Origin of the sequence: Actinospineispora acaciae DSM 45401, from assembly GCF_000620785.1 — a bacterium.
GTDB classification, from domain to species: domain Bacteria; phylum Actinomycetota; class Actinomycetes; order Mycobacteriales; family Pseudonocardiaceae; genus Pseudonocardia; species Pseudonocardia acaciae.
The window spans coordinates 900,849-957,809 of sequence record NZ_JIAI01000001.1 but is presented as its reverse complement, the minus strand read 5'-3'; the positions used below and the strand labels follow the sequence as shown (position 1 = coordinate 957,809).

Annotated in this window: 56 protein-coding genes (2 of these 56 running past the window's edge); 26 read left to right on the top strand and 30 right to left on the bottom strand. The window is 72.1% G+C overall.

Annotated elements, in window-relative coordinates:
* A protein-coding gene (locus tag N912_RS0104675; protein ID WP_028921529.1) for an IclR family transcriptional regulator crosses the window boundary here: on the bottom strand, positions 1–381 show its 5' end (the start). 381 nt of this gene lie to the left of the window's left edge; the window shows 381 of its 762 coding nt (coding positions 1–381); the start codon lies at positions 379–381; its stop codon lies off the left edge, out of view.
* Between the two features lie 172 nt (positions 382–553).
* Here N912_RS0104675 and N912_RS0104670 point away from each other — a divergent pair, with 172 nt between their 5' ends.
* The 5 genes from N912_RS0104670 (at position 554) to N912_RS49450 (ending at position 5,074) form a co-directional block, all read left to right on the top strand.
* Positions 554–1,435 carry a DUF6282 family protein gene (locus N912_RS0104670; RefSeq protein WP_028921528.1) on the top strand — a complete coding sequence of 294 codons (882 nt, stop codon included), beginning with the start codon at positions 554–556 and terminating at the stop codon, positions 1,433–1,435.
* 14 nt (positions 1,436–1,449) lie between these two features.
* Entirely contained in the window at positions 1,450–2,352 is a 903-nt protein-coding gene (locus tag N912_RS0104665; protein WP_028921527.1) for a cupin domain-containing protein, read from the top strand.
* Positions 2,349–3,110: an HpcH/HpaI aldolase family protein gene (locus tag N912_RS0104660; RefSeq protein WP_051579626.1), complete on the top strand. Its 762-nt coding sequence runs from the start codon at positions 2,349–2,351 to the stop codon at positions 3,108–3,110. Before N912_RS0104665 ends, N912_RS0104660 begins: the two co-directional genes overlap by 4 nt.
* A 100-nt stretch (positions 3,111–3,210) precedes the next feature.
* On the top strand, positions 3,211–3,792 hold the full coding sequence (locus tag N912_RS49455) for a hypothetical protein (protein WP_051579624.1): 582 nt from the start codon (positions 3,211–3,213) through the stop codon (positions 3,790–3,792).
* Positions 3,793–3,874: 82 nt separating this feature from the next.
* Entirely contained in the window at positions 3,875–5,074 is a 1,200-nt protein-coding gene (locus N912_RS49450; RefSeq protein WP_169747807.1) for an MFS transporter, read from the top strand.
* A 4-nt stretch (positions 5,075–5,078) separates the two neighbouring features.
* Here the strand turns inward: N912_RS49450 and N912_RS63265 are convergent, their stop codons facing one another.
* From N912_RS63265 to N912_RS0104635, 4 genes are all read right to left on the bottom strand, one after another.
* Entirely contained in the window at positions 5,079–6,287 is a 1,209-nt protein-coding gene (locus tag N912_RS63265; RefSeq protein ID WP_156993160.1) for a DUF6236 family protein, read from the bottom strand.
* Positions 6,288–6,444: 157 nt separating this feature from the next.
* Positions 6,445–6,861 (bottom strand): MFS transporter, encoded by a 417-nt coding sequence (locus N912_RS49445; RefSeq protein ID WP_028921525.1) that lies wholly within the window; start codon positions 6,859–6,861, stop codon positions 6,445–6,447.
* Positions 6,862–6,980: 119 nt separating this feature from the next.
* On the bottom strand, positions 6,981–8,369 hold the full coding sequence (locus tag N912_RS0104640) for an FAD-dependent oxidoreductase (protein WP_028921524.1): 1,389 nt from the start codon (positions 8,367–8,369) through the stop codon (positions 6,981–6,983).
* 6 nt (positions 8,370–8,375) lie between these two features.
* Complete coding sequence (locus tag N912_RS0104635) at positions 8,376–9,872, bottom strand: aldehyde dehydrogenase (RefSeq protein WP_028921523.1); 1,497 nt, start codon at positions 9,870–9,872, stop codon at positions 8,376–8,378.
* A 124-nt stretch (positions 9,873–9,996) separates the two neighbouring features.
* On the opposite strand from N912_RS0104635, the gene N912_RS0104630 reads away from it, so the two are divergent.
* Positions 9,997–10,644 carry a GntR family transcriptional regulator gene (locus tag N912_RS0104630; RefSeq protein WP_037062800.1) on the top strand — a complete coding sequence of 216 codons (648 nt, stop codon included), beginning with the start codon at positions 9,997–9,999 and terminating at the stop codon, positions 10,642–10,644.
* 18 nt (positions 10,645–10,662) lie between these two features.
* Here the strand turns inward: N912_RS0104630 and N912_RS0104625 are convergent, their stop codons facing one another.
* On the bottom strand, positions 10,663–11,034 hold the full coding sequence (locus tag N912_RS0104625; protein WP_028921521.1) for a carboxymuconolactone decarboxylase family protein: 372 nt from the start codon (positions 11,032–11,034) through the stop codon (positions 10,663–10,665).
* 74 nt (positions 11,035–11,108) lie between these two features.
* Here N912_RS0104625 and N912_RS49440 point away from each other — a divergent pair, with 74 nt between their 5' ends.
* Genes N912_RS49440 through N912_RS49435 form a run of 4 tightly spaced genes read left to right on the top strand, consistent with a single transcriptional unit; the run spans position 11,109 to position 14,014 of the window.
* On the top strand, positions 11,109–11,855 hold the full coding sequence (locus N912_RS49440) for a GntR family transcriptional regulator (RefSeq protein WP_245645177.1): 747 nt from the start codon (positions 11,109–11,111) through the stop codon (positions 11,853–11,855).
* Positions 11,848–12,678, top strand: a complete 831-nt coding sequence (locus tag N912_RS0104615; RefSeq protein WP_028921520.1) for an SDR family NAD(P)-dependent oxidoreductase — start codon at positions 11,848–11,850, stop codon at positions 12,676–12,678. The genes N912_RS49440 and N912_RS0104615 overlap by 8 nt, the downstream gene beginning before the upstream one ends.
* Positions 12,675–13,196, top strand: coding sequence for a 2,4'-dihydroxyacetophenone dioxygenase family protein (locus N912_RS0104610; protein ID WP_028921519.1), 522 nt, complete (start codon positions 12,675–12,677; stop codon positions 13,194–13,196). Before N912_RS0104615 ends, N912_RS0104610 begins: the two co-directional genes overlap by 4 nt.
* Positions 13,197–13,213: 17 nt before the next feature.
* Complete coding sequence (locus N912_RS49435) at positions 13,214–14,014, top strand: SDR family NAD(P)-dependent oxidoreductase (RefSeq protein WP_051579622.1); 801 nt, start codon at positions 13,214–13,216, stop codon at positions 14,012–14,014.
* On the opposite strand, the gene N912_RS0104600 is transcribed toward N912_RS49435, so the two are convergent.
* The 4 genes from N912_RS0104600 to N912_RS0104585 form a co-directional block, all read right to left on the bottom strand.
* On the bottom strand, positions 13,984–14,730 hold the full coding sequence (locus N912_RS0104600) for a succinate dehydrogenase/fumarate reductase iron-sulfur subunit (protein ID WP_028921518.1): 747 nt from the start codon (positions 14,728–14,730) through the stop codon (positions 13,984–13,986). The two genes, N912_RS49435 and N912_RS0104600, sit on opposite strands and share 31 nt — an antisense overlap.
* Complete coding sequence (locus N912_RS0104595) at positions 14,727–16,670, bottom strand: fumarate reductase/succinate dehydrogenase flavoprotein subunit (RefSeq protein WP_028921517.1); 1,944 nt, start codon at positions 16,668–16,670, stop codon at positions 14,727–14,729. The genes N912_RS0104600 and N912_RS0104595 overlap by 4 nt, the downstream gene beginning before the upstream one ends.
* Before the next feature lie 2 nt (positions 16,671–16,672).
* Complete coding sequence (locus N912_RS0104590) at positions 16,673–17,392, bottom strand: succinate dehydrogenase cytochrome b subunit (RefSeq protein ID WP_245645176.1); 720 nt, start codon at positions 17,390–17,392, stop codon at positions 16,673–16,675.
* A gap of 132 nt (positions 17,393–17,524) precedes the next feature.
* Complete coding sequence (locus N912_RS0104585) at positions 17,525–18,550, bottom strand: Gfo/Idh/MocA family protein (protein WP_169747806.1); 1,026 nt, start codon at positions 18,548–18,550, stop codon at positions 17,525–17,527.
* Between the two features lie 93 nt (positions 18,551–18,643).
* On the opposite strand from N912_RS0104585, the gene N912_RS0104580 reads away from it, so the two are divergent.
* Complete coding sequence (locus tag N912_RS0104580; protein WP_051579617.1) at positions 18,644–19,678, top strand: LacI family DNA-binding transcriptional regulator; 1,035 nt, start codon at positions 18,644–18,646, stop codon at positions 19,676–19,678.
* Here N912_RS0104580 and N912_RS0104575 read toward each other — a convergent pair.
* The 3 genes from N912_RS0104575 to N912_RS0104565 are packed head-to-tail and all read right to left on the bottom strand — an operon-like array spanning position 19,665 to position 23,829.
* A complete protein-coding gene (locus N912_RS0104575) occupies positions 19,665–20,798 on the bottom strand; it encodes an alcohol dehydrogenase catalytic domain-containing protein (protein ID WP_051579615.1) in 1,134 nt (377 codons plus the stop codon). The genes N912_RS0104580 and N912_RS0104575 overlap by 14 nt on opposite strands.
* A complete protein-coding gene (locus tag N912_RS61805) occupies positions 20,795–23,212 on the bottom strand; it encodes a citryl-CoA lyase (RefSeq protein WP_084210582.1) in 2,418 nt (805 codons plus the stop codon). Before N912_RS61805 ends, N912_RS0104575 begins: the two co-directional genes overlap by 4 nt.
* On the bottom strand, positions 23,209–23,829 hold the full coding sequence (locus N912_RS0104565) for a TetR/AcrR family transcriptional regulator (protein WP_028921511.1): 621 nt from the start codon (positions 23,827–23,829) through the stop codon (positions 23,209–23,211). Before N912_RS0104565 ends, N912_RS61805 begins: the two co-directional genes overlap by 4 nt.
* A gap of 179 nt (positions 23,830–24,008) precedes the next feature.
* Here N912_RS0104565 and N912_RS59945 point away from each other — a divergent pair, with 179 nt between their 5' ends.
* The 5 genes from N912_RS59945 to N912_RS0104540 all read left to right on the top strand — a co-directional run bounded on the left by N912_RS59945 (position 24,009) and on the right by N912_RS0104540 (position 28,467).
* The gene (locus tag N912_RS59945) at positions 24,009–24,860 is read left to right on the top strand and encodes a MaoC/PaaZ C-terminal domain-containing protein (protein WP_169747805.1); all 852 of its coding nucleotides are present in this window, start codon (positions 24,009–24,011) and stop codon (positions 24,858–24,860) included.
* Positions 24,857–25,693, top strand: a complete 837-nt coding sequence (locus N912_RS0104555; RefSeq protein ID WP_028921510.1) for an alpha/beta fold hydrolase — start codon at positions 24,857–24,859, stop codon at positions 25,691–25,693. Before N912_RS59945 ends, N912_RS0104555 begins: the two co-directional genes overlap by 4 nt.
* A 2-nt stretch (positions 25,694–25,695) precedes the next feature.
* Positions 25,696–27,060: an MFS transporter gene (locus N912_RS49425; protein WP_037062798.1), complete on the top strand. Its 1,365-nt coding sequence runs from the start codon at positions 25,696–25,698 to the stop codon at positions 27,058–27,060.
* 86 nt (positions 27,061–27,146) lie between these two features.
* Positions 27,147–28,007, top strand: a complete 861-nt coding sequence (locus N912_RS0104545; RefSeq protein ID WP_169747804.1) for a putative 2OG-Fe(II) oxygenase — start codon at positions 27,147–27,149, stop codon at positions 28,005–28,007.
* Positions 28,008–28,014: 7 nt separating this feature from the next.
* Entirely contained in the window at positions 28,015–28,467 is a 453-nt protein-coding gene (locus N912_RS0104540; protein ID WP_028921508.1) for an NUDIX domain-containing protein, read from the top strand.
* A 6-nt stretch (positions 28,468–28,473) separates the two neighbouring features.
* Here N912_RS0104540 and N912_RS0104535 read toward each other — a convergent pair whose 3' ends face one another.
* Positions 28,474–29,511, bottom strand: coding sequence for a LacI family DNA-binding transcriptional regulator (locus tag N912_RS0104535; protein WP_028921507.1), 1,038 nt, complete (start codon positions 29,509–29,511; stop codon positions 28,474–28,476).
* Positions 29,512–29,731: 220 nt separating this feature from the next.
* Here N912_RS0104535 and N912_RS0104530 point away from each other — a divergent pair, with 220 nt between their 5' ends.
* The 4 genes from N912_RS0104530 (at position 29,732) to N912_RS0104515 (ending at position 34,240) form a co-directional block, all read left to right on the top strand.
* Positions 29,732–30,853, top strand: a complete 1,122-nt coding sequence (locus tag N912_RS0104530) for a hypothetical protein (RefSeq protein WP_211261126.1) — start codon at positions 29,732–29,734, stop codon at positions 30,851–30,853.
* A gap of 28 nt (positions 30,854–30,881) precedes the next feature.
* Positions 30,882–32,213, top strand: coding sequence for an amidase (locus tag N912_RS0104525; protein ID WP_028921505.1), 1,332 nt, complete (start codon positions 30,882–30,884; stop codon positions 32,211–32,213).
* On the top strand, positions 32,210–33,811 hold the full coding sequence (locus N912_RS0104520; protein ID WP_051579610.1) for an amidohydrolase: 1,602 nt from the start codon (positions 32,210–32,212) through the stop codon (positions 33,809–33,811). The genes N912_RS0104525 and N912_RS0104520 overlap by 4 nt, the downstream gene beginning before the upstream one ends.
* Before the next feature lie 75 nt (positions 33,812–33,886).
* Complete coding sequence (locus N912_RS0104515) at positions 33,887–34,240, top strand: nuclear transport factor 2 family protein (RefSeq protein WP_051579925.1); 354 nt, start codon at positions 33,887–33,889, stop codon at positions 34,238–34,240.
* On the opposite strand, the gene N912_RS0104510 is transcribed toward N912_RS0104515, so the two are convergent.
* Positions 34,216–34,803, bottom strand: coding sequence for a TetR family transcriptional regulator (locus N912_RS0104510; RefSeq protein ID WP_028921502.1), 588 nt, complete (start codon positions 34,801–34,803; stop codon positions 34,216–34,218). The genes N912_RS0104515 and N912_RS0104510 overlap by 25 nt on opposite strands.
* Positions 34,804–34,892: 89 nt before the next feature.
* On the opposite strand from N912_RS0104510, the gene N912_RS0104505 reads away from it, so the two are divergent.
* Complete coding sequence (locus tag N912_RS0104505; RefSeq protein ID WP_028921501.1) at positions 34,893–35,783, top strand: SDR family oxidoreductase; 891 nt, start codon at positions 34,893–34,895, stop codon at positions 35,781–35,783.
* Positions 35,784–35,893: 110 nt separating this feature from the next.
* Here the strand turns inward: N912_RS0104505 and speB are convergent, their stop codons facing one another.
* The 4 genes from speB to N912_RS49415 are packed head-to-tail and all read right to left on the bottom strand — an operon-like array spanning position 35,894 to position 40,455.
* Positions 35,894–36,847 carry an agmatinase gene (speB, locus tag N912_RS49420; protein WP_037062796.1) on the bottom strand — a complete coding sequence of 318 codons (954 nt, stop codon included), beginning with the start codon at positions 36,845–36,847 and terminating at the stop codon, positions 35,894–35,896.
* Positions 36,840–37,739 (bottom strand): polysaccharide deacetylase family protein, encoded by a 900-nt coding sequence (locus N912_RS0104495; RefSeq protein ID WP_028921500.1) that lies wholly within the window; start codon positions 37,737–37,739, stop codon positions 36,840–36,842. The genes speB and N912_RS0104495 overlap by 8 nt, the downstream gene beginning before the upstream one ends.
* Positions 37,736–39,031 (bottom strand): cytosine deaminase, encoded by a 1,296-nt coding sequence (gene codA / locus N912_RS0104490; protein ID WP_211261125.1) that lies wholly within the window; start codon positions 39,029–39,031, stop codon positions 37,736–37,738. The genes N912_RS0104495 and codA overlap by 4 nt, the downstream gene beginning before the upstream one ends.
* Positions 39,028–40,455 (bottom strand): purine-cytosine permease family protein, encoded by a 1,428-nt coding sequence (locus N912_RS49415; protein WP_051579608.1) that lies wholly within the window; start codon positions 40,453–40,455, stop codon positions 39,028–39,030. Before N912_RS49415 ends, codA begins: the two co-directional genes overlap by 4 nt.
* 102 nt (positions 40,456–40,557) lie before the next feature.
* On the opposite strand from N912_RS49415, the gene N912_RS0104480 reads away from it, so the two are divergent.
* Positions 40,558–42,066 (top strand): PucR family transcriptional regulator, encoded by a 1,509-nt coding sequence (locus tag N912_RS0104480; RefSeq protein ID WP_028921498.1) that lies wholly within the window; start codon positions 40,558–40,560, stop codon positions 42,064–42,066.
* Position 42,067: 1 nt separating this feature from the next.
* On the opposite strand, the gene N912_RS65045 is transcribed toward N912_RS0104480, so the two are convergent.
* Genes N912_RS65045 through N912_RS49405 form a run of 5 tightly spaced genes read right to left on the bottom strand, consistent with a single transcriptional unit; the run spans position 42,068 to position 45,502 of the window.
* On the bottom strand, positions 42,068–42,391 hold the full coding sequence (locus N912_RS65045) for a carboxymuconolactone decarboxylase family protein (RefSeq protein WP_051579605.1): 324 nt from the start codon (positions 42,389–42,391) through the stop codon (positions 42,068–42,070).
* Positions 42,392–42,409: 18 nt separating this feature from the next.
* Positions 42,410–42,628: a hypothetical protein gene (locus N912_RS65040; protein WP_051579603.1), complete on the bottom strand. Its 219-nt coding sequence runs from the start codon at positions 42,626–42,628 to the stop codon at positions 42,410–42,412.
* 16 nt (positions 42,629–42,644) lie between these two features.
* The gene (locus tag N912_RS0104470) at positions 42,645–43,394 is read right to left on the bottom strand and encodes an SDR family NAD(P)-dependent oxidoreductase (RefSeq protein ID WP_028921497.1); all 750 of its coding nucleotides are present in this window, start codon (positions 43,392–43,394) and stop codon (positions 42,645–42,647) included.
* The gene (locus tag N912_RS0104465) at positions 43,395–44,084 is read right to left on the bottom strand and encodes an SDR family NAD(P)-dependent oxidoreductase (protein WP_028921496.1); all 690 of its coding nucleotides are present in this window, start codon (positions 44,082–44,084) and stop codon (positions 43,395–43,397) included.
* Positions 44,081–45,502, bottom strand: coding sequence for an amino acid permease (locus tag N912_RS49405; protein ID WP_037062793.1), 1,422 nt, complete (start codon positions 45,500–45,502; stop codon positions 44,081–44,083). Before N912_RS49405 ends, N912_RS0104465 begins: the two co-directional genes overlap by 4 nt.
* A 110-nt stretch (positions 45,503–45,612) precedes the next feature.
* On the opposite strand from N912_RS49405, the gene N912_RS0104455 reads away from it, so the two are divergent.
* The 3 genes from N912_RS0104455 (at position 45,613) to N912_RS0104445 (ending at position 49,822) form a co-directional block, all read left to right on the top strand.
* Positions 45,613–47,133, top strand: coding sequence for a PucR family transcriptional regulator (locus tag N912_RS0104455; RefSeq protein WP_028921495.1), 1,521 nt, complete (start codon positions 45,613–45,615; stop codon positions 47,131–47,133).
* Positions 47,134–47,171: 38 nt separating this feature from the next.
* Positions 47,172–48,938: a helix-turn-helix domain-containing protein gene (locus N912_RS0104450; protein ID WP_028921494.1), complete on the top strand. Its 1,767-nt coding sequence runs from the start codon at positions 47,172–47,174 to the stop codon at positions 48,936–48,938.
* 86 nt (positions 48,939–49,024) lie between these two features.
* Positions 49,025–49,822, top strand: coding sequence for a class II aldolase/adducin family protein (locus tag N912_RS0104445; RefSeq protein WP_028921493.1), 798 nt, complete (start codon positions 49,025–49,027; stop codon positions 49,820–49,822).
* 38 nt (positions 49,823–49,860) lie between these two features.
* Here N912_RS0104445 and N912_RS0104440 read toward each other — a convergent pair whose 3' ends face one another.
* Entirely contained in the window at positions 49,861–50,796 is a 936-nt protein-coding gene (locus N912_RS0104440) for an EamA family transporter (RefSeq protein WP_028921492.1), read from the bottom strand.
* 113 nt (positions 50,797–50,909) lie between these two features.
* Between N912_RS0104440 and N912_RS0104435 the strand changes: the two genes are divergently transcribed.
* The gene (locus tag N912_RS0104435; protein WP_028921491.1) at positions 50,910–51,602 is read left to right on the top strand and encodes an HAD family hydrolase; all 693 of its coding nucleotides are present in this window, start codon (positions 50,910–50,912) and stop codon (positions 51,600–51,602) included.
* Here N912_RS0104435 and N912_RS0104430 read toward each other — a convergent pair.
* The 5 genes from N912_RS0104430 to N912_RS0104410 all read right to left on the bottom strand — a co-directional run.
* Positions 51,580–52,728 (bottom strand): aminotransferase class V-fold PLP-dependent enzyme, encoded by a 1,149-nt coding sequence (locus tag N912_RS0104430; protein ID WP_211261124.1) that lies wholly within the window; start codon positions 52,726–52,728, stop codon positions 51,580–51,582. The genes N912_RS0104435 and N912_RS0104430 overlap by 23 nt on opposite strands.
* A 324-nt stretch (positions 52,729–53,052) precedes the next feature.
* Positions 53,053–53,844, bottom strand: coding sequence for an SDR family NAD(P)-dependent oxidoreductase (locus tag N912_RS0104425; RefSeq protein WP_037062790.1), 792 nt, complete (start codon positions 53,842–53,844; stop codon positions 53,053–53,055).
* A 3-nt stretch (positions 53,845–53,847) separates the two neighbouring features.
* Positions 53,848–54,966, bottom strand: a complete 1,119-nt coding sequence (locus tag N912_RS49400; RefSeq protein ID WP_037062789.1) for an ABC transporter ATP-binding protein — start codon at positions 54,964–54,966, stop codon at positions 53,848–53,850.
* Entirely contained in the window at positions 54,963–56,678 is a 1,716-nt protein-coding gene (locus tag N912_RS0104415) for an ABC transporter permease (RefSeq protein ID WP_028921488.1), read from the bottom strand. Before N912_RS0104415 ends, N912_RS49400 begins: the two co-directional genes overlap by 4 nt.
* Positions 56,675–56,961 carry the 3' portion of an ABC transporter substrate-binding protein gene (locus N912_RS0104410; protein WP_169747803.1) on the bottom strand. It continues 811 nt past the right edge of the window, so the window shows 287 of its 1,098 coding nt (coding positions 812–1,098); its start codon lies beyond the right edge, outside the window; it ends in the stop codon at positions 56,675–56,677. Before N912_RS0104410 ends, N912_RS0104415 begins: the two co-directional genes overlap by 4 nt.

The window sequence follows — 56,961 nt, the reverse complement described above, 5'->3', positions numbered from 1 at the left end:
CCTGGTGATGTCCTCCTCAACCCGGAACACCACCGGCCCGCCCGAGCCCCACAGGCTGAGCACGGTGGTCATGTGCGACCCGGCGGCCAGCGCGCGCATGTGCGGCGGCGCCAGGTCGAGCACCCGCCGGCGGCCCAGCGCGTACGCTCCGAGCTGGAGCAGAAGCCCGCCGGGCGCCCAGGTGCCCTGCTCGTGCCCGCGTTCGAGCAGGCCGGCGGCGGCCAGCGACGTGCAGTACCGGTGCGCCGTGGACCGGTTGAGGCCCAGGCGCGCGGCCGCGAACGCCGGCGTGATCTCCGGGGTGTCCGGGGCGAACAGCGCGAGGATCTGCGCCGCCCGGCTCACCGCCTGGATCTCGGCCGGCTGCTCGTCGTCGCTCATCTCGTAAGGCCTCCGTTCGGATTGCAGTCATGGTTACCGCAATGTGAACACCGGCGACACGGTGCACGTGCACCGCACCCGCTGTCAAGCTCTGTGCCCGGACTTGACGTCTGCAATGTGAACTCGCAGTCTGTATTGCGAACGCACGAGCCGTCGCAAGGGAGCACATACGATGAGCGCGATCACCAAGGTGCTGAGCGGCCTGGTGGACATGCACTGCCACTCCGGGCCCAGCCCGTTCCCGCGCCGCTTCGACCACGTCGAGGCCGCCAGGGACGGCCAGGAGCGGCTTCAGATGCGCGCCATGGTGGCCAAGTCGCACCACCACAACACGGTCATGGACCTGCTCGCGATGCGCGGGCGGCTGGCCGAGCTGGACACCCAGGTGTTCGGCGGGATCGCGCTGAACAGCATGGTCGGCGGGCTGAACCCGCACGCGGTGCGGATGTCGCTGCGGATGGGCGGCAAGGTGGTCTGGTTCCCGACCATCTCCTCCGGCCGCCACATCGAGTGCCACCCCGAGGGCGCCGGCTTCCCGACCGCCACCGTCAAGCTGACCATGGAGCGGGTCGACATCCGCGACGAGCGCGGCGAGCTCAAGCCCGAGGTGCACGAGATCCTGGACGTGATCCTGGAGACCGGCGCGGTGCTCTCCGGCGGGCACATGTACCCGGAGTACATCCAGCAGCTCTTCGAGGCGGCCCGGGAGAAGGGCATCCGCCGGATGGCGATCAACCACCCGGACTTCGTGATCGACGCGGACCCGGCCAAGTGCCGCGAGCTGGTCGCGCTGGGCGCGTACGTGGAGCACGAGCTGGGCATGTACGACCCGGACGGGATCTTCGGCTGGGACCCCAAGCAGCTGATGAACTGGATCGAGCAGATCGGCCCCGAGCACACCGTGATCGCCTCCGACCTGGGCCAGCACAACACGCCTAAGCCGGTGGACGCGTTCCTGGGCGTCGGGTCGGCGCTGCTCGACCTCGGCCTGCCCGAGAAGGACCTGCGCATGATGGTGCGCGACAACCCGAGCTTCCTGCTGGGCCTCGACTGAACCGGGAGGCAACCGTGTACGACAGCACAGACCCCCGCTCCGCCCTGTCGGCGTCCGCCCCGGCGGCGACCGGGTCCGACGGCATCGCCGCCCCGGAGTACTACGACTTCACCGAGCTGGAGCCGGACGAGGTCAGCGCGGCCGGCTCGCGGACCTGGATCGCGCGCGGCCAGAACGTCGCGCTCGCCCACACCAGCCCGGTGCCCGACGACGCCTTCGAGCCTGTCGAGCAGGCCAGCGAGTACGTGCTGCTCCTGGTGCACGACTCGTCTTCGGTACGGATCGCGGCGGCGGGCGAGACGCGCACGGTGTCCGGCCAGGCCCTGGTCGTGGTGCCGCCCGGTCGTAGCGAGATCGTGCCCACCGGTGGCGGTGACCTGGTTCGGCTGGTGCAGGTGGACACCGCGCTGGCCGCTCGCGCCCGCAACGCCGCCTCCTACGCGGCGCCGCACCCTCGCGTCGCCCTGTTGGAGGCCTGGCCCGCGCCGGTGGGCGGGGAGCGGATCCGGGTCTACCCGCTGGCCGACATCCCCGACCAGCCCGGCCGCTTCGGCCGCATCTTCCGCACCCGCGCGTTCATGGTCAACTTCTTGCCCGACTGGGACGGGCCGCGCGACCCGAGGAAGATGTCGCCGCACCACCACGACGACTTCGAGCAGCTCTCGCTGGCCGTCGGCGGCGAGTTCTCCCACCACATCCGCACGCCCTGGTCGACGGACATGACCGCGTGGCGCGACGACGAGCACACTCAGGTCGCCAGCCCGTCGGTCACCGTGATCCCGCCGCCGACCGTGCACACCACCCGGGCCACCGGCGCCGGGACGAACCGCCTGATCGACATCTTCTCCCCGCCGCGCGCGGACTTCTCCGCGCAGCCAGGGTGGGTGCTTAACGCCGACGACTACCCGGCGCCGTGACCGCCCCGCTGTTCGGCCGCGCCGGCGCCGGCCCCTCCGGCGTCCCGCTCGGCACCTGGCTGAAGCTGCCCGCCGTCGAGTCCGCGGAGATCATCGCCCACGCGGGGTTCGACTTCGCGGTCATCGACCTCGAACACGCCCCGCTCAACCTCGAGACCGCGTACCGGCTGGTCAGCACCTGTGCCGCGCTGGGCGTCACGCCGCTGGTCCGGGTGCCCGACCACACCCCGTCGACGATCCAGAAGATCCTCGACGCCGGTGCGCACGGCGTGCTGGTCCCGCACGTGGACACCGAGGATCAGGCCCGCCTGGTGGCCAGGGCCTGCCGGTTCCCGCCCCGGGGCGAGCGGGGAGCGGGCGGCACCAGCCGGGCCGGGCGCTGGGGCACCCTGCCCGGCTCCGAGTACGTCGAACAGGGCAACCGGGCCCTGTGCATCCCGCAGCTGGAAAGCGAGCGGGCGGTACGCAACGTCGAGGCGATCGTGGCTCTGGAGGACGTGGACGCGGTGTTCGTCGGAACCGCCGACCTGTCCATGTCGATGGGCCTGACCCCCACCGACCCGGCCGTCGAGGAGCTGGTCGCGCACGCGATCGAGTCCGCCCGCAAAGCCGGCAAACCGTGCGGGCTCGCCTTCGGCGCTGTGCCCGAACGGGCCGCCGACGCGGTCGCCGCCGGCTGCGGTTTCGTCATGCTCAGCAACGACACGTCGATGCTCGCGTCCGCCGCGATCGACCTGGTCCGCTCCTGCGCACGGTGACCGCTCGACCGTTGGCCGTCGCGTAGGTTGTTGGGGCATCGCGCACGGTGCGGGGTGTGCGACAGCCCAGGTAGATACGCGACGATCGAGGTTAGGTGCCATGCTCACCAACCGCGAGGTCTACCACGCCGTGCTGCGGGCCGCCGATGGCACCTCTCGGACGCTGGAGGAGTATCTGCTTGCGCTGTGGGTCCTCGGTCGAGCCGAACGGGACCGTGACTCATTGCCACCCGAGCGGTTCGCCATGCTGCTGACCCGGGCGGTCAGCGCGCCGGTTCCGGCGTTCGACGACTCGTGGCGCACCGCCGAGCTGGGGCTGTCCGGCAGCGAAAGCGGGTTCGACGCCTGGGAACGGACGATCTTGTCCCAGATTGCCGATCTCCGCGACTTCGCCGAAGGACCCAAGCAGGACTATCTGGAGCTCGGCGTGGAGGCACCGCGCCGCCCCGACGCCGGCACTCGCGCAAACGGACCCATTTGGTACAACCACTCCGTGCCGGGCTACCTGGAATGCGCCATGGCCGGCACCCTGGGCGGCTGGGACATCAACGACGGCATCCGCAAGCCGGTCTCAGTGCCCACTTTCCACATCTATCCAGAGCCAGATACCATCGGCCCCCTACCGCTCCTGACCTGGCCAGACATGACAGACTTCCTCATCTGCGGCCAGGAGTACGAATAGCCGCGTAGGCACCGTCACCGGTTGGTAGAACTTCGGGGTGGGCTCACCCGGGCGGTTGCGTGAGTGTCCCGGTTTCGGGCGCGTGTGGGCCGCGGCGACCGTCTCGGGGTTCGGCACCTACATCACCACGCTCGCCGTCCAGGTACTGATCGTGGTGACGCTGCACGAGGGAGCCGCCGAGGTCGGGCTGGTCAGCTCGGCGCGGTGGCTGCCCTACCTGCTGTTCGGGCTGGTGGCGGGCGTGCTGATCGACCGGGCGCGGCGGCGTCCGCTGCTGGTCGGGATGGATCTCGGGCGGGCCGTGCTGTTGGTCGCGGTGCCGGCGCTCGCGCTGGTGGGTCGGCTGTCGATGGGCGCCCTCATGGTGTTCATGGCGGTGTTCGGGCTGATGTCGCTGTTCGGCGACGGGGCGTCGCAGTCCTTCCTGCCGCGTGTCGTGCCCGGGCACCTGCTGACCGCGGCGAACGCTCGGCTCGACCAGAGCGATGCCGTCGCCCAGACCTCCGGGCCGGCGCTGGCCGGCGGGCTTGTCTCGCTGCTGGGCGCGCCACTGGCCGTGCTCGTCGACGCGGCCAGCTACCTCGTGTCCGGCCTGCTGCTGCTCCGCGTCCCGGTGGTCGAACCGCCCGGGCGGCGGGCGACGCTTCGGGACGTCGGGCGGGAAGCCGCCGAGGGCATGCGCTGGATGTACCGGCATCCGCACCTGCGCCCGCTCGCGCTGAGCACCCACGGCTGGTTCCTGTGTTTCGCGGCCGCCGGTGCCGTGCTGGCGCCGTTCGCGCTGCGCACCCTCGGGTTGTCGCCATTCGGGTTCGGCGTGGCGCTGGCCTTCGCCGGCATCGGCGGGCTGGCCGGGAGCCTGGCCGCGACCCGGCTGGGTGCCCGCTTCGGCGCCGGCCGGGTGATCATCGCCTGCCGCGCGGCCACCGGCGTCTCCTGGGCGCTGATGCCGCTGGCCGGAGCGGACTGGTCGGGTGCCGTGCTGTTCGGGGCCGGGCAACTGCTCCTGGGCCTGTCCATGGGCGCGGAGAACGCGAACGAGATGGGCTACTGGCAGGTGGCAACGCCCGATGCGATGCAGGGTCGGGTGAACACCACCAGGCGTTCGATCAACCGTGCGATGATCGTCCTCGGCGCCCCGGTCGGCGGTGTCCTCGGTGACACGTTCGGGTTTCGAACGATGATGTGGACCGCCGCCGCCGGCTTCCTCGCCGTCGCCGCCGCTCTCGCGGCGTCCCGGTCCCGCGACGCCCGTATCGAATGCGCAGGTCAAGACCCGTGAGTGGCTAGCGTTGTCTCCGCAAGTTCGGCCAGGCCTGGCGAAGTCGGTCGATGAGCGTGGTTGGATTGAGTTCGTTCTGGATTCGAAACAGGTAGCCTACTGGCGACTCACGGATGTCCTGCCGCCGGTTTCGACGCCATCGGCTCGGTGCGCTGACTATGCATGCGGCCAACACGGCAGGCCCTCTGATTATGCGAGGCATTCCCGTGAGTTCGGCGACCATGTCCACAAGCGATGGCATGCCCACCGACTTGACGTCCATTACAGCCCGTGCCGCTTCCAGTCCAACACTTCGCATCCGCTCCCGCAGCCCTGCCAGCTGGGCATTAACAGAATGCTGGACTTCGCTTCGCAAGTATTCTTCAAAGACGCCGAAATCGCGAACATTCTCAAGCCTGGCAAGTTTTTGAGCCTGCTCACCCACATACTTGCGGTAGGTGTCCAGCTCAACACCGAACCGAGAGCGAAATTCGATGATCTTCTCGATCGGCACCTTATCGAGATTGGCTGGCGCCACAGTCTCGAACGCCATGAACACGAATGCGTCCGATAGATTCCGTTCGGGACTCGATCGATCGAACTCGTAGGTCGGCAAATCTATGAGAACCTGAGCAATGCGATCCAAAGTCCACCCAGACAGCGCCGCATGTGGCAGCAGTTGATCAGTCAGTGGATGCAGGAAGTCTTGAGTAGCAATGCACTCAGTCAATGCGCACATGTAAACCGACGCCAACTTTGGGTGCATAGTGACCCACATGCTGTCGCGAGAGATGGTCGCCAGGCCAGCGTCGAGCGCCACTCCCACGAACTGAGGCCAGAGCTTTTCTATGTGAATATCTGTCGAGGCTCTTCGTGCTTCCACCCACGTGAATCCGAACTTGGACCTGAGCTCTTTTCTGGAGAGCCTGTCAAGATGAAACATTCGCTCCCAGTCATCGGCCTGACCGACTCCATAGCGCTCTTTCAGCTCTCGACGGTGCCTGCGAATCAAGTCTGAGAACGGGGCACCAACCTCGCGAGCGGCCCAACTTGGTGGCGGAACGTCAATCAGCCAGCGGGCCTCGTCATGCAGGACGCGCGCGGTCCGGGAATCGACTGTAAGGTAGTCGGCCGGTCGCAGCCTCCCCATCTTCGGCCAGTACAACGAGGCATACTTCAGCCACGTGTCATCCTGAACATGAATATATGGATAGTACAAGGCGATCGGATCCATCACACGCCTCCCGTAAGCTTGATGCTCGGCCAGCATAGCGAGGCGCCGTCGATGGACAGTCCGAACAGGTCACGGATGCGTCGCACGTAGCCTGCGATGGGGCCTCGTCGAGGATGCGGTCCACGTGGTGCCGCCGAGAATATGCCGGTTGATTTCGTCAAGTATCGGAGAGCGCTCCCAATGGCGGGAGCGTGATCATGAACATCGCGATGGCGAGCACGCCCGGCCCAGAGCACCACGGTCGCCGGGGCGCGCCCTTGGCGCTGATCGCGAAAGCGGACACGCCCACGGCCCATACGTAGTAGACGACGGTGACGCCCGGGCTCAGCCCCACGATGCGGGCGAGCGCGGTGTTGTTGCCGGCCAGGCCGGGCAACAATGCGCGCGGCGAGCGAGGGACCGCCTCGGCCCGCCCGGAGGTGAACGGACCGGTCTCCGCGAGGCCCCGGCGCAGGTAGAGCCCGACGAACCCGAGCAGCCCACCGACCAGGAACGGGATCCGCCAGCCCCGGTCCCGCGGCGTCTGCTCGCCGAGCAGGCTGGAGGCTCCGGCGCCGATCAACGAGGCGAGCACGATTCGGCGGTCACCGAGACGTAGAGGCTGGTGGACCACAGCCCTCGCCGAGCGCGAGCGGCGATCTCGGCGATGTAGGTGTAAGATGCGGCGCCTCGTCCCGGCGGCAGAGCGCCACCTCAGGCATGGGAGCTCCGGGCGGCGTCGGTGCCGGCGACCCGGCCGTACACCATGCCGCGCAGCACGGACGTCCCGCCCGGGTACTTGCCGTGGTAGAGGCCGGTGCACTCGCCGGCGGCGTACAGGCCGTCGATCGCGCCGCCGTCCTCGCGGACCACCCGGGCGCGCACGTCCGTGGCCAGCCCGCCGAAGGTGAACACGATCGAGCAGGCCACCGGGTAGGCCAGGAACGGCGGCGAGACCAGCGGCAACGCCCAGTTGCTCTTGGCCGGCTCCAGGCCGACGGTGGCCAGCCCGTCCGGGCGGCGCCAGTCGAACGACCCGACGGTCGGCGTGGCGGCGTTGAACCGGTCGATCGTGTCGGCCAGCACCTCGGGCGGCAGGTCGAGTGCGGTGGCCAGTTCGGAGACGGTGTCCGCCCGTACCGGCGGCACGCCGGTCAGCAGGCCGCGCTCGTGGTCGTCCACCCGGCGCAGCGACTGGTCGGTGATGAACCAGGCGGTGCCGCCGTCGCGCGACCAGATGGCCCGGGCCGTGCTCTCGTAGGTCTCGTCGACGGTGCCCCGGGCCTCGTCGATGAACCGCTCGCCGCCCCGGTCCACCAGAATCCCGTACGGGAACACCATGACCAGCGCCTCGGCGTCCTTGCTGCGCGGGTCCACCGGCTCGGCGTGGAAGGTGTCCCACTGCCCGGCGCGGGCGGCCCCGGCGGCGAGCGCCATCCGGATGCCCTCGCCGCGGTTGAGCCGCACGCTCGGCGCGATCGGCAGCAGCGTGCCGGCGTCCGCGCCCAACTGCTCACCCAGGTACGCGGTGTCGCCTTCGAAACCACCGGAGGCGATCACCACCGTCCGCGCCGGCAGCGTGGCACGGCCGCCGTCCGGGCCGGTGACCTCGACCCCGGTGACCGCCCCGTCGCCGGTGACCAGCCGGTGCGCGGTGGTCTCGTAGCGGAAGGTGACGCCCAGTCGCTCGGCGGCCGGCCGCAGCGCGGACAGCAGGCCCTCGCCGCCACCGACCGGCTGCAGCCGGGGGCGGGTGCTGTTGATGAAGTACGTGGGCATCCGGCGGAACCGGGCGCCGTGGCCCTGGATCCACTCCATGGTCTCCGGCAGCCGCTCCAGCAGCGCGTCCACGTACCAACGCGGCGTGCGGCCGTCGGAGAAGCCGATCACGTCGTCGACGAAGTTCGGCCCCGGCTCGTAGACGTCGTCGAGCCGGAAGTAGGCGGCCGTCCAGCGGGTGTTGCCGCCGGCCTCGGCCCGGGGCGCGCGGTCCAGCACGACCACCGAGCCGGCGCCGCCCAGCTCCTCGGCGGCGGCCACGGCGGCGGACAGCCCGGCGATCCCGGAGCCGATGACGAGCACGTCTGTCACGTCGGTGGACATGTCGGCTCAGGCCCTCGGGTTGAACGGGTCCTTGACGCCCTGGCCGGTGTCCACCCAGACGCTCTTCTCCTCGGTGTACTCGCGCAGCGCGTCGGGGCCGTTCTCCCGTCCGATGCCGCTCTGCTTGTAGCCACCGAACGGCGTGGAGTAGCCGGACTTGCGATAGTTGTTGATCCACACCGTGCCGGCGCGCAGCCGTCCGGACACCCGGTGCGCGCGCTGCACGTTCTGCGTCCACACCCCGGCGGCCAGCCCGAACTCGGTGTCGTTCGCGATGCGCACCGCGTCGTCCTCGCTGTCGAACCGCAGCACCGACGCGATCGGCCCGAACACCTCCTCGCGCGCGATCTTCATGTCGTTCGTGACGTCGGCGAACACCGTGGGCCGGACGAACAGCCCGTTCGGCAGGCCGGGCACGGTGGCCGGTTCGCCGCCGGCGGCCAGCCGCGCGCCGTCGTCCTTGGCCACCTGGATGTAGTGCAGCACCTTCTCCAGCTGCGCGCGGCTGGCGATGGTGCCCATCTGGCTGGCCGCGTCGGTCGGGTCGCCGACCACGATGGCCTCGGCACGCCGCGCCAGCTCGTCCACCACCCGGTCGTAGACGCCGTCCTGCACGAGGATGCGCGAGCCGGCCATGCAGGTCTGCCCGCTGGCCCCGAAGATGCCCGCGACCAGGCCGTTCACCGCGCTGTCCAGGTCCGCGTCCTCGAACACGATGTTCGGCGACTTGCCACCCAGCTCCAGCGAGACGCGCTTGAGCGTGCGGCCGGCGACCGAGGCGATGGCCTGCCCGGTGGCCGTCGAGCCGGTGAACGCGATCTTGTCCACGTCGGGGTGGCCGGTCAGCGCGGCGCCGCTGGGCTGGCCGAGGCCGGTGACCACGTTGAGCACCCCCGGCGGCAGCCCGCACCCGGCGGCGATCTCGGCGAACCGCAGCGTGGACACCGGCGTGACCTCGGACGGCTTGGCCACCACCGTGCACCCGGCCGCCAGCGCCGGCCCGAGCTTCCAAGCCAGCAGCAGCAGCGGCGAGTTCCACGGCGTGATCGCGGCGACCACCCCGAGCGGCTCCCGCACGGTGTAGTTGATCATGTCGGACAGGTGCAGCGGGTTGGTGTGCCCGAGGGGCTGCTGGGCCAGGCCGGCGTAGTAGTTGAAGTACTCCGGCATCAGCTTGGCCTGGCCGTACATCTCGCGGTGCAGCTTGCCGTTCTCCCGCACCTGCAGGTCGGCCAGCTCCTCGGCGTGCTCGGCGACGGCCTCGCCGATGCGGATGAGCAGCTTCGCCCGGTCCGCCGCGCGGTACCCGGGCCAGTCGCCCTCGCTGAACGCCCGCCGCGCGCTGCGCACCGCCCGATCCACGTCCTCGGCCGAGGCGTCCGGCACCCGCGCCCACACCTCGCCGGTCGCCGGGTTGTCGACGTCCAGCAGGTCGTCCCCGGCCGGCTCGACGAACTCGTTGTCGATGAACAGTCCGTAGTGCCGGGGGAGCGGGTTCGACATGTCTGGCCTTCCTGGCGGCGTCGGGGACGACCGACGCTAACCAATTGCCCTACAATCGGTCAATAGGGCAGTTGTACAGCGCTGATAGCGTTCCCAGGCCACGATCCGAGACGGGAGCGAGAGCATGAAGGTCACCCGCGTGCTGGCGCCGGTGCGCGAGCAGGTCGTCGACGCCATCCGCGCCGAGATCATCAGCGGCGGGCTCGCGCCCGGCCAGCGGCTCATCGAGCGCGAGCTGCGCGAGGAGCTGGACGTGTCCCGCAACACCCTGCGGGAGGCGTACCGGCAGCTCGAGGCGGAGGGGTTCATCACCGTCACCCCGCACAAGGGGCCGATCGTGACGGCGATGACCGACGACGAGGCGCGCGCCGTCTACGAGGTGCGCGAGGCGCTGGAGTGCTTCGCGGTGCGCCTGTTCGTGCAGCGCGCCGACGCCGCCACCGTCGAACGGCTGGCCGACACCATCGCCCGGCTGCGCGAGGAGCACAGCTCCAGCGAGGTGGTGGTCATGCTGGAGACCAAGCGCGAGTTCTACCGGGTGCTCTACGCGGGCGCCGGCAACGACGTGCTGCGCGACCAGGCCGCGCTGCTGCAGAGCAGGCTGTACCGGCTGCGCGCCCGCTCGCTGTCCCGCCCGGGCCGCCCGGCGGAGAGCATCGCCGAGATCGAGCAGGTGCTGGAGCGGATCGTGGCCGGCGACGCGACCGGCGCCAGCACGCTGTGGGGCGAGCACATCCGCCGGGCCGCCGCCGCGGCGCTGGCCTCTGAGTAGGCCTCGGAGTAGTCGGCGTCACGACTCCGCGAGCGCCTGCTCGACCACCCGCATGGCGTCGATGGCGGCGGGCAGGCCGCAGTAGGCCGCGCAGTGCAGCACGGCCTCCTCGATCTGTTCGCGCGTGCAGCCGTTGCGCACGGCGCCCCGGACATGGGCGAGCAGCTCGTGCGGCCGGTTCAGCGCGGTCAGCAGCGCGACGGTGAGCAGGCTGCGCGTCTGCCGGGGCAGCTCGTCGCGCGCCCAGACGAACCCCCAGCCGAACTCGGTGACCATCCGCTGCAGCGCGGACGGGTTCTCCGCGTCGGCGAGGGCGTTGGCCACGTACTCGGACCCGAGCACGGAACGTCGGACCTCGAGGCCCTCGCGGTAACGGTCGGCGGCGTTCATCGCACTCCTAAGTGTCGACACTCTCACAGCATCTCCCGTAGAGAAGTCAAACCTAGTGCGGCATACTTCGCAATGTGTCGACAGAAAGCGAACGCAGCCTGGCCGGCCTGGCACCGGCCGGCGCCGCCGTGCTCGGCCGGTTGCTGGGGGTGGACGACCGGGCCGACTCGCGGGTCGGGGTGATCGTCGCCGAGGTGGCGCGGGACATCATCGAGGGCCGCCTCGCCCCGGGGGCCGACCTGAACTCGGTGGAGTTGGCCAAGCGCTTCGAGAGCAGCCGCACCCCGGTGCGCGAGGCGCTGATGGTGCTGGAGAAGGAGGGCCTGGTCACCATCCCGGCCCGGCGCCGGCCCCGGGTGGCGGTGCTGGAGCTGGCCAGGGTGGAGGAGGTCTACCGGCTGCGCGGGGAGCTGTACGCGATGGTGTCCGAGCGGGTCGCCGAGCGCGCCGACGCCGCGCAGCTCGCGGCCCTCGACGACGTGGTCGCGCGGATGGACGCCTCGGTGCGCGCCGGCGATGTGACCGGGTCCTTCTGGCACAACGTGACGTTCCACGAGCGCGCCGGCGACGTCGCGGGCGACCTCACGCTCAAGCGCACCCTGGACTCGCTGGGCGTCGCCGTGCTGCGGCTGCGCCACCACAGCCTGTCCCAGCCCGGCCGCCCGGAGCTGTCGCTGCAGGACCACCGCCGGCTGGTGCGCGCCTACCGCGAGCGCGACGCCCGGCTGGCCGGCGCGTTGTCCCGGTCGATCGTGATCAGCGCGCTGGGCGCGATCAAAGCGGCTCCCGGCCCGCTGGCGCTGGTGGTGGCCGATGCGTGAGTCGGCGTTCGACCTGAGCGGGCGGGTGGCGGTCGTCGTCGGCGGCGGTTCGGAGGGGGAGGGGGTCGGCATCGGCCGGGCCTGCGCGGTGCTGCTCGCCCGCTACGGCGCGTCGGTGGCCGTGCTCGACCTACGAGCGCAGGCGGCGGAGCAGACGCTGGCGCTGGTGCGCGCCGAGGGTGCCGACGGCCACGCGGTCGGCGTCGACGTCGCGGACCAGGACGCGCTCGGCGCCGCGATCCGGGACTGCGCGGAGCGGCTCGGCGGGCTGGACGTGCTGGTCAACAACGTCGGCATCGTGGGGCCGACCGGTACCGCGGAGGACCTGGATCCGGTGGCCTGGGAGCTGGCGCTGCGGGTGAACGTCACGGCCATGATGACGACTGTCAAGCACGCGGTGCCGCTGATGCGGGCGCGCGGCGGCGGGTCCATCGTGAACATGGGGTCGGTGTCCGGGCTCGGCGGCGGCTACCCGCACCTGAGCTACGCGACCACCAAGGGCGCGGTGAACAACCTGACCCGGGCCATGGCCGGCCAGCACGGCCCGGACGGGATCCGGGTGAACGCGGTGGCCCCCGGCCAGCTCTACACGCCCCGGATCGCGGCCCGCGCACCCAGCGCGGAGATGCGCAGGTACCGCCGCGAGGTGGCGCCGCTGCGCACCGAGGGCGACGCCTGGGACGCGGCGCACGCCGTGCTCTTCCTGGCCAGCCCTGCCGCGAGGTGGATCACCGGCGTGGTGCTGCCGGTGGACGCCGGGCTGAGCGCGGTGCTGCCGCTGTCCTCGCCACCACCATCCGACACGTCAAGGAGGTCACCGTGACACGATCCGACGAGGCCGTCGCCTACCGAGGCCCGCTGCTGCCGGGAACCGTCGAGGATCTGGTCGAGCTGAACGCGCTCGACCTGGACTGTGACGAGCGGCTGTGGGTGCCGCAGGCGCCCGACGTGTCGTTCCGGCCGCTGCTGTTCGCGGTGAGCCAGGGCTACTTCGTGAACATCCTGCGGGTGCGCCGCTCCGGCATCCTGTCCCGGCACCGCCACGCCGGCCCGGTGCACGCCACCACGTTGCGCGGCCGCTGGCACTACCTGGAGCACGACTGGTGGGCCGAGCAGGGCAGCTACGCCTTCGAGCCGCCGGGTGACATCCACACCCTGGAGGTGCCCGACGGCGTGGCGGAGATGGTGACGCTGTTCCACGTCACCGGCGCGTACATCTACGTCGACCCGGACGGCAACCCGACCGGGGTGGAGGACGTGTTCAGCAAGCTGGACAACGCCCGCCGGCACTACGAGCGGGTGGGCCTGGGCGCCGACTTCGCCGACCGGTTCGTCCGCTGACCCCCCGAGGAGGCCCCGTGTCACACCCCGCACCGCTTCGGTTCGACGGGCGGACCGCCGTGGTCACCGGCGCCGCCCGAGGCATCGGCAACGCCATCGCGCACGGCTTCGCGGCCGGCGGCGCCACGGTGGTCGTCGCCGACCTGGACGAGGCAGCGGCCGCCGCCGCGGCCCAGGAGATCACCTCGGTGGGCGGGAAGGCCAGCTCGCTCGGCGTGGACGTCACCGACGAGGCGCAGGTGGACGCCCTGGTCGCGCACGCGGGCACCGTCGACATCCTGGTGAACAACGCCGCGATCACCACCACCCAGGTCGTCGAGGAGACCGACCCCGAGGCGTGGCGGCGGGTGCTGGACGTCAACCTGACGGGGCCGTTCCTGTGCTCCCGCGCGGTGCTTCCCGGCATGCGCGAGCGGGGCTACGGCAAGATCGTCAACATCGCGTCGGTGGCCGCCAAGCGGATCAGCTTCAACGCCGGCGCAAGCTACACCGCGAGCAAGGCCGGCCTGGTCGCGTTCACCCGGCACCTGGCATACGAGGCCGCCCCGGACGGGATCAGCGTCAACGCGGTCTGCCCCGGCCCGGTGCTCACCCCGATGCTCGCCGAGATGGCCGACGAGGCCACGCTGAACGCCCGCCGCAAGAGCGTCCCGCGCGGCCGCCTCGCCACCCCGGAGGACCAGGCCGAGATGGTGCTCTACCTGGCGTCGGACCGCGCCGACATGCTGTGCGGGCAGGCCGTCGACGTGGACGGCGGCGCGCTGCTGGGCTGGTACGACACCGACACCTACTTCGAGCGGCGCCGCGCGGCCAGGTAGTCGTGGTTGAGCTGGGAGATCACGTCCAGCGGGATCTCCTTGGGGCAGACCTCGGTGCACGCCCCGGTGTTGGTGCAGCCGCCGAAGCCGTTCTCGTCGTGCGCGGCGACCATCTTCACCACTCGCTCGTCGCGCTCGGGCTGCCCCTGCGGCAGCTCGCCGAGGTGGGTGATCTTGGCGCCCAGGAACAGCGAGGCGGAGCCGTTCGGGCAGGCGGCCACGCAGGCGCCGCAGCCGATGCAGTTGGCCGCCGCGAAGGAGCGGTCGGCGGCCGCCTTGGGCACCAGGATGGCGTGCGCGTCCGGGGCGGCCCCGGTGGGCGCGGTGATGTAGCCGCCGGCCGCGATGATCCGGTCGAACGCCGAGCGGTCCACCACCAGGTCCTTGACCACCGGGAACCCGCCGGCGCGGAACGGCTCCACGGTGATGGTGTCGCCGTCGGAGAACGACCGCAGGTGCAGCTGGCACGTCGTGGTGGCCTTCTCCGGCCCGTGCGGCACGCCGTCGATGACCATGCTGCACGCCCCGCAGATGCCCTCCCGGCAGTCGTGGTCGAACGCCACCGGCTCCTCGCCGCGCAGGATCAGCGTCTCGTTGAGCACGTCGATCAGCTCCAGGAACGACATGTCCTCGGACGCGTCGTCCACCTGGTAGGTCCTTAGCCGGCCCTTCTCGTCGCCGGCTGCCTGCCGCCAGATCCGCAGGGTGAGTCTCACCGGTAGCTCCGCTTGGTCGGGTGTACGTAGTCGAACGTCAGCGGCTCTTTGTGCAGCACCGGTGGCTGGCCCTCGCCGGTGTACCCCCAGGCGGCCGCGTAGGCGAAGTTCTCGTCGTCGCGCTCGGCCTCGCCGTCCTCGGTCTGGCTCTCCGCGCGGAAGTGGCCGCCGCACGACTCGGTGCGGTGCAGCGCGTCCAGGCACATCAGCTCGGCCAGCTCGAAGAAGTCGGCGACCCGGCCGGCCTTCTCCAGGCTCTGGTTCAGGCTGGCGCCGGATCCGGGCACCGAGACGTTCGTCCAGAACTCCCTGCGCAGCTCCGGGATGCGCTCCAGCGCCTTGCGCAGGCCCTCCTCGGTGCGCTCCATGCCGCAGTGGTCCCACATCAGGTGGCCCAGCTCGCGGTGGAACGAGTCGACGGTGCGGTGCCCGTCGACGGCCAGCAGCCGCTCGATCCGGTCGGTCACGGCCCGCTCGGCCTCCCGGACCTCGGGCGCGTCCGGGTCGACCGGGTCGAGGCGGTTGCCGGCCAGGTAGTCGCCGATGGTCACCGGCAGCACGAAGTAGCCGTCGGCCAGGCCCTGCATCAGCGCGGACGCGCCGAGCCGGTTGGCGCCGTGGTCGGAGAAGTTCGCCTCCCCGGCGGCGTACAGGCCGGGGATGGTGGTCTGCAGGTCGTAGTCCACCCACAGCCCGCCCATGGTGTAGTGCACCGCCGGGAAGATCCGCATCGGCACCCGGTACGGGTCCTCGCCGGTGATCCGCTGGTACATCTGGAACAGGTTCCCGTACTTGGCGGCCACCGCGTCGCGGCCCAGCCGCTGGATGGCGTCGTCGAAGTCCAGGTACACGCCCAGACCGGTGGGGCCGACGCCGCGCTTCTCGTCGCACACCTTCTTGGCCGCCCGGCTGGCGATGTCGCGGGGCACCAGGTTGCCGAACGACGGGTACATCCGCTCCAGGAAGTAGTCCCGCTCGGCGTGCGGGATGTCGTTCGGGGCGCGGTCGTCGCCGGGCCGCAGCGGCACCCACACCCGCCCGTCGTTGCGCAGCGACTCCGACATCAGGGTCAGCTTCGACTGGTGGTCGCCGGACACCGGGATGCAGGTCGGGTGGATCTGGGTGTAGCAGGGGTTGGCGAACAGCGCGCCCTTGCGGTGCGCCCGCCAGCTCGCCGTGACGTTGCAGCCCTTGGCGTTGGTGGACAGGTAGAAGACGTTGCCGTAGCCGCCGGAGGCCAGCACCACCGCGTCCGCCAGGTGCGTGCCGATCTCGCCGGTGACCAGGTCCCTGGCCACGATGCCGCGGGCCCGGCCGGCCACCGTGATCAGCTCCAGCATCTCGTGGCGCGGATACATGTCCACGTTGCCGGCGTCGATCTGGCGCTCCAGGGCCTGGTAGGCGCCGATCAGCAGCTGCTGGCCGGTCTGCCCCCGCGCGTAGAAGGTCCGCGACACCTGCACGCCGCCGAACGAGCGCGTGTCGAGCAGCCCGCCGTACTCGCGCGCGAACGGCACGCCCTGCGCCACGCACTGGTCGATGATCTGCCGGCTGATCTCGGCCAGCCGGTACACGTTCGACTCCCGCGCCCGGAAGTCGCCGCCCTTGACCGTGTCGTAGAACAGCCGGAACACGCTGTCGCCGTCGTTGCGGTAGTTCTTCGCGGCGTTGATGCCGCCCTGCGCGGCGATGGAGTGCGCCCGCCGGGGGCTGTCCTGGTAGCAGAACGAGCTGACGTGGTAGCCCAGCTCGGCCAGCGAGGCGCCGGCGGACGCGCCGGCCAGCCCGGTGCCGACCACGATGACGCGCATCTTGCGCTTGTTGGCCGGGTTGACCAGCTTCACCCCGAACCGGCGTCGCTCCCAGCGGGTCTCGACGGGTCCGTCCGGGGCGGCGGTGTCGGCGACCGGTGAACCAACCGTGTAGTCGAAGTACGACATGCTCAGACCAATCCGAAGGTGACGGCGAGCGGGACAACGAGGAAGCCGGCGGTGAGGACGGCGGCGAACCCGGTGGACACGCGCTTGAGCGAGCGCTGCCGGGCGGCGTTGGACCAGCCCAGGGTCTGCAGCGCGCTCCACAGGCCGTGCCGCACGTGGAACCCGACGGCCACCACGGCGAGGACGTAGAACACCGTGACGTACCAGCGCCCGGGGGCGAAGTCGGCCTCCAGGTTCTGGTACACCTGCAGGTGCTGGCCGTGCGGGTTCAGCGTGCCGGTGGTCAGGTCGAGCAGGTGGTAGACCACGAACAGCGCGATGATCACGCCGCCCCAGCGCATGGTGCGCGCGGCGTAGCTGCCCGGCACCTTGTTGCGCACCGCGTACCTGACCGGCCGTGCCCGCCGCGCGCGCAGCGTCAGCAGCACCGCCGACCAGATGTGCGCCAGCACCGCCGCGACCAGCCCGAGCCGGAGCAGCCACAGGGTGCCTTCGTAGGGCACCGCCGGCTCCAGCAGCGTGCGCAGCCACGCGCCGTACGCGTTCAGCGCCTCGGCCCCGAGAAAGATCTTCAGGTTGCCGAGCATGTGTCCCAGCAGGAACAGCAGCATCGCGGCGCCGCTGACCGCCATGACGAACTTGAGCACGACCGACGGAAGACGCCTCGGCTCGGCGGCGACGACCGGCGCCGCGCTCCGTCGCTCCTGGACCTGTGACCTCACGGGGATCCAGTGGACCACCGGGCTCGGCATCCGTCTAATGCATCATGACAGCATCTACGATGCCCTCACGCTATGGAGGCAGTCCTTCCAGCAGCTCAGGAACCTCTCCACCACCGCACGACGTGCGAAGCATCACCGGGGGAGCGACACCAGCCGGCGTTCGCGGCCGCTGATGATCGCGGCCAGGGCCATCGCCAAGCTGGGGATGTTGTCGGCGCTGTCCGTTTCTGGACAACCACCCGCACGGAGGGTGTTGAGCGTGGCCTCGATCGCTTCGCTGTGATGCGTGGCGTCACGATCCAGTTCCGGATTCGGCCACCCAACTCGTTCGGTGGGCCAGAAATACCGCGAATCGGACCGGAGAGCGGCCTCCCCACGGGGCGCGCCAACTCCGTCCCAGAGCACGCTGCCTGCCGTCCCGGTCACGCGCCATGTGGCGTCAAAGGAGGTGGCGCACCCCTCGCCCACCCACGATCCGCGATAGGAGAACACCGTTCCGTCACCAAACTCGAACACACAACTCGCGGCGGCGTTGCCCAGGTACCACGAGCCGGCAGGGTTGAACTCATGGCAGTACACCGAAACCGGGTCGGCGCCGATGAGGAAGCGCGCCTGGTCGAAGGTGTGAATGGCCATGTCGAGCAGCAGTGGGTGCTCCATCGTCTCTTCCCGGAAGCCCCCGTAGTGGTGCGGCGCGACGAACATGTCGGCACATACGAAGGTGGGCCGGCCGATCAAACCCGCCGCAATGCCCTCCCGCAATGCTCGCATTCCGGGCGCGAATCGTCGGTTCTGCATCACGATGTAGCGTCGGCCGGCCGCTCGGGCCGAGGCGGTGATCGCGCGGGCATCGGCGAGCGACTCGGCCACCGGCTTCTCCCCGAACACATCGCACCCGGCGGCCAGGGCCTCCTCGGCGACGGCGCGGTGCGCCGCCGGAGGCGTGAGGTTGACGACCAGGTTGGCATCGGTCTCCGTGACGGCCGTCGCCACCTGAGGGTACTGTTCGCAGCCCAGGCCGTACCGCTCGATGAGCGAGCTTCCCCGGGCCGGATCGATCTCGACGATGGCGGTGATCTGGACATCGTCACGGGCACACAGCGGAGGCAGCCAGAAGTCCGCGGCCATGCCGGCACCGACCACGACCGCACGGAACATGGAGTCCTCCTCCATGAGGTATATCGATATTCTGCGAGAGTTTATCGATACACTTCCGCAGTGGCCAGCCCTTCACGACCAACGCTCGCCACCGTGGCCACGGCCGTGGGCGTCTCGGTGATGACCGTCTCGAACGCCTACAACAGGCCCGAGAAGCTCTCCTCCGACCTGCGGGAGCGCATCTTCGCCACGGCCGAGGGCCTCGGCTACCCCGGGCCACATCCCACCGCCCGGTCGTTGCGTCGCGGGCGGGCCGGCGCCCTGGGAGTCGTCCTCGGCGAGAGCCTGGCCTATGCGTTCGACGACCCCGGCGCGGTTGCGTTCCTGAAGGGACTCGCGCATGCCTGCGGCGCACACGAGGTCGGGCTGCACCTGGTACCGACCACCGGGTCGGCAGCGGACACGGCCCTGATCCAGGTCGCGGCCGTCGACGCACTCGTGTTGTTCGCCCTGCCCGATGACCACCCGCTGGTAGACGCCGGCCTGCGGCGGAACCTGCCGATACTCACGAACGGTGGGCCGCAACTACCCGGGCGGATCTTCGTCGGCATCGACGACCGCGCAGCCGCCGAGGCGGCGGCATACCACCTGCTCGAGCGCGGTCACCGCAATCTGGCGGTGATCTCTTTTCCGCTGGGCGGCACCCGTCACGGCGTCCGTCCGGTGGACCTTTCCCAGCAGGCTGCCGCAAGCTTCCGCGTTACACGGGAGCGTCTGGCCGGCTACGCGGCCGCATACCGCGACGCGGGGCACGACTGGAGTCTCACGCCCGTCTACGAGGTCCCGACGAACAGCCGCGAGAGTGGCCGCGACGCCGCCCGCGCCGTCCTGCGCGACAATCCCGGAACTACCGCAATCCTCGCGATGAGCGACGAACTCGCCTTCGGTGCGCTCCAGGCCGCCGCCGAACTCCGCCGAGCCGTGCCGGCGGACCTCTCCATCCTGGGGTTCGACGACAACCCACACGCGTCCGGCGCCACCCCGTCACTGACCACTGTCCGTCAGTCCCTGCACGACCAAGGTCGCCTACTCGGCACGATCGCCCTCGGGCCTCCCGCCGCTGGCCCGGTCCCGCTTCACACCTGGGAACTCGTCGTGCGATCCTCCACAGGCCTCAGAACTCGATGAGCGCCCTCCCGACGATCTTCCCGGCCGCGACGTCCGCGTAGGCCTGGGCGGCGTCCTCGAACGGGTAGCGGGCGGAGATGAGCCGGGACGGGTCCAGCGCGCCGGCCCGCACCGCGGCCAGCAACCGGGGCATGTCCTCGTCCGGCCGCCCCGCGTACGAGCCGATGATCGACAGCTTGCGGCGCACGAACGCCGGCAGCCCCTCGATCAGGCCCGGGCCGCCGGTGCCGCCGAGGCCGGTGACCACGACGCGGCCGCCGACCGCGAGCAGCCGCTGCGCCTGCGACAGGCTGCCCGGGGTGCCGACGGTGTCGAACACGACGTCCGGGTCGCCGCCCAGCGCGTCTCGCACCGAGTCGGCCAGGTCGGGCGCGGTGCCGTCCAGCGCGGCGACCGCGCCGAAGTCTCGGGCGGCGCCCAGGGCGTCCGCGCGCAGGTCGACGGCCACCACACCGGACGCCTTGTCGTGGGCCGCCAGCGCGACCACGCACAGCCCGACCCCGCCGGCGCCGAGCACCACCACCCGCTCGCCCTCGGTGCCGCGCGCGGCCCGGTGCACGGCGCCGTACGCGGTCAGCCCCGCGCAGCCGAGCACCGCGACGTCCGCCAGCGGCCACCGCCGCGGCCACCCGTCGGGGAGGGCGAACACCGCGGTGGCCGGCAGCACGACCTGGCGGGACAGCCCGCCGACCCCGGAGGCCCGCAGCCCGGTGCCGTCGGGGAGCTGGTACCGGTACGAGCCGTCGAACCGCAGCCCGTCGCGCTGCATGGCGGAGCGGAACGGGCCGCAGTCGTCCTGCGCGCCGGCAGTGCACGCCGCACACCCCCCGCACGGCACCATGAACGAGCACGCCACCCGGTCGCCGGGCCGCAGCCCGGTGACCGAGGCGCCCACCTCGGCGAGCGTGCCGGACAGCTCGTGGCCGAGCACGCACGGCGGCGCCACCGTGCCGTGGCCCTCCAGCTTGTGCACGTCGCTGTGGCAGGCGCCGCAGGCCGCGACGGTGAGCAGCACCTCGTCCGGCCCGGGCGCCGAGACGTCGACGTCCTGGATCCGCAGCCCGGTGTCCACCCCTTCGAACACCGAGGCGACCGTGCGCCGCCAGCCTGAAGCCGTCACGGCCGTTCGGGGTGCCGCAGGTGCGCCATGGACTTGCGCTCGGCCTCCGCCCAGACGTTCAGGGCCAGCGGCCGCTCGCGCTCCTCCAGGAGGTGCCCGACCAGGCCGATCGCGCGCGCCATCACGCCCAGGCCTCTGACGACGGCCCACGGCACGCCGAGGGTGCTGGCGATGGCGCCGATCGCGCCGGTGACGTTGACCGGAAGCACCTTGCCGCTGCGCCGCTGCGCGGCCGCCGAGATGGCCCGGATCAGCTTCTCGTTCGCCGGGTCGAGGCCCTGCTCGTTGGCGATCTCGAACAGCCGCTCGGCCCTGGGGTCGACGGGCTTGTGCAGGCCGTGCCCGATCCCGGGGACGAACCGGCCGGCTTCGGCGTGCTCGGCCACGATCTTCTCCGCGAGCTGGTCGAGCTGCGCGGGGTCGTCGCGCCAGCCGGGCTCGTCGGCGTGCTCCTGGCACAGCCGCGCGGCGCCCTCCATGGTGCCGACGAACCGGTTGCCCAGCCCGAGCAGCCCGGCCGCCACCGCGCCCTGCAGCGACTCCGGCGCGCCCTGGTAGGTCAGCCTGCTGGCCAGCGCGTTCGGCGTCAGGCCGTGCTCGATGAGCGCCACCACGAGCGCGTTGAACACCACCGACTCGGACTGCGACGGCAGCCGCCGGAACAGCTCCAGGTAGGCAAAGTCGCCCACGTTGACCTTGCCGAGGATGTCGTTGGGCAGGTCGATGCCGTGCACCGACACCCGGTCGGTGGTGGCCAGCGCGATGTCCGAACGGACCTCCGGCGCGGGCTTGCTCGTCTGGGCCTTCTCGGTCAAGAGGGTCGCCGCCTTTCTCCGTAGCTCTTCCTTACGAACCTTGTCACCGTTCGCGCTCGGGGTGGTAGGGAACGCGGCGACGATCTCCACAAGATCCGGCACCTTGAAGCTGGCCAGCCGGGCCCGGCAGTGCTCCAGCAGCTCGTCCGCGGTCGCGCTTCCGCCGGGAACGAGCCGGACGAACGCGACGGGCAGGTGGTCACCGGTGTGCTGGTCGCGCACGCCGACCAGCTGCGCCATGTCGACCGCCGGGTGCTCGTGCAGCGCCGTCTCGATGTCCGAGGGGTTCACCAGGTAGCCGCGCAGCCGCAGCTTGTCGTCGAGCCGTGACCGGAACTGGAAGGCCTGGCCGGCACCCTCGTCGGGCAGCTCCAGGCCGAAGTCCCCGCTGCGGTACCAGCCGTCCGAGGTGAACGCCTTCGCGGTGGCGGCCTCGTTGGCCAAGTAGCCGGCGAACACCGTCGGCCCCCGGAACTGCAGCTCGCCGTACTCGCCCTCGGCCGAGGGACGCGACGGGTCCTCGGCGGACATCACGCGCACCTGGAAGCCGGGCGCCACCAGCCGGCCGCCCGGGACCGTGCGCTGCTCGGGCGACGCGTCGAACGACCAGGTCGCGGCGTAGGCCAGCACCTCGGAGGAGCCGTAGACGTTCATCGCCGAGATGCCGTGCGGGGCGGCCGCCGCGACGATGTCGTCGATCGCGACCCCGCCGGTGACCGTCTTCGCCAGGTGCCCGCCCGCCTCGGCCAGCGACGGGTCCGCGAGCAGCTCGCGCAGCGGGCCTTCGGCGCAGGTCATGAACGTGGCGCGGTGCCGGGCGAGCGCGTCGCGGACCCGCGCGGAGTCGAAGACCGGCAACAGCACCGACGGCGTGCCGCCGAGGATGCCTGCCACGAACGGGACGAACCCGAACACGCCGCCCAGCGGCAGCACGCACAGCTGGGTCTGGTCCGGGCCCAGGCCGATCGCCCGCGCCACGGCGGGCATGTGCGCGCCGATGGAGGCGTGGGTGTGGACCGCGAGCTTCGGCGCGGAGGTGGTCCCGGAGGTGCCGAACACGACCAGCGGGTCGCCGGGCTCGGCCAGCTCGGGCGTCGCGGACCGGTGCAGCTCGGTGAGGGGCACGGTGGTCAGCCAGTCGGGCGCGCCGGCCCGCTCGGCCCGCTTGTCCTGGCCCACGGTGACCAGCCAGCGCAGGGGCAGCTCGCCGCCGGCGGCCCACACCTCCTCCAGCCGCGAGCCGAAGTCGACTGTCTCGAACTTCGGGGCGTAGACCAGCGCCTTCGCCTGGCTGGTGGCGAGCAGGTGGTACAGCTCCTTGGGCCGGTAGCGGGTGTTCAGCGGCACCACCAGCACGCCGAGCTTGGCGGCGGCGAACAGCAGCCGGGGCCACGGCAGGCAGTTCGGCAGCCAGACCGCTATCGCGTCACCCCGGTCGAACCCGAGCTCGCGCAGCCCGCCGGCCAGGGCGTCGACGTCGGCGAGCAGCTCACGGTAGGTCTGGGTGGCGCCATTGGCCGGCTCGGCGCAGTCGACCAGCGCCGGCCGCTCGGGCCACTCGGCGGCGGTGCGCGCCAGTGAGGCGTAGAGGGTGGTCATGACGCGCTCCTCGCGACCGGCTGCACCACGGCGGCCGCGTAGGTGGCGAACCGCTCGCAGACCTCGTCCTTGCTCAGCGGGCCGTCCGGCCGGTACCAGTTCGCGATGCCCGAGCACATCGGCAGCACAGCCTTGGTGACCTCATCCGGGTGCGGGGTGGTGAACACGCCGGTGCGGACGCCCTCGTGCACGATGTTGCCGAAGATCGCCTCCAGCCGGTCCCTGGCGATCACCAGCCGCTTGCGGTCGTCCTCGCCGAGATAGCGGACCTCACTGTGCGCGATCATCGATTCGAGCGGCCGGTCCAGGATGAAACGGACATAGGCCCGCACGGCGGCGACGAACTGGTCGCGGGGATCCGGGCCGGCCGCCGAAACGGCCCACTCGGTGTCGGCCAGATGGTCGTAGGTGGCGCGCTTGAGCAGTTGGACCAGCAGCTCGGCCTTGGACGACGTGTGGTTGTACAGGTTGCCCAGCGCCATTCCGGACCGGCTCGCGATGTCCCGCATCGAGGCGCCGTGAAAACCTCGCTCGGCGAACGCCTCCAACGCGCCGATATACAGCCGGTCCCGGGATACCAGCGCGCTGTCGCGAGCCTTCGGTGAACGATCGTCCATGGCGTGATGCTCTATCTCACCGCACCGGATGTCAAGTTCTCGCACGCCAAGAGCCGGTGTTGACGAAGCCCGCCCCTCTCGTTACGGTCCTCGGCACGAACGTACGTTCACCGGACGGTGAGAGTCGGCAAGCGTCGGTCGCGCGTGCGCCGGCCGCCCGCCGAGGATCGGAATGCGTGGTGTCGAATTCACTCTTCTTCGAAGATTTCTACCTGGGGCAACGGTTCGAGAGCGCCGAGTTCGCGGTGTCGTCGGACGACCTCACCGACTTCGCCAGGGTCTCCGGCGACCGGCATCCGATGCACACCGCCGACGGGGGAGCGGACGAACGGTTCGACGGGCCGATCGCGCACGGCCCGTGGGGGATAGCCCGCTATTTCGGGCTGCTCTTCGACAGCGGCGTGGTGGAGGACAGCGCGATCGCGCTGCTGGACACGAACTGGCGCTACCTCGCGCCGGTCACGGTGGGCATGAAGCTGCGGTTCAGCACCGTCGTGACCGGGTGCCGGCGGCGCTCCGACGGCGCCGAGGGCGTGGTGAACCGGCAGATCGAGCTGCGCGACGACCAGGGGCACCTGCTCCAGCGCGGCACCAGCGCCTTCCTGGTCAGGGCCAGGCAGGGGCAACCCTCGGACCAGGATCCCGCCGGCAACGCGCCGTTGACGCCGCGCTGGGCGCGGGCGGTGGCCGACCGGCTGGCCGCGAACACGGAGTTCGCCGGCGCGACCCAGCTGTTCGACGGCGCCATCGGGCTGGCCACCGAGCGCGACGAGGTCCAGTTCCGGATCTACCGGGGCAAGATCATCGAGGTGGCCGCCCGCACCCCGCGCGGCGCCAGCTTCACCCTGCGCGGCGACGAGCTGTTCTGGACCGAGCTGTTCACCGGCCCGCGCAACGACCTGATGGTCCGCGCCCTGCGCGGCCAGTTCCGGGTGCAGGGCGACGCCTACGTCTACCTGCAGCTGACCAAGCCGGTGCACCTGTTGATCGACGCGGCCCGCGAGCTGGTGGCCGAGGAGCGGAGCCAATGAAAGCCCAGGTAATCGGAACCTCCCGCTACCTCACCGTGAACGGCCGGATGGCGTTCGTGGAGACCTACGGGCAGGGCCGGCCGCTGTTGTGCATCCACTCCGCCGGCCAGAGCGGCGTGCAGTGGCGGCACTCGATCGCCGGCCTGGCCGACCTCGGCTACCAGGTGATCGTCCCGGACCTGCCGGGGCACGGCCGCTCCGAGCTGCCGGCCGACGGCCCGGTCACCGACCTGGGTGTCTACGCCGCCTTCTGCGTGGACCTGCTGCGCACGCTGTCCGTGACGCGGCCGTACGTCGTGGGCTGCTCGATCGGCGGCAAGATCGCGCTGGACATCGCCACCCGGATACCGGGCGAGCTGGCCGGCGTGGTGACCATGGCCGCGGACGCCCACAACACCGACGGCCAGTCCGACGCCGGCCTGCTGCGCGCGATGGAGGACGCGGTGTCGCCCAGCCGCAGCGACCGCACCTACTACGGGACGCTGCTGGCCTGCGGCGCGTCCGTCGACGCCGCGCGCCGGGAGGTCATCGCCGAGATGCACCGGCGCGAGGACCCCCAGGTGTCCACCTCGGACCTCATCGCCTGGAACCGCCACGACCTGCGCGACCGGCTCACCGGCATCACCTGCCCGGTGCACCTGCTGGTCGGCGCCGACGACTTCTGGATGAACCCGGCGTCCGCCGAGGCCACCGCCGACCGGATCACCGGCGCCCGGTTCACCGTGCTCGACGGGATCGGCCACTACCCGATGGAAGAGATCGTCGATTTCCCCGCCGTGCTGCACGGCTGGCTGTCCGAACTCCCCACCTCGCCCACGCCACTCGGAGGCTGACCATGAACCCAACGACAGTGCCGTCGTCCGAGCCGTCGTCGCCGCCCACGCCGTCCATCGCGCAGGGCCGGCGGGCCACCCGAGGCGCCTCGATGGGCTTCGCGGTGGACAGCTACGACATCTACCTGCCGGTCGTCGCGGTCGGGCCGGCGCTGTCGTACTTCATGCCCTCCTCGTCGCTGTCCCCGGGCACCGTCGCGCTGCTCAACGGCATGGTCTTCGCGGCCACCCTGCTCGGCCGCCCGCTCGGCGCGGTGATCTTCGGCTCGATCGCCGACTCGCTGGGCCGGCGCCGGGCCACCCTGATCGCGATGTACGGCAGCGGCGTCGGCACGCTGGCGCTCGCGCTGATGCCCGGCTACCAGCTGCTCGGCATCGGCGCCATGATCGGGCTGATCCTGCTGCGCCTGGTGACCGGCGTGTTCCTGGGCGGCCAGTACACCGGGGCGGTGCCGCTGGCCATGGAGAGCAGCCCGAAACCCAAGCGCGGGCTGTACGGGGGCCTGATCACGATGGGCTTCCCGATCGCGTTCTGCACGGTCTCGGCGGTCACGTTCTCGGTGCAGGCGCTGAACTCGCGGCTGTCCGAGCAGGGCGCCTACCAGCAGTGGGGCTGGCGCATCCCGGTGCTGATCGGCGCGATCGTCACGTTCGCGTTCGCCTACTACTACCAGCGGACCGTGGACGAGTCCCCGGCCTGGCGCGAGCGCGGCGCGCGCAAGGGCCCGAGCCCGCTGGCGCAGCTGCTGCGCGGCGACTCCGCGCGCAGCCTGCGCCAGGTGCTCATCCTGATGTCCGGGGCCTGGCTGTGCGGCAACGCCACCTCGGCGTCGTACCCCGTCGCGCTGCGCGCACTGGACGACATCACGCCGGAGAGCGCCACCGCGGTGCTGGTGATCGCCGAAGTGGTGCTGATCGCCGCGTACCCGCTGTGCGGCGCGCTGAGCCAGCGGATCGGCCGGCGCCGGTTCCTGTCCCTGTGCGGGATCGTGGCGGCCACCGTGGCGCCGGCGTTCTACTGCGTGCTGGTGTCCAACCTGACCACCTCGTTCGTGGGCCGGGTGCTGCTCACGGCCGGGCTGTTCCTGTCCGCGATCTGCTGTTTCGGCAGCACCGCCTCGTACCTGTCCGAACGGTTCCGCACCGACCTGCGGGCTACCGGGTACGGCGTCGGCTACAGCATGGCGTTGATCGTCGCCTCGTTCTACGCGTTCTACGAGGGCCTGCTCGCGGAGTTCATGCCACAGCGGTACACCACGGCGGTGGTCTACGTGATCGGCGGCCTGTTGCTGCTGGTCGGCGCCCTGCGCGGGCCGGAGACGAAGGACGTGGACCTGACCTCGGACACGCTGGCCAGCACGAGGTAGCCCGGTGACGAGCCCCGGCCGGGGCGGTGTAAAGATATAACACCAACCGGCCGGGATCCCGGCTCGACGAGATGGGGATCCTCGCGGTGAGCATCGACGACCTCACTTCCTCCGAGCCGGGCCTGCGCCTGAGCCGGTCCCGGATCGGCACCAGCCCCGTGTTCAGCCACGTCTGGGAGGACCACGCGGAGCTGAACGCGCGGCTGCGGCAGGTGGTGCTGGACAAGATGGCGGTCACGCCCGGGCTGAAGAAGTCCAACTGCGGCGGCTGGCAGTCCGAGCGCGACCTGCAGCTGTGGGGCGACCCGGCGATCGACGAGCTGCTCGACCGGATGCGCGCGATGCTGCGGTCGGTGGTCCGCGAGACGGTCGTCGACCCCGAGGAGGAGCTGCTCGACGGCTGGGACATCGAGGCCTGGGCGAACGTCAACCAGCTCGGCGACGACGTCGCGGCCCACGTGCACGGCGGTGGGGTCAACATGTGGGCCGCCGTGTACTACGTCGACTGCGGGCAGAGCCCCGACGCCATCAGCAGCGGGTTCACCCACTTCCTGGACATGAGCGGCACGCCGAGGCCGATCTCCCGGCGGGCGCCGGAGACGTCCGGACAGACCTGCGCGCCGGCGCGGGAGGCAGAGGACCTGCGGGTCGAGCCGCTGCCCGGGAAGATGGTGGTGTTCCCGGCGACGCTGCCGCACTACGTCACGGCGTACCAGGGGAACGAGAAGCGGATCACGATCGCGCTGAACCTGCGGCACACCGGGTTCGTCGTCACCGACTTCGAGAACCACTACTCGCGCCGCCGGACGCTGTGGCGGAACTACCGAGGGCCGATGCTGATGATGTACGAGGCCAAGCGGGTGGTCCGGGAGACGCTGGCCGCCGTCGTGCCGGTCCACAGGTGGCCGGCCGGGCTGCGACGCCGGCTTCTCGGCGGCTCGAACTAGCGCCGAGGTGGACGGGCTGGCCCGCAAGCAGATGGGCGCCGGGCTGCTGTTCCGGGACCGCGCTGGCCGGGTGTTGCTGGTGGAGCCGTCCTACAAGCCGAACTGGGAGATCCCCGGCGGCGCCGTCGAGGCCGACGAGGCGCCGTGGGCGGCGGCCGCGCGTGAGCTGCGCGAGGAGCTGGGTCTGGAGCGCCCGCCGGGGCGGTTGCTCGTGGTCGACCACGTCCGGGCAGAGGACTCCCGGCCGGAGGGCATGCGGTTCGTCTTCGACGGCGGGATGCTCACGGACGCCGAGGTCACCGGCATGGCGGTGCCCAACGAGGAGATCCTCTCGGCCTCGTTCCACACCCTCGACGAGGCCCGCGCCAAGGTCACGCCGTTGCTCGCGGACCGGATCGAGGCGGCGGTCTGGGCCTGTGAGATGGGCGCGACCGCGCTGTGCGAGCAGGGCCGCGCCTGACATGGGTCAGGCTCTGGGTGCGGTGGTCTTTCTGGCCATCAGCTCGGGCGTGAGCCGGAGCGTCTGCGCCGGTTGGCCGGACATCAGCCGCATCAGCTGGTTGACGCTCTCCTCGCCGATCCGGCGCAACGGCGACCGGACGCTGGTCAGCGGGATGGTCAGCTCGGCGGCCATCGGCACGTCGTTGAAGCCGACCACTGACACGCCCGCTCCCGGCGTGATGGCGTGATCGCGTAGGCAGCCGAGCACGCCGAGCGCGGCGGAGTCGCTGACCGCGAAGATCGCCGTCGGCGCCGGGTCCGCGCGCAGCAGCCGTTCGGCGCCCATCCGCCCGCCGGCAATGTCGAACGTGCTGCGCACCACGCGCTCGGCCGGGACCGGGTGGCCGGCGGCCCGGAAGGCGTCCAGGAAGCCCTCGGTCCGGCCGATCGCGTTGCCGGCGAGGGGGAGCCCGGCCAGCACGCCGACCCGCCGGTGGCCGAGGTCGAGCAGGTGCTCGGCGGCCATCCGACCACCGGCGTGATCGTCACAGGTCACCGAGGGGTGTCCCTCGACGCCGCGGTTGACCAGGACGAACGGCAGCTTGCGGGTGGCCAGCAGGTCGAGCCCGGCGCCGTCGACGGTGGAGTCGCCGAGGATCACCGCGTCCACGCCGTGATCCATCAGCGCCTCGATGCACTCCCGCCGGGTGTCCGGGTCCTCCCAGGAGTTCACCGCCAGCGGATGGAAGCCGCGCTGCCTGGCCGCCTGCTCGATGCCCTCGTAGATGGTGGCCAGCACCGGGTCCGCCATCCGCGCCATCACCACGCCCAGCAGCCGGGTGCGGCGCCGGCGCAGCGCGATGGCCGCCGCGTTGGGCCGGTAGCCCAGCTCGCGGGCGACCTCGCGGATCCGCTCCGCCGCGGCGGGGGAGGCGGCCCGCACGCCGGCGACCGTGGAGCCGTTGAGGACGCGGGACACCGTGGACACGTGATAGCCGGTGATCTTGGCGACGTTTGCCAAGGTGGGACCGCGTGCCCCGGCCTCGTACTGACCCCCGTTCACCCGGCCATCCTCGCACGGTCCGAAACGGTTCCTTGACACCGCGACGGTTGTGCGGTTTCAATCACCCAAACGTTATAGCCAAATTGCGCACGAGGCGTGGGTCGACCAACGAAGATCCCCAGTCGAGAGCGGGTGAGCAATGCCGGCCACCACCGAGCAGCACGAGGCCTCGAGGACGTCCACCGCCCGGTGGCGCCTGATTCCGGCCATGTTGGGGAGCGTGGCGGTGGTGACGGGCCTGGGCGCCGGCCTGATCGCGCTGCAGGGACCGCTGGCAGGGCACGCGGTCACCTCGGCCTGGCTCGACCCGGAGACCTGGTTCGGCAAGCTGCTCGGCGACCTCACCGAGGCGCAGTTCTACGCCACCATCCCGGCCGGGATCGGCCTGGTGATCATGGCGGTGGTCGCGCACCGGCTGGCCAGGGCGCGGCACCGGCTGCGCGGGTTCGACATCAGCTACGGAACCGGGCTGCTGCCCTGGGTGCTGACCGCCGCCACGGTCGGGCTGCTGCTCTCGCACGCGCTGTGGGGGTGGACGCGAGGGGAGGCGTGGCAGCCGACGTTCGTGCCGTTCGTGTCGGTGCCGCCCGCGATCGTGCTCGTCTACGGCGCCGGCTGGCGGGTCGCGCTGACCGGCGGGGTGCTCGGCGCGCTGCTGACCACGCCGCTCGCGCTGGCCGCCGTCGACCTGGTGTGCCGGCCGCTGGGGCTGCCCAACGTGGTCGGCAACGTCACGGGCATGTGGTCCAGCGCGCTGATCGCGTTCCTGCTGTGCAGGTGGCTGCCGTGGATGCGGCTGCCGGCGGCAGGGTCGGAGCCGCCGGAGCCGGAACCCGAGGCCCCGACACCGGCTCCGGCACCGGCCCCGGTGCCGGGATCGTCCTGGCTGCCGCGGCGGGTGCTGGCGGACTTCACCGAGGCGCAGTTCTTCGGCAACGAGTGGGCGTCGCTGGGCATGCTCGCCGGGCTGGTGCTGGCCTGGGCGCTCAATCCCGGCCTGCCCGGCTACGCCTCGAACCTGGTGCCGCAGATGCTCACCGCGCAGCTGCTCACCGCCGTGCTGGGCGTGTGGTGGCACGCCGACCGCTGGCGGCGCCACGGCTGGTACCCGACCTTCGTGCCGGTGGTGTCGCTGGCGCCGGCGGCGGTGCTGGTGCACGGCGGCGGCTGGGCGGTGATCGTGGCCGCCGCGCTGATCGGGGCGCTGCTCGGGCCGCCGCTGGCCCAGGCGGTGATCTCCCGGCTGCCGTCCGACTTCCACCCGTTCATCGGCAGCGTGTTCTCGATGACGGTGACCACGCTGGTCGGCGTGGGCCTGATCGGCGTCCCGCAGCTCTTCTGACCTCGCAACCCTCGTCGGAGGTACCGCCATGAGTGACCAACTCGATCTCCTGCTCAGCCCGATCCGGACGGTGCGACGCCGGCTGGACGCGGGGGAGCTGTCGCCGGTCGAGCTGACCCGGGCCGCGCTGGATCGCATCGAGGCCGTCAACCCGCACCTCGGGGCGTTCACCCATGTCGCCGCCGAGCAGGCACTGGCCTCCGCGCAGGCGTCCGAGCGGCGGCTGGCCCGGGGCGAGGGCCTCGGCCCGCTGGACGGCATCCCGGTGGGGGTCAAGGACCTGGTCGCGACCGAGGGGATGCCGCTGGAGGCCGGGTCGGACGTGCTCGCCGGCCACGTCGCCGACCGCGACGCCGCCGCGGTGACCTCGCTGCGCCGGGCCGGGGCGGTCATCCTCGGCAAGGTCAGCCTGGACGAGTTCGCGCTCACCACCGTCGGCCCGGCGCGCAACCCGCTCGACGACGACCTGATGGCGGGCGGCTCCAGCGGCGGCTCGGCGGTCGCGGTGGCCGCGGGCATGTGCTTCGCGGCCATCGGCACCGACACCGGCGGCAGCGTGCGCGTCCCGGCCGAGTGCTGCGCGGTCACCGGCCTGAAACCCACCCAGGGGCTGCTGCCCACCGAGGGCGTCATCCCGCTCGCGCCGTCCCTGGACCACGTCGGCACGCTCGCCCGAACCGTCGACGACACGGCACTGTTCCTGGAGGCGCTGCTGCCCGCGCGCCCGGTCGGCCTCGATGTCACCGGCGGCGGCGAGGCGGCGCGCCGCTCGCGCATCGGCATCCCCGCCGACCTGACCGGCTACGACCCCGACGTCCAGGCCAGGTTCCTCGCCGCGATCGACCGCGCCTCGAGCCAGGGCGCCGCGATCACCCGGGTCGAGCTGCCCGACCTGCAGGTGCTCAAGGGCGCGCACTGGGCGATCCTGGCCGCCGAGATCGCCGACTACCACCTCGCCCGGTTCGGGCCGGACGAGAAGCGGTACGGGCAACCCATGCTGGACGCCATCGCGGCGGGTGCGGCGGTGAGCGTGGCGGAGTACCTCGACGCGCAGGAGACCAGGGGCGCGCTGCGGCGCCAGGTGGACGGGCTGTTCGCCGACGTCGACATCCTCGCGCTGCCCACCATGGTCATCGACCCGCCCCGCTACGGGCAGGCCAGCGTGCGGGTGGCGGGGGTCGACGACGACCCGACGGCGGCCATGGTCCGGGGGACGTCGCTGTTCAACCACACCGGCCACCCGGCCCTGAGCGTCCCGCCCGCGACCAGCCCGCGCGACCGCCCGGCCGGGATCCAGCTGGTCGCGCCGCACCTCGCCGAGCGCCGCCTGCTGACCGTCGCCCACCTGTTCGAGTCATGACCGGAGCCCACGACACCGTGCCCCAGATCTTCACCTCGTCCATCGTGCACACCCTGGCGGACGACGGGGTGCCCGCGTTCGCCACACTCGGGGAGCGGATCGTCGCGACCGGGCAGGTGTCCCGGCTGCGCGAGATGTTCCCCGGCGCGGCGGTGCACGACTTCGGCGAGCGCGCGCTGGTGCCCGGGTTCAACGACGCCCACCAGCACCCCACCGTGATGGCCGAGCAGCTGCTGGACGTCGACCTCTCACCGGAGCTGGTCGGCACCCGGGACGAGCTGCTGGCCCGGTTGCGCGAGCGCGCGGAGTCCACCCCGGCCGGGGACTGGGTGCAGGGCAGCCGCTACGACCACACCAAGAGCACCGGCGGCGTGGTGCTCACCCGCGACGACCTGGACCGGGCCTGTCCGGACCACCCGGTGTTCGTGCGCCAGATCGGCATGCACTGGGGCGTGCTCAACTCGGTCGGCCTGCGCGCGTGCGGGCTGACCGAGGACAGCGCGGACCCGGTGGGCGGCGAGCTGGGCCGCGACGGGTCCGGCCGGCTCACCGGGGCGGTGTACGAACGCGTGGTGTTCGAGCTGGTCGACGAGGTGATCCCGGCCCGGGGCCTGGACGAGCGGCTGCGCGGGCTGGACCGCTACCAGCGGATGATGCACGCCGCCGGGATCACCTCGGTCGGCGACGCGCTGGTGTGGCCACGCGGGCTGCGGCTGCTGCAGGAGGCGTACGCCCGCGGCCGGCTGAGCCTGCGGGTGAACGCGCTGCTGGCCTACCCGGCCGTGGAGCAGCTGGAGGCGCTGGGGCTGCGCACCGGGCTGGGGGACGCCCGGCTGCGCATCGGCGGGGTCAAGGCGTTCGTGGACGGCGCCATCGCCGGCGGCACCTGCCTGCTCGAGGAGCCCTACGAGGACGGCTGCCAGCACGGCATCCAGGCCATGCCGACCGACGAGCTGATGGCGTTCGTCCGCCGGGTGCACGACGCCGGCGGCACCGTCTGCGTGCACGCCAACGGCGACCGCGCGATCCGCCTGCTGCTCGACGCGGTCGAGGCCGCGCAGGACGCCAACCCGCGCCCCGGCGCCCGGCACCGCATCGAGCACTGCAGCATCGTGGACCCGGAGATCCTCAAGCGGATCGCCGCGCTGGGCATGGTCGCGGTGCCGTTCGGCAGCTACGTCTCGTTCCACGGCGAGAAGCTGCCCGGCTACTACGGGCTGGACCGGGTGGCCCGGATGTTCCCGCACCGCGACCTGCTCGACGCCGGCGTCGCGGTGGCCGGCTCCTCGGACTTCCCCTGCGGTCCCTACGAGGTGCTGCGGGCGCTGCGCAGCTGTGTGACCAGGCGCGCGGCCGACGGCACCGAGCTGGGGCCGAACCAGCGGATCAGCCCGGCCGAGGCGCTCGCCCTGTACACGACGGGGTCGGCGTACGCGGCCGGCGAGGAGTCGTACAAGGGCCGGCTGGCCCCGGGGATGCTGGCCGACTTCGTGGTGCTGGACCGCGACCCGCTGGACACCCCGGGGGACGAGCTGACCGACATCACGATCGAGCAGACCTGGGTGGGCGGCGAACGGGTCTGGTCCCGCGACGAGTGATGCCGTCGGCGCCGTGCGGCGATGCCGAGTCGGCATTCCCCGCACGGCGCCGGGTCTGGTGCGATGTGTCGCGAGATGAACGATGTGCTGAAGAAGATGCAGACCGCCATGAACGACCGCGACCTCGACGCGCTGGTCGACTGCTTCACCGAGGACTACCGGTGCGAGATCCCGCTGCACCCGGCGCGCGACTTCGTCGGCCGCGAGCACGTCCGGACGAACTGGGGCGCGATCTTCATGCACGTCCCTGACCTGCGGGCACGGATCCTGCGTTGGACGGGCGACGGCGACACGGTCTGGAGCGAGTGGGAGATCACCGGTACCACCACCGCGGACACCCCTCACCTGGTCAGGGGGGTCGTGGTCGCGATGCTGGCCGGGGACCGGATCGGGTCGACGCGGTTCTACCTGGAGCCGGTCACGGCCTGACCCCCGGCCGTCACGGTCCTGAGCTGGTCGAGTGACTCCCGGACCAGCTCGGCGAGGCGGCGCTCGGCGGGTTCGGTGATCCAGCGCGCGAACGCGATCTTGAACACGCCGATGCCCGTCTCGGCGGCCAGGCTCGCGGCGTGCTCGGGGACGCCGCGCCGGCTCAACGCCTCGCTCATCGCGGCCGCGAGGGTGGCGAGCTTGAGCAGTTCGCGTTCCTGGAGACCGGGGTTCGCCGCGATCACGGCCTGGCGCCGCCGGGCGTGCTCGCGGCGGCCTTCGAGAGCGGCGGCGAACGCGTCGAGGGCCGAGGCGACCGCGTCGATCGGCGCGGCTGAGTCGGGCGCCTCGGCGATCGCGGCCACGCAGGCGTCGCGCAGCGCGTTCTGGCCATGGAACAGGACCTCGCGCTTGTCCGCGAAGTGCCGGAAGAACGTCCGCTCGGTGAGGCCGGCCCGGTCGGCGATGTCCGCCACCGTGGTCTGGTCGAACCCGCGCTCGCCGTAGAGCTCCAGCGCCGCCTGTTCGAGCCGGCCGCGCGCGTTCGGCTCCCATCGCCCCATGGCTCCGATCCTAAGCGACGACAGCGACTGCCATCACGGTGCTACGCTTGATGTCAGCAACTGTCATCACCGTTTTCCGGAGGTTCTCCATGCGCGTCTTCGTCACCGGCGCATCCGGCTTCGTCGGCTCCGCCGTCGTGTCCGAGCTGCTCGGCGTGGGTCACCGGGTTGTCGGGCTGGCCCGCTCCGACGCCTCGGCCTCGGCCCTGGCGGCCGCCGGTGCCGAGGTGCACCGGGGCTCCCTGGACGACCCGGACTCACTGCGATCCGGCGCCGGGGCGTCCGACGGCGTCATCCACCTGGCGTTCATCCACGACTTCTCCGACTTCGCCGGCGCCGCCGAGGCGGATCGGCGGGCCATCGAGACGCTCGGCGACGCGCTCGCGGGCTCCGGCCGGCCCCTCGTGGTCACCTCCGGCCTCGCCGCGATCCGGTACGGCGGCGACCTGCGCACCGAGGACGACCCCGCCGACCCGGACTCGCCCCGTGCCTCTGAGGCGGCGGCGCTCCCGTTCTCCGACCGGGGGGTGCGCGCCTGTGCCGTGCGGCTGCCGATCGTGCACGACCGGGGCGACCACGGCTTCGTCCCGACGCTGATCGACGTCGCCCGGGACAAGGGCATCTCCGCCTACCCCGGCGACGGGTCCAACCGCTGGCCCGCCGTGCACCGGCTCGACGCGGCGGCCCTGTTCCGGCTGGCCCTGGAGGACGCGCCGGCGGGTTCCGTGCTGCACGCGGTCGGGGAGGAGGGCGTCCCGGTCCGCGACATCGCCGGCGTGATCGGCCGGCACCTCGGGCTACCGGTGACCTCCGTCCCCTCCGACCAGGTCGCCTCGCACTTCGGCTGGCTCGGGGCGTTCTTCTCGCTGGACCTCGCGGCGTCGAGCACCCTGACCCGCAAGCGGATGGGCTGGGAGCCGGCGCGGCCCGGCCTGCTCGCGGACCTCGACGAGGGCCACTACTTCGGCTCGCAGCGGTGACAGGTCGGCGGGGTATCGGAGCTGGTCAGAAGCCGTGAGTGGTAAGCGTTGCTATGACAACGCTAACCACTCACGGGTGGTGACCAGGCCATTCGTCGCGCGGCGGTCGCTCACGGAGTGGGTCGTCGGGACATGAGGGTGCAGATGTCGAAGGCCACGGTGGCGGCGGCGAGGGCGGTCACCTCGGCGTGGTCGTAGGCCGGCGCGACCTCGACGACGTCGGCCGCCACGATCGGCAGGTCGGTCAGCCGGCGCAGCAGGTGCAGCAGCTCGCGGCTGGTGAACCCGCCCATCTCCGGGGTGCCGGTGCCGGGGGCGAACGCCGGGTCGAGCACGTCGATGTCCACCGACAGGTAGACGGGCTGGTCACCGACCCGGCGGCGGATCCGGGCGGCGGTCTCCTCGATGCCGATCAGGTCCAGCTCGCCGGCCCGGATGACCTGGAAGCCGAAACGGGCGTCGTCGAACAGGTCCGAGCTGTCGTACAGCGGCCCCCGGATGCCGATGTGGATGCCGCTGTCCGGGGCGAGCAGGCCCTCCTCGTACGCCCGCCGGAACATGGTGCCGTGGGTGATCGGGGCGCCGAAGTAGGTGTCCCAGGTGTCCAGGTGCGCGTCGAAGTGGATCAGCGCGAGCGGGCCGTGCACCCGGTGCGCGGCGCGCAGCAGGGGCAGCGCGATGGTGTGGTCGCCGCCGATGGTGATCAGCCGGCGGCGGTCGGAGAGCAGCTCGCGGGCGTGGTTGTCGATCTGGTCGACCGCCTCGGCGATGGCGAACGGGTTGACCGGCACGTCCCCGGCGTCCACCGCCTGGATGGCCTGGAACGGCGCCACCTCCAGGTCGGGGTGGTAGGTGGGCCGCAGGTGGCGCGACGCGGTGCGCACCGCCAGCGGCCCGAACCTCGCGCCGGGACGGTACGAGGTGCCGCCGTCGAACGGCGCGCCCAGGAACGCCACGTCGAACTCGCTGACCCGGTCGATCGCGGGCAGCCTCGCGAAGGTGGACGGGCCGGCGAAGCGGGGGACATCGGTGCCGAGGACGGGCCCGATCGGCGTGTCAGTCATGGTTCCCTTCGGAGATCTCGGGGCGTGGGAAGTGGCGCGGGGTGAGCCCCAGGGTGCGGGCGTGCGCGGCGATCTCGGCCAGGGTAGTGATCCACATGCCGCCCAGGGACGCCATCAGCTCGATCAGCCGCTCCAGCGCGCGGACCCGGCCGGGCCGCCCGGACAGGAACGGGTGGCTGGTCAGCACGAAGCACAGCCCCTCGGCGTGCATGGCCTCCAGCTCCCAGGACCACATCTCCAGCGCCTTGGCCGGGCTCTCGATCAGCCCGCTGCCGATCAGCTCGGGCAGGTAGGCGTACTGCTCCCAGTCGTCCAGCGCCCAGTGCGGCGGGATCTCCACGATGTCCCGCGACTCGGGGCCGGCCAGGAGGTACGGCACGTCGCAGTCCATCAGGCTGCTGTCGTACTCGAAGCCCCGCTCGATCAGCAGCTCCGGGGTGTGCCGGTTCATCTCCCACATCGGCGCCCGGTAGCCGACCGGGCGGACGCCGGCGACCCGGTCCAGCGCGTCCAGGCCGCGGTCGATCATCGCGGCCTCGGTGGCGCGGCTCATGCCCCGGGTGGACTCGTGCAGGTAGGAGTGGTGCGCGATCTCGTGGCCGTCCTCGGCGATGGCCTTGATGACGGTGGGGTAGCGCTCGGCGGTGAAGCCGGGGACGAAGAAGGTGGCTCTCAGGCCGTGGCGGCGCAGCAGCGCGAGCAGCCGGGGCACGCCGGTGAGCGGGCCGTAGGCCTGGTGGGTCATGACCATGAGCCGGTCGGCGCTGGTGGCGTCGGCGGTCAGCATCACCGCCTCGGCGTCCAGGTCGAAGGTCAGCGCGGCGGCGGCCCGGTAGCCGTCCGGCCAGCGGATGGGCTCCGCCGGCGCGGTGGCGTCCACCAGCTCGGTCATCGGTCTCCCGTCCTGACGAAGTCGATCGGCTCGTTCGGGCGGCCGGGCCAGTCCAGCGTGGTGACCCTGGGCGGCGTGGTGGCGACGACGCGTCCCCGGCGGATCACGTGCGAGGGCGCCACCTGCCGTCGGACCACGTCGAACGGGTCGGCGGCGGGCAGCAGCATCAGGTCGGCGGGGCGGCCCTCGGCGATGCCGTACCGCTCGCCGAGGCCGAGCACGGCGGCCGCCCCGTCGGTGACCATGCGGAAGCACTCGGCGACCTCGGCCGGGGCGGTCAGCTGGGTGGCGTGGGCGCCGACGTGCGCGACCTGGATCGGGTTCGCGGTGCCCAGCGGGTACCACGGGTCCATGACGTCGTCGCCGCCGAAGGCCACGTTGACTCCGGCGGCGAGCGCCTCCTTCACCTGCGTCAGGCCGCGCCGGCGCGGGTAGCCGTCCAGCCGGCCCTGCAGGTGCAGGTTCACCATCGGGTTGCAGACCAGGTTGATCCCGGAACGGGCCAGGATGCGGTGCAGCTTCTGGCTGTAGGCCGCGTTGTAGGAGCCCATCGCGGTGGTGTGGCTGGCGGTGACCCGGTCGCGCAGGCCGCGCCGGTGCGCCTGGGTGGCCAGCACCTCCACGAACCTGGACTGGTCGTCGTCGATCTCGTCGCAGTGCGCGTCGACGAAGCGGCCGTGCTCCTCGGCCAGGGCGACGGCGATCTCCACCGAGCGGACGCCGTCCTCCCGGGTGTCCTCGAAGTGCGGGATGGCGCCGATGGCGTCCACGCCGCGCCGGGCCGCCTCGGCCAGCAGCTTCTCCCCGTCCGGGAACGAGCAGATGCCCTCCTGCGGGAACGCCACCAACTGCAGGTCGACCACCTCGCGCACCCGATCCCGCAGCTCCAGCATGGCGTCCAGCGCGACCAGGCTCGGGTCGGTGACGTCGACGTGGCTGCGCACGTGCAGGGTGCCGTTGGCCGCGTACCAGCGCAGCACCTCCTCGGCGCGCTCCAGCACGTCCTCGCGGGTGAGCGTGGCCTTGCGCTCGGCCCAGCAGGCGATGCCCTCCCACAGCGTGCCGCTGCGGTTCCACCGTGGCTGCCCCGCCGTCAGGCAGGTGTCCAGGTGCACGTGCGGCTCGACGTACGGCGGGCTGGCCAACGCACCGTCCGCGTCCAGTACCGTCCGCGCCTCGGGTGCCTCGTCGGTGTGCGGGGAGACGGCGACGAAACGCCCGCCGTCAATCCGCAGGTCGACGAGACCGTCGTCTGTAACGAGACGGGCACCGCGAACCACCAGGTCGATCACGCAACCTCCGGGACGTCGTCGGGCGTCGGGGCAGAGCGGCGGACGCGCAGCAGGGTCAGGTACGCCACGGCCGCCGCCACCGAGCCGGCCAGCCAGGACATGTCCACGCCGCCCGCCGCCACCGCGACGGGTCCCTGCAGGAACGTCGGGATGCCGTACTCGCACGACCAGGTGGCCACCATGCCGAGCACGAACGCCACCAGCGCCGGCCAGGACACGTCCGGGATCCGCCCGCGCCCCGGCGGGTCGAACAGCGCCTCGACGTCCACCCGGCGCCGCGCCCGCCAGTAGTAGTGGATGAGCATGATCGCCGCCCACGGCGCCACCCAGGTCACCAGGCCGGCCAGCCAGCCGTCCAGCGCCTCGGCGAAGTTGCTCTGCATGATCAGGAACACGGTGAACGCGAACGCCGCCACGCCCACCCCGTAGCTGAGCCGGCGGCGGTCCACCTGCCAGTCCACGGTCTGCGCGCACAGCCCGCAGGAGTAGATGTTCAGGATGTTGGTGGCGATCGGCCCGTGCAGGACCAGCAGGATCACCGGGATGGCCAGCGCGCCGAACGCCTGGACGACCAGTTCGCCCGGGTCGACGGCCTGGGACACGGTGGCCAGCGTGGCCCCGAACACGCCCAGCCACACCGTCGGCACGAACTGGCCGAGCACGCTGGCCAGGTAGAGCTTGCGGCGCGGCATGGACGGCGGCACGAACCGGGAGTAGTCCGAGGCGTAGGCGAACCAGGTGATGCCCCAGCCGATCCCGATCGCCGTCATCACGGTGCTCAGCGCGCTCCACAGCTCCGCGCCCTGGAGCCCCTTGCCGGCGTAGCCCCAGTGCACGCCCGTGCTGGACCAGGCGATCACGGTCATCGCCGCGAGCACCACCAGCGTGACCGGCACCGTCCACCGCTCGAAGCGGGCGATCGCGCGGAAGCCGACCGCCGCGATCCACACCTGCGCGCCCATGATCACGGCGGCCACCAGGATCTTGAACCCGGTGCCGCCCTGGTAGCCCAGCCGGCCGAACAGCGCCACCACCAGGTCCAGAATGATCCAGGTGTTCACCGCGCACCAACCGGCCGCGAGCAGGCCCTGCAGCACCGCCGGCAGGTAGGCGCCGCGGCGGCCGAACGCCGCGCGGGAGAGCACCATCTGGCTCACCCCGGTGCCCTGGCCCATCAGCACGAACAGCCCGAACACCGCCATGCCGATGACGTTGCCCACGACCAGCACCGCGACCGTCTGCCACAGGCTCAGGCCCAGGTGGATGCCGAGCGCGCCGAGCACCCAGTTGATCGGGGCCACGTTCGCGCCGGTCCAGATCCAGAACTGGTGCGCCGCCGTCGACGTCCGCGCCCCCTCCGGCACCGGGAGCAGCGAGTGCTCGGCGACCTCTGTTGCTTCGAGCCGACCGTCGACATCCGTCATGGCAGCCTCCCGGGCTGGGTCCGCAACAGCATCGCGTCCGCACGGCCCGGAGACAATGAGCAAACTGTCAGTAGTCTCTGGGTAACAGGCGGACGGAGTGTCATGAGCAGCGTGGTGCTGGGCAACCCGGTGTTCCAGCGGACCGCGCCGCGGCTGCTCGTCGGTGACGACCAGCGGGAGCGGCCGATCCGCTGGGTGCACTCCACCGACGTGTTCGAGGTGGCGTCGCTGCTGCGCGGCGGCGAGCTGCTGCTGACCACCGGGATCGGCCTGGCCTCCGCGGACGCGAACCGCCGTCGCCACTACGTGCGCGGGCTGGCCGAGGTCGGCCTCGGCGCGCTGGCCCTGGAGCTGGGCTGGACGTTCTCCGAGGTGCCCGACGACATGGTCGAGGAGGCCGCCCGGTACGAGCTGCCGCTGATCGCGCTGCGCCAGCTGGTGCCGTTCGTGGAGATCACCGAGGCGATCAACGCGGCCATCGTGGACTCCTCGATCGTCGGACTGCGGTTCGCCGACCGGATGTCGCAGGCGCTGTCCGACGCCCTGGCCCACGGCGCGAGCCTGGACCAGCTGCTGGACCGGCTCAGCGAGCTGGTGGCGGCGCCGGCGATGCTGGTCGGCCCGGACGGGACGCCGATCGGCTGGACCGGCGAGGAGGGCACGGCCGCCGCTCTGCTTGCCGAGGGCGGGTGCAGCGCGACGGTGAGCGTGGACGGCGTGCCGTTCGCCTCGCTGGTGGTCGGCGATCCGGGCGCGCGGACCCGGGAGCTGGTCCGCGACGCGCTGGACCGGGCCTGTCCCGCGTTCGCGCTGCAGCTGCTCGGCAGCCGCGCCGAGCTGGCCACCATGCTGCACGCCGGCCGCCAGCTCGTGCAACGGCTCGCCGCCGGCGACCGCTCACCGGCGCTCGCCTCGCTGGCCTCCGCCGTGGGCCTGCCCACCGAGCGCGCCAGCTACCTCGTGGCGGTCGTCGACGGCCTGTTTGCGCGCGGCCCCACCGTGCTGCGCGAGGCCGCCACCCGCCTCGGCGCCCGCCACGCGGTGACCACTTTGGACGGCCAGGCGGTCGCCCTGATCGCGATGCCCGCCGACCCGGGGAGAGCGCCGCTGGACGACCGGGTCGCCGAAGAGCTGGCCGCCCACCTACCCAGGACCGACCAGCCACGCGCGGCGGTGGGCACCGTTGCCGACGACCTGGCCGGGGCGGCGGAGAGCCTGCGCCAGGCGCGAGCCGCGTTCCAGGTCGGGTCGGTGGTGAGCGGCACCGGTCCGGTGGCGGCGGCCACCCGGCTGACGGCCGAACGGCTGCTGCTGCGGCTGCCCGCGGCCGAGCTGGAGGCGTTGGTGTCCGAGCACCTCGGCGGGCTGGTGGCGCTGCCGGCGCCGCGCCGCGACGAGCTGCTCGCCACGCTGGAGACCTACCTCGCCAACGCCCACTCCAAGTCGACCACCGCGCGCCTGCTGCGGCTGCGGCGCCAGTCGCTCTACCAGCGCCTGCGGCGGATCCGGACGCTGCTCGGGCGCGACATCGACGAGCCGGCCATCGCCACCGGCCTGGCGCTGGCCGTCCGCGCCTGGCGCATCCAGCGCTCGGTGCCGGTCACCCGCTGAGCTACGTCGTGTCCGGTGGCGGTGCGTGCTCCGGGAGCACGCACACGGCGCCCTCCGAGAACCCGACGGGGCCGACCCCGAAGACCCGGTTGAACCGGGCGCGGTAGTTCTCCCACGCCGCCGAGGCGGCCAGCTCGACCAGCTGGGCCTGGTCGAAGTGCCTGCGCAGCTCGATCATCAACTCGGGCGGGACGGTGGCCGGCGTCGCCGCCATCGCGGTGGCAAGCTCCAGCACCGCCCGCTCGACGTCGGAGAACGCCGGGCTCTCCCGGAACCGGGACAGCTCGCGCAACTGCTCCTCGGTGACCCCGTGCGCCCTGCTCACGGCAGAGCCGATGTCCAGTCAAAACGGGCAGCCGACCAGCGCGCTGGTCCTGACCTCCGCGAGCGCCTTCAGCCGGGCGTCGACCCGCCCGGTCGCCACCAGGCCCAGCTCGTAGGCCCCGACCCCGAACGCGATGCTCGGCCGCCGGGCGAGCAGGCGCACCAGGTCCGGCACCCGGTTCAGCCGCGTCGCGGACAGCACCCGTTTGTACGCGCGGAGGTTGGCGAACAGGCCCATCCGGCCAGCATATTGCTCACGCCCGGCAGCGGGTGCTCCCGCCGTTGACCTGGATGGTCTGGCCGGCGAACGCGCCGACGGCCGGGTCGGCGAGCAGCGCGACCGCGGCGGCGATCTCCTCCGGGCGGCCGATGCGGCCCAGCGGGATGGCCTCGGCGTAGCGGGCGCGCATGGTGGCCAGGTCGACGCCGGCGTCCTCGGCGTCCACCCGCAGCTGGGGGGTGTCGGTGACGCCGGGGGCTACGGCGTTGACGGCGATCCCGTGCGGTCCCAGCTCGGCGCCGAGCGACTTGGTGAGCGCGATCAGGCCGGCCTTGGACGCGGCGTAGGCGCCCGCGTTGGGCCAGCCGGTCACGCCCCACTCCGAGGCGATCACCACCACCCGCCCGGCGCCGAGCCGCTTCATGCCGGGGAGCACGGCCTGAACCAGGTGGAACGTCCCGGACAGGTTGGTGTCCACCACCCGCCACCAGTCCGCCTCGTCGTGCTCGACCAGCGGCGCCATGGTCATGTACGCGGCGTTGCACACCAGCAGCCCGACCGGTTCGATCTCCGCGACCATCGTGTCGATCTCGCCGACGGAGGTCAGGTCGGCGGTCACGGCGGTGCCGCCGAGTTCGTCGGCCAGCGCGGTCAGCTCCGGGGTGGGGGCGCGGTCGGCCACCGCGACCCGGGCCCCGTCGGCGGCCAGCCGGCGTGCCACGGCCACCCCGATGCCGCCGGTCGCGCCGGTCACCAGCGCCGTGATCCCATTGAGCGCCGCCACTCAGATCACCGCCCCGGAGTTCGGCGAGAGCACCTCTCCGACCACGAAGGTGCCCTCGGTGAGCAGGAACGACACGGTCGCGGCGATCTCGCCGGGCCGGGCCAGCCGCCGGGTGGGCAGCGTGGCCAGGTAGTCCGGCGCGCGCCACGGCGAGTCGGCCGCCAGCAGCGGGGTGTCGGTCGGCCCGGGGGCCACCGCGTTCACCCGCACACCGCGCGGCGCGGCCTCGGCGGCCAGGCTGCGCACCAGGCCGATGATCGCGCCCTTGGCCGCCGCGTAGTGCGCGCCGGCCCCGCCGCCGATGGCCAGCTCGGAGGAGATCGCCACGATGTCACCGTGCCCGCGCGCCAGCATCCCCGGCAGCACCGCCCGCGCCGCGCCCATCAGCCCGCCCAGGTGCACCCGCAGCATCCGGTGCCACGCCTCGGGGGTGATGTCCGCGAACGGCGTGGTCTCGTAGTGGCCCGCGCAGGTCACCAGGGCCTCGACCGGCCCCAGCTCGTCCTCCGCACGGCGCATCGCCTCGGCCACCGCCGGGGCGTCGGCGACGTCGACGGCCAGCGACAGCGCGCCCGCCGACGGGTTGCGATCCAGGCCGGCGACCAGCCAGCCCTCGTCCGCCAGCCTCCCCGCGACCGAGGCACCGATGCCGCTGGCCGCGCCGGTCACCACCGCCACCTTCCCGGTCACCGGCCCTCCTCCCTGGCCAGCCGCACCGCCAGCGGCTCCGCGATACGCTTGCGCACCACCGCGTACACGACCAGCCCGGCCGCCGCGAGCAGCGCCGTCATCAACGGCATCGCCCACGTGACGTACCACGGCGACCCGGGCGCACCGCGCGGCCAGACGATGTTCACCGACTCCACGATCAGCCACAGCGCCGCCAGATAGGTGACCGGAGCACCCCAGCGGCCCAGGCTGAAAGCGCCCGGCACCCACCGCTCGCGCAGCCTGGTGACCGCCGCACCGATCACCGGCACCGCGAACGCGATCTGGAACCCCACCGCCGTCATGTTGACCAGCACACCGTAGAGCTCCGAGCCGGCCAGCAGCAGCACGGCGGCCGCCACCAGCGCGACCAGCCCGATCGCATGCACCGGCAGCCGCTCGCGGCCGGTGAGCGTGGCCAGCAGCCGCGCGCCGGGCAGCGCCCCGTCCCGCGCCGACCCGAACACCGCGCGCGACACCGCCGCCTGGACGGCCAGGAAGCTGGACACGAACCCGATCACGAACATGATCAGCAACGGCTTGACGATGGCGCCGCCGAAGTGCGCGGTCAGGGTCGCGGTCACCGGGTCGCCGCCGCCGGCAGCCACCACCCGCGCCAGGTCCGGGGTGGCGAGCAGCAGCGCGGCACTGGCGAAGATCACCACGAACCCGACGCACAGCAGCGAGAGGATGATCGCCCTGGGCACGTTGCGCTCCGGGCGGTCCACCTCCTCCGCGATGGAACCGGCGGCCTCGAACCCGACGAACGAGAACCCGACGTACGCGCAGGCCATCAGGAACGGCCCGGACAGCCACTGGCCGCCGGCCCCGACGCCCTCGAAGAGCACGCTCACCGGGTTGACCCGGTAGAACAGCAGCAGCACGGTGCCAAGGCCGATCGACCCGAGCACCTCGCACAGGATGCTCACGGTCACCATCACCTTGAGCACCCGGCGCCCGACCATGTTCGTCACGGTGCCCGCCACCAGGATGACCAGCGCGACCGCGATGGACAGCGTCCGGCTCGGGTTCTCCACGCCGAAGACCGGCAGCAGGAACCCGGCCGCGCCGTAGGCCAGCGTGGACAGCGCCACCGTCAGGCCCCAGATGTACGCCCACGCCGCCGCCCAGCCCCACCGGCTGCCCCGCAGGTGCGTCGCCCACTGGTACACGCTGCCGGCGAACGGCCACCGCGAGGACAACTCGCCGAACACCGCGGCGACCAGCAGCTGACCGGCCAGCACCACCGGAAACGCCCAGAAGAACGCCGGACCGGCGGCGAACAGCCCCAGCCCGAAGATCGCGTACAGCGCCACGATCGGCGACACGTCGGCGAAGGCCAGCGAGAACGCCGTGCGGAAGCTGAACGAACGCCGCAGCCGGGACACCGTGATGGTCACCGTTGATCACTCCTCACCACTGGCTTCTGGCCGAGTGTGGAGCCGGCGGCCGGGGGAGTCCATGTGACGATGACGCAGAACCGCGCGTTCTTCTCATACGATCGCTCAACATGCGAACCGGGATCATCAGCGTTGCCGACCTGGTGGCGATGCCCCGGCTGCGGCTGACGCTGCTGGCCGGAGGCGCCGGCACGGACCGGCCGGTCACCTGGGCGCACCCGTCGGACCTGGATCACCCGTGGGACTGGCTCACCGGCGCCGAGCTGGTCATGCGCAACGGCGAGACGCTGCCCGCCGGCGGGCCCGAGCAGCTCGCGTACCTGCGAGGGCTCGCCGGCACCGGGGTGGCCGCGCTGGTGATCGGCTCCGACCCCCGCACCCACGACCTGCGCGCCGAGACGCTGGCCGCCGCCGACGAGCTGGGCTTCCCGGTGCTGTCGGTGCCCTACAGCGTCGGCTTCGCGGTGGTGGCGCGGGCGGTGGCGGACGCCAACTTCAGCGGCGACTCCGCCCGCCTGGCCCGCACCGAACGGATCTACCAGGCGGTCCGGGACACGCTCGGCGGGCGCACCAAACGCGGCCTGATGTCCCTGCTCGAACGCGAGCTGCGCTGCCAGTTGCTGCTGGTCGACGCCGAGGGCGCCCCGGTGATCGCCGACGGCGGCCGCCGGCCGTCCGCGCCGGTCGCCGACGCGATCACAGCGGCCGTCGCCGAGGCCGGCGGCGCCATCCCCGGCGTGCTGCGCATCGACGCCGGCCCCGGACCCGCCCTGCTCGCGGTCGAGGTGCCCGCCGAGGAGACCACCCTGCTCGTCCTGGTCGGCGCCCAGCCCGGCTGGGTGGACGCCCCGCTGCTGCAGCACGTGGCCACGGCGGCCGCCGTGCAGATCGCCAGCTGGTCGCTGCACCGGGGCTACGAGCGGCGGATGGGCGCGGAGCTGCTCAGCCAGCTACTCGACGACCAGCTCGACGCCGGCACCGCCGACCTGCGCTTCGGCGCCACCGGGCTGCCCGCCTCCGAGTGCGTCCTGCTGGCCGTGCGCGGCGCCCGGCAGGCCGGCGAGCGCGACCTGCACCTGGGCCTGAGCCGGCGCTCGCTGCCGTACCTGCTGCTGAGCACGGGGGAGGTGCTCTACGTGGTGCTGCCCGACCGGCCCGATGCACTGGAGTTCCTGCGCGAGCGGGTCGGCCCCGAGGCCAGCATCGGCGTCAGCGTCGCGCTGGGCGGCGCGCATCGGTTCGCGGCCGCGCGCCGGGAGGCGGACTGGGCGCTGTCCGTGGCCGAGTCGTCCAGTGGCCGGCTGGCTCGCTACGGCGACCAGATGTCCCTGGCCCTGCTGCGCGACCTGGACGAGGCCCGCCTGGTCGTGGACCGGACGCTGGGCGCGCTGCTGGACTACGACCGCGCCCACCGGACCGACCTGGTCGGCTCGCTGGCCGCGTTCCTGTCCTGCCAGCGGTCCTGGCAACGCACCGCACGCGCGCTCGGCGTGCACAAGCAGACGGTGTTCTACCGGATCCGCCGGGTGGAACAGCTCACCGGACGCAGCCTGGCGGAGACTGCCGACCTGGCCGAGCTCTGGGTCGCGATGCGGGCCCGCGCGCTGCTCGACGGCCGGCAGGAGCGCTGAGCCCGCGCGATGATGGTCCGGGCGCGGGGAGGTCGGCGGTGGACGACGGCGGGTGGCTGGAGCTGCTGCTCTCCGAGGCGCCCATGGCCGAGTTCGAGCGGCTGCGGGCGGCCCGGTCGGGCGGGAACGGTGACCGGGAGGCCGTCGCCGCGCTGCGGATCCGGGCGCTGCTGGCCGAGCGCCGGCGCCAGGCCACCGAGCTGGCCGCGCTCAACGACATCGCCGGCCAGCTCACCACGCTCACCGTCGGCGGCCTCACCGAGGTGCTCGACCAGATAGTCGTCCAGGCCAAGCGGCTGCTGGGCGCCGACCTCGCCTACGTCGCGCTGCTGGACGGCGAGCGGCTGACGATCGAGGTCGCCAGCGGCGCCCTGACCGCCCGGCTGGTCGGCACCCCGATCACGATCGAGCACAGCCTCGCCGGGGTGGTCCTGGCCCGAGGCGAGCCGGCGTGGACCCAGGACTACCGGACCTCGGAGTTCGCCCGCCACGCCGAGGCCAACAGCGTCGCGGCGGCCGAGCGCTACGGCGGGCTGCTGGGGGTGCCGCTGCGCATCCACCGGCACGTGCTCGGGGTGCTGTTCACCGGCCGGCGCCGCGAGCACCGCTACACCGACGACGAGATCGCGCTGCTCACCGCGCTGGCCGCGCACGCGGCGGTGGCGATCGACAACCGGCGCTCGGTCGAGCGCTACGAGGAGACCCTGGCCCGGCTCAACGAGGCCAACGCCGAGCTGGCGCGGCGCACCGAGGAGCTGGAGCGGATGCTGCGCTGGGACCGCACGCTGACCCAGGTGGTCCTGGACGGCGGCGACGGGAAGGAGCTGCTGCGGCAGGTCAGCGCGATGGCCGGTCGGAGGGTGCGGTTCGTCCCCGCCGACCGGCTCGCCGACCTGGCGCCGCACGGGCTGGACGGTCCGGTGACGATCGAGGGCACGGAGGGCCGGCTCCTGGTCCATCCGGTGGTCGCCGGCCGCCGGTGCCTCGGCGCGCTGGTGGCCGAGGCCGACACCGACGGGTCGCTGCTGGAGCGGGCCGCCCCCTCGGTGGCGCTGGCGCTGGCCGGGGAGGAGGCGGTGGCCGAGGCGACCCGCCGGGCCACCGACGCGTTCTTCGCCGACCTGGTGGCCCGCCCGGCCGGCGAACCGCGCGCGCTCGCCCGCCAGGTGCGCCGGGCCGGCCTGGACGCGGCGACCGCCTACTGGGTGCTGGTCGCCCAGCCCTCGGACGGCCGGCCGAGGCGGGCGCCGAGGGACCTGCCGGCCGGAGCGGTGCTGGCCGAGCACGGCACCGGCATCACGGCCGTGCTCCCCGCCGAGGGCACCGAGGCGCCGCTGGAGCGGTGGCGCGCGACGTTCGGGCCGGCCACGGTGGGGGTCAGCGGGCCGTGCCGGGGCGGCCAGGAGATCGCCCTCGGCTACCGCGAGGCCCGCCAGGTGGTCGACGCGCTGCTCGCGCTGGGCCGCGACGGTGACGCCGCCACGGCCGACGACCTGGGCATTTACCGAATCCTGCTGAGCGGCACCGGACGGCGCCAGCTGCGGGCCAGCGTCGACGAAACGCTCGGCCCGGTGCTCGCCGAGCAGCAGCGACGAGGCGTCCCGCTGCTGGACACCCTGGAGGCCTTCCTGGAGCACAGCTGTCGGCACGCGGCCACCTCGGCCGCGCTCGGCGTGCACGCCAACACCCTCTACCAGCGGCTGGAGACGATCACCCGGGTGCTCGGACCCGACTGGCGGGAGCCGGGGCGGCGGTTCGAGATCCAGCTGATGCTGCGGCTGCGCCGCCAGATCGCCGGTGGATAGCGGGTGGATAGCCGCCACACCGCCCGCCGCGCGAGCTGGAGACGCTCTCCATTGTTCTCCGCGCGGCGCCGACTTAGCGTCGAACGATGACCACGCTACTCGACTCCGCCAGCGGTGTGATCGCGCCCAGCCCGGCCCTGCCCGCCCCGCCGGTCTTCGAGGACCCGGCGGACGAGCGCCTGCTCCGCAAGCGCGAGCTGGCCGCGGCGTTCCGGCTGTTCGGCCGGTTCGGGTTCTCCGAGGGGGTGGCCGGGCACATCACCGCCCGCGACCCGGAGCATCCCGACCGGTTCTGGGTCAACCCGTTCGGGATGAGCTTCAACCAGATCAAGGTCTCCGACCTGATCCTGGTCGACCACACCGGCGCCGTGGTCGAGGGCGACAAGCCGGTGAACCGGGCGGCGTTCGCGATCCACTCCGAGGTGCACAAGGCCCGCCCGGACGTCATCGCCGCCGCGCACGCCCACTCGCTGCACGGCAAGGCGTTCGCCAGCCTCGGCATCCCGCTCGACCCGATCACCCAGGACGCCGCCATCTTCTACGAGGACCAGGGCCTCTACGCCGAGTTCGGCGGGGTGGCCAGCAGCGTCGAGGGAGGCCGGCGGATCGCGAAGGCGGTGGGGGAGACGAAGGCCGCCATCCTGCAGAACCACGGGCTGATCACCGTCGGCCACTCGGTGGGCGAGGCCGCGTGGTGGTTCATCACCATGGAACGCTCCTGCCAGGCCCAACTGCTGGCGATGGCGGCGGGCACCCCCAAGCTGATCGAGCCCGAGATCGCCCGCACCGTCCGCGACGAGATCGGCAACCACTTCGCCGGTTGGTTCAGCTTCCGCCCGCTCTGGGACCAGATCACCGAGGGCCGGCCGGACCTGTTCGACTGACCGGACCCGTTCGCGCGGGGTCGCCGCCGCTGGTCCCCCTAGCCTCCGGCCGGGAGCGGCTTGGGGCCGGCCAGTTGCACCAGCACCGCGCCGGCGAGCAGGACCGCCGCCCCGACGAGCTGCGTCAGGCTGAGCGCCTGGCCGAGCAGCAACCAGGCCAGCGCGGCGGCGACCAGCGGTTCCACCAGGGCCAGCACGCTGGCCAGGGCCGAGGGCAGGTGACGCAGCGCCCGTAGCCCGGCCAGGTAGGGCACGACGGTGCCGACCACGGCCAGCACCACCAGCACCAGCCACGCCGGGGCTCGCAGCCCGCCGAGCACCGCGGTGGCGGTGAGCAGGCCCGACGGCAGCGTCCACGGCGGGCTGATCGCGACCACCACCACCGCGCCGATCACCAGCCCGGCCGCGGTCAGCCCGAGCGTGTCGTGCCGGCTCGCGCCGTGCTCTCCGAGCAGGAAGTACCCGGCCGAACAGACCGCCGAGGCCAGCCCGGCGGCGACGCCGAGCGGATCCAGCCGGGCGTCCTGCCAGACCTGCGCGACCATGACCAGCCCGGCCACGGCCAGCCCGATCCCCACCCACACCGGCCCGGCAAGCCGGGTGCGCCGCACCACCCGCACCCACAGCGCGACCAGCGCGGGCGCCAGGTTGACCAGCACCATCGCCACCGTGACCGGGACCCGGGCCACGGCCAGGAAGAAGAACAACTGCACCCCGGCGACGCCGAGCAGGCCGTAGCCGAGCAACAGCCACAGATCGGAGGGATGCAACCGCGGCAGCCGACGGCGCAGCACCGCGACCACCGGCGCCAGCACGGTCGCGGCCAGCGCGATCCGCACCGAGGTCACCGCGGCCGCGGACCAGCCCGCCGCCATCACCGCCCCGGCCAGCGGGCCGGAGCTTCCGAACAGCACCCACGAGGTCAGGCTCTGCCCGGTCGCCCGCGCACGCGCCGTCTTCTCCAGTACCACCACGCCCGCAGCATGCCCTCGGGTTCGCCCTCCCGGACAGCGGGTTTCCGCCCCGGCCGCGCCGCCACACCATTCAGGGCATGATCGGCGGGACACCCCTCGCCGAAGGAGCTGGAATGACCGACATCCGATGGGCGACGTTCGACTGTTTCGGGACGCTGGTGGACTGGCGCCACGGCATCGGCACCAGCGCCGAGCTGCTCTTCCCCGGCCGGGGCGAACAGCTCCTGGACTCCTACAACCGGCACGAGCACGAGGTACAGGCCGAGTCTCCGGGAATGCGGTACCGGGAGATCCTGGCCGAGTCGCTGCGCCGCGCCTGCCGGGACGCCGGGCTGCGCCTCAACCCCGACGACGCCTCGATACTCGGGTGCACGATGCCGTTCTGGCCGGTGTTCGCCGACGTCGCCGCCAACCTGGAGGAGCTGCGCGCGGCGGGCTGGCGTCTGGCCCTGTTGACCAACTGCGACAACGACATCATCGGCGAGACCCAACGGCGGCTCGGGGTGCCGATCGACGCGGTGGTCACCGCCGAGGCGGTCGGCGCCTACAAGCCGGCGCACCATCACTTCACCCGGTTCGAGGAGTCGTTCGGCGCCACCCGCGACCGGTGGGTGCACGTCGCGCAGAGCTACTTCCACGACATGGTCCCGGCCAGCGAGCTGGGCATTCCTCGCGTCTGGATCAACCGCCACTCCGACGGCTCGGACCCGTCGATCGCCGACGCGGTGCGATCCGACCTCACCGACCTGACCAGCACCGTCCAGGCCGTGCACGCAGCCGCCGTCAGCCGGCCACCGCGCGGCTGAGGGCGTCGACGAGCCGGTCGACGTCGGCGTCGGTGACGTGCAGGTGCGGCGAGATCCGCAGCACCGAGCCGCGCAGTGCGGCGTAACACCGCGCCCGTTCCAGCGCCGGGACGATGTTGTCGCGCATGGCCTCGGGCACGGCCAGCCCGATCAGGTGCGGGCCGTGCTTCGGCGCGGACGGGTGGAGCCCCAACTCGCGCGTGCGTTCCACGATGGTGCCGGTGACGGTGGCCAGCGCCGAGGCGATGTCCTCGACGCCCCAGGCCAGGAGCTGCTCGGTGGCCGCGATGGCCATCGGGGTGAGCTCGAACATCGTGCGTTCGCCCTGGTCGTAGCGCCGCGCGCCGGGCTGGTAGGCGTCGCGGTAGTCGATCAGGCGCGCGAAGTCCTGTGACTCGGCGCGGGAGATCCAGTTCTCCTCCAGCGGCGACCCGTCCCGGTGCTCGGGCGCCGCCCACAGGTAGCCCCGGCCGAACGGCCCGAGCTGCCACTTGTAGCCCACGCTGGTCACGAAGTCCGGCCGGAGCTTTCCGACATCGAGCGGCACCGCGCCCAGGGACTGGCTGGCGTCGATCACCAGCGCGGCCCCGACCTCACGCGCCCGTTCGGCGACCGAGGCCAGGTCCACCCACGAGCCGTCGGTCCAGTGCACGTTCGGCACGCTCACCACGGAGACGCGCTCGTCGAGCCGGGGCAGCACCGCATCGGCCCACGCTTCACCCGGCTCCCGCCGCACGGTCAGGATCTCGAGCTCTCGCTGGGCGGCCAGCCGCCGCCAGGTGTAGATCCCCGACGGGTACTCCCCGTCGAGCACCAGCACCCGGCTCCCGGACGGCGGCCGAAGGTTGTTCGCCGCCACGGCGAAGCCGTAGCTCGTGGCCGGCACCAACGCGAGCCCGTCCGCGTCACCGCCCAACAGCTCGCCCACCAACGCGCGCAGCCGCTCCACGCCCGAGAACCAGTCGTCCTCCGCGATCGTCCACGGCCGCGCCCGCCGACTCAGGGCGTCCTCACCGGCATGTTGAACGGCATGCAGCATCGGACTCAGGTTGGCCGTGTTGAAGTACGAGACGTCCTCCGGCACCGCGAACGCGGACCGAAGCGAGGCGGGGGAGTCGATGGGCACAGTATGCGTTCTACACCACAAGGCCACCCGTTAATGGCGGGCGCAGAGCTCAGCGACAACCGCCGACAGTCCCGAACTCCTCCGCCTGCCGTCTTTTCCACGCGACACACCCCGTGAGCCGCCAGGAGGCGTCGAGGGCCGCGCGTTCGCGGTGTTCACGCTGCTCGGCGGAGCACTGATCGTGGTGGGCGGCCACATCAAGACCAGCATCAAGACCAACGGGACCTCACTGCCCCGCTCGGTGCGGCGAACAGCAGTGAGGTCCCGTTGATCACGTCCTGCGCCCAGGCCGGGTGCGCCGACCCTGCGACGGTGACGCTCGGGTCAGAGGTTGTACGAGGAGCCGCCGTCTATGTTGATCGACGCGCCGGTGATGTACGAGCCGCGCTCGGAGATCAGGAAGTTGACCAGCTCGGCGACCTCGGCCGGTGTCCCGGCGCGCCCGAGCGGGATCTCCCTGGTCTTGGCCAGCCGCTGGTAGAAGGCATCCCGGTCGCCGCCTTCCGCCTGCCACACCCTGTCGTGCTGGCCGCTCTCGATGGTCCCCACACAGACCGCGTTGACCAGGATGTTGTGCGGCGCCAGCTCCTTCGAGAGGATCTTGGTGATGGCCATGTCGGCGCCCCGGCTGACAGTGGTCGGCGCCGACCCCGCACCCGGGTGCTTCCCATTGATGGTCATGACGTTGACGATCCGCCCGGGCTCACCCCGCGCGACCAGGCCGCCGGCGACCATCCGGGTGAGCCGGACGACGGAGAAGATCTTCAGCTCGAAGTCGGCCATCCAGACGTCGTCGTCCAGCTCCAGAAACGCACCCCGCACCGACGTCCCCGCGTTGTTCACCAGCGCGTTGACCGGCCCGAACGCATCCACCGTGGCCTGGTGCAGCCGCTCCAGGTCGGCCTTGCTCCGGCAGTCGGCCTGCACGGCGAGCAGCCGGTCACTCCCGTCCGGGGCGATGGACGCCACCGCGGCGTCCAACCGGTCACGATCGCGACCGCAGAAGGCCACCCTGGCGCCCTCCTCATGCAGGCGCAGGGCGATGCCCTTGCCGATGCCGTCGCTCCCACCGGTGATCAGGGCGACGGTGCCCTCCTGATCGCGCGATTGCGTCACGTCTCAGTCTCCTTGCTCGGCGCCGTCCACGGCGCGCACCCACTTGTTCTCCAGCACCGCCCACACCGGCATGCCGGCCTTCAGCTCGGCGGCCCGCTCCGCCGCGAGCTGGGCGCGCAGCCGCGTGGTGCCCACCCGCAGGTACCCCTCGGCGAGGTTGCCCAGGTACACCAGGTCCTCCAGCTCGGCGTCGAGCACGGTGCCGCCCGGCGGGTCGGTCGGGCGCACGGCGTGCACCGCCACGTGCTCGGGCCGGATGCTGGTGATCACCCTGGTGGCGTCGCGCAGCCGGTCCGGCAGCTGGCCGGTCACCACCCGGCCGTCCGGCCAGCGGAAGCCCGCCTCGCCCGACGCCGGCGCGACCACGTCGGCCTCGACGATGTTCGTGCTGCCCATGAAGTCGGCGGCGAACGCGCTGGCCGGCCACTCGTACAGCTCCGCGGCCGAGCCGGACTGGTGCACGTCGCCGTCCTTGAGCAGCACGATCCGGTCCGCGACCACCATCGCCTCGGCCTGGTCGTGCGTGACGTAGACCGCCGTGATCCCGACCCGGCGCTGGATGGCGCGCAGCTCGAAACGCATCCGCTCGCGCAGCTTGGCGTCCAGGTTGCTCAGCGGCTCGTCGAACAACAGCACGCTCGGCTCCGGCGCCAGGCTGCGCGCCAGCGCCACCCGCTGCATCTGCCCGCCGGACAGCTGCGCGGCGAACCTGTCCTGCAGCCCGCCGAGACCGACCATGTCCAGCACCTCGGCCACCCGCTCGGGGATGCGCGCCTTGGGCCAGCTCTTGGTCTTCAACGCGTACGCGACGTTGCCGAAGACCGTCATGTGCGGCCACAGCGCGTAGGACTGGAAGACCATCCCGAGGTTGCGCCGCTCCGCCGGCACCGTGCGCCCCGGCTCGGAGAGCACCTCGCCGCGCACGCTGATCCGCCCGCCGTCGATGGCCTCGAGCCCGGCGATGGAGCGCAGCAGCGTCGTCTTGCCGCAGCCGCTGGGCCCGAGCAGGCAGAGGAACTCGCCCTCGGCCACCGAGAGGTCGATGCCGCGCAGCGCGGTGTGCCCCCGGTACTCCTTGACCACGCCGGCGACCTCGATCAGCGCCGGATCCGCCGCGGTCATCGGCCGCGCGCCATCGTGTTGACCAGGTCGACCCGGAACAGCCGCCGGGCCAGGACGAACGCCACCGCGATGATGATCACCTCAAGCATCGCGATGGTCGCCGCCGCGCCGTACTGGCCGGCCTCGACCTCGCTCCACAGCAGCACCGGAAGCACTGTCGTGTTCGGCGTATAGACCATGATCGCCACATTCAGCTCCCGGATCATCAGGATGAACAGCAGCACCCAGGCCGACAGCGCCGAGTGCCGCAGCAACGGCAGCGTCACGCTCGCCAGGGTCCGGCCGATGCCCGCGCCCGCCACCCGGGACGCCTCGTCCAGCTCGGGATGGATCTGCACCAGCGAGGACTGGAAGATGCGCAGGCTGTGCGGCAGGTACCGCGCGACGTAGGCCACGAACAGGATGCCCAGCGTGCCGTACAGGGGAGTGGCCACGAAGGCCCACACCAACCCGACGCCGAGCACCACGCCCGGAATCGCGACCGGCAGCATGGCCACCGTCTCCGCCGTGCGCCCGAACGGCGCCCGCAGCCGCTGCCACAGGTACGACAGCGCGAACGCCAGCGCCAGGCCGATGAGCGGGCCGACCGCCGCGACGATCAGCGTGTTCTTCAGCGCCGAGCGCAGGCCCTCCGAGGAGAGCACCCGCACCCAGTTGTTGAAGGTGAACAGCTTGGCGGAGAACGACGACGTGAAGTACCGCATCAGCGAGCCCATGAGCAGCGCCGCGATCGGCAGCACCATCGCCACCGCCACATACCCGTAACACACAAGCGCGCCGAGCCAGCGCCACCGCCCGATGTCCACCCGACCCGCGCCGAACCCCTTGCCGCTCACCGTGACGAACCGCTCGCTCGTTCTGGTGGCCAGCTTCTGCAACAGCACGCCCACGATCACGATCAGCAGCAGCACCAGCCCGGCGGCCGAGGCGAGGCCCCAGTTGGGCGGCGAGAAGTGGGTGGCCTGGTAGATGAGGAACGGCAGCGTGTAGTACTCGGCCGGCATGCCGATCAGGCTCGGCAGGCTGAACATCTCGGCGGACAGCACGAAGATCATCAGCAGCGCGGCGGTCATGCCGGGCAGCACCAGCGGCAGCGTGACCCGGGTCAGCGTCCGCCAGTGCGAGCCGCCGTGCACCCGGGACGCCTCCTCCAGCGAACCGTCCATGTTGCGCAGCGGGCCGAGCGTGAACAGGTAGGCGTACGGCGCCATGAACAGCACCATGGTGAACACCAGGCCGCCGAAGCTGAAGATGTTCACCAGCGCGCCGTCGCCGCCGGTCAGCCACCGGTACGCCACGTTGATCAGCCCGGCGCTCTTCGAACCGAGGAACACCCACGCGACGCCGCCGGCGAACGGGGACAGGAACAACGGCAGCGGCACCAGCAGCTCCAGCCGCCGGTGACCCGGCACGTTCGTCCTACCGACCAGCCACGCCATGCACGAGCCCAGCGCGGTCGCCAGCACCGTCACCAGGCCGGCCACGGTGAGCGTGTTCAGCAGCACCCGCCGGTAGCTGGCCTCGGTCAGCACCGTCCTGATGTTCTGGCCGGTGTAGCCGGCGGTGGGGTCGCCGGGCGCGCCGGAGCGGATCGACGCGTACCCGAGGTAGAGCAGCGGCACCAGGACGATCACCGCGATCACCAGGTACAGCGGCGCCGTCAGGGCGGCCACCTTGTTCCTGCCGTCGGACAGCCAGGATGTAGTGGTCAATTTCGACCCGGGCCGATGAACTGGTTCCACAGGTCGACGGCGGCGCGACCCTGCTTGGCGAACACGTCCGACTGGACGTACACCCGCCTCTTGGGCTGGTCGAACCGCTGGTTCCCCTGGACCGGGCTGAGGTTCAGGTCGGTGCGCAGCGAGTCCGCCTTGACCGCGTCCACCATGGCCCGCTGGCCGGCGTCGCTGAGCGTGAACTCCACCATCAGCTTCGCCGCGTTCGGGTGCGGCGCACGGCTGGCGAGGCCGACGAGCCCGGGGACGGTGACGGCGT

Coding starts and splice junctions, on each gene's coding strand:
- N912_RS0104495 (WP_028921500.1), bottom strand. CDS start 37,739: ATGACCGAGCTGGTGGACGCCACCGCGCCGGCGGAGCCCATCCGCTGG.
- N912_RS0104625 (WP_028921521.1), bottom strand. CDS start 11,034: ATGAACGCCGCCGACCGTTACCGCGAGGGCCTCGAGGTCCGACGTTCC.
- N912_RS49415 (WP_051579608.1), bottom strand. CDS start 40,455: ATGACGGATGTCGACGGTCGGCTCGAAGCAACAGAGGTCGCCGAGCAC.
- speB (WP_037062796.1), bottom strand. CDS start 36,847: ATGACTGACACGCCGATCGGGCCCGTCCTCGGCACCGATGTCCCCCGC.
- N912_RS0104480 (WP_028921498.1), top strand. CDS start 40,558: ATGAGCAGCGTGGTGCTGGGCAACCCGGTGTTCCAGCGGACCGCGCCG.
- N912_RS0104585 (WP_169747806.1), bottom strand. CDS start 18,550: ATGTTCCGTGCGGTCGTGGTCGGTGCCGGCATGGCCGCGGACTTCTGG.
- N912_RS0104510 (WP_028921502.1), bottom strand. CDS start 34,803: ATGGGGCGATGGGAGCCGAACGCGCGCGGCCGGCTCGAACAGGCGGCG.
- N912_RS0104435 (WP_028921491.1), top strand. CDS start 50,910: ATGACCGACATCCGATGGGCGACGTTCGACTGTTTCGGGACGCTGGTG.
- N912_RS49400 (WP_037062789.1), bottom strand. CDS start 54,966: ATGACCGCGGCGGATCCGGCGCTGATCGAGGTCGCCGGCGTGGTCAAG.
- N912_RS0104555 (WP_028921510.1), top strand. CDS start 24,857: ATGAAAGCCCAGGTAATCGGAACCTCCCGCTACCTCACCGTGAACGGC.
- N912_RS0104525 (WP_028921505.1), top strand. CDS start 30,882: ATGAGTGACCAACTCGATCTCCTGCTCAGCCCGATCCGGACGGTGCGA.
- N912_RS0104635 (WP_028921523.1), bottom strand. CDS start 9,872: ATGTCGAACCCGCTCCCCCGGCACTACGGACTGTTCATCGACAACGAG.
- N912_RS0104640 (WP_028921524.1), bottom strand. CDS start 8,369: ATGTCCACCGACGTGACAGACGTGCTCGTCATCGGCTCCGGGATCGCC.
- N912_RS63265 (WP_156993160.1), bottom strand. CDS start 6,287: ATGGATCCGATCGCCTTGTACTATCCATATATTCATGTTCAGGATGAC.
- N912_RS0104520 (WP_051579610.1), top strand. CDS start 32,210: ATGACCGGAGCCCACGACACCGTGCCCCAGATCTTCACCTCGTCCATC.
- N912_RS61805 (WP_084210582.1), bottom strand. CDS start 23,212: ATGACCACCCTCTACGCCTCACTGGCGCGCACCGCCGCCGAGTGGCCC.
- N912_RS0104615 (WP_028921520.1), top strand. CDS start 11,848: ATGCGTGAGTCGGCGTTCGACCTGAGCGGGCGGGTGGCGGTCGTCGTC.
- N912_RS0104455 (WP_028921495.1), top strand. CDS start 45,613: ATGCGAACCGGGATCATCAGCGTTGCCGACCTGGTGGCGATGCCCCGG.
- N912_RS65040 (WP_051579603.1), bottom strand. CDS start 42,628: ATGGGCCTGTTCGCCAACCTCCGCGCGTACAAACGGGTGCTGTCCGCG.
- N912_RS49425 (WP_037062798.1), top strand. CDS start 25,696: ATGAACCCAACGACAGTGCCGTCGTCCGAGCCGTCGTCGCCGCCCACG.
- N912_RS0104515 (WP_051579925.1), top strand. CDS start 33,887: ATGAACGATGTGCTGAAGAAGATGCAGACCGCCATGAACGACCGCGAC.
- N912_RS0104630 (WP_037062800.1), top strand. CDS start 9,997: ATGAAGGTCACCCGCGTGCTGGCGCCGGTGCGCGAGCAGGTCGTCGAC.
- N912_RS0104670 (WP_028921528.1), top strand. CDS start 554: ATGAGCGCGATCACCAAGGTGCTGAGCGGCCTGGTGGACATGCACTGC.
- N912_RS0104565 (WP_028921511.1), bottom strand. CDS start 23,829: ATGGACGATCGTTCACCGAAGGCTCGCGACAGCGCGCTGGTATCCCGG.
- N912_RS0104445 (WP_028921493.1), top strand. CDS start 49,025: ATGACCACGCTACTCGACTCCGCCAGCGGTGTGATCGCGCCCAGCCCG.
- N912_RS49455 (WP_051579624.1), top strand. CDS start 3,211: ATGCTCACCAACCGCGAGGTCTACCACGCCGTGCTGCGGGCCGCCGAT.
- N912_RS0104595 (WP_028921517.1), bottom strand. CDS start 16,670: ATGTCGTACTTCGACTACACGGTTGGTTCACCGGTCGCCGACACCGCC.
- N912_RS0104505 (WP_028921501.1), top strand. CDS start 34,893: ATGCGCGTCTTCGTCACCGGCGCATCCGGCTTCGTCGGCTCCGCCGTC.